Here is a 57,671-nt window from a genome sequence, read left to right as displayed (position 1 = left end):
GCCGGCCCCCACATAACGCTGCCCGGGTAATACCCGCAGCAACGTCAGCAGTTGCAACTGTGCAGGCCCGGCAGCATCGGCCAGGTCAATGCTCAGCGGCAAACCGGGCGACCGGCCGGCTTTTTGCAATTCGGACAAACGCATCAGCGAGTCTCCTTGTGGCTGCGACGCACATTCAGCCGCGCCAGCCAGGCATCCACCAAACCGCTGTCGACAGGCTGATCCAGATAGGCCGCGAGCAAGAACCGCACCTCGGCATCGCTCCAGGCATGCGCTCGACGCAGCAACGGTTCGATGTCCTTGACCCGGTCACGCTGGCCCAGCAACAAGGGGCGGGTTTTCTCCAGGTCGATCAGTTGGGCGCGATAACCCGAGCCATCGGCCTGCAAGAAGATGTGCTTGGGATAAAAACAGCCATGTACCTGACGCGCAGCGTGCAGGCGACGCGCCAACAGGCCGCATTCACGCAAAATTGCCTGCTGCTGCTCAGTGGTCAATTGCGGCCATTGTTCAAGCAACGAATCGAGGTCATTCCAGCCATCCAGCGCACGGGTCATGAGCACCGCGCGATGTTCGCCAGGCACTTTTCGCTCGCCAAAAAACACCGCTTCCAGCGCGGGAATACCCATGTGCTGATAACGCTGAATATTACGAAATTCTCGTGCGAAGCTCGGCTCGCCCAATGGCCGGTGCAGGGTACGGGTCAGGTAGTTGCTTTGACGCTTGAGGTAAAAGCCCTGGCCTTCGAGGTCCATGCGAAACACGCTGCTCCAGCCACCGCCGCTGGTGTTGGGCTCGTCCACGGCTTCCAGTTGCACAGCCCACAGCGCATCGAAGTCAGCCAGTCCGTTGCGCTCAAGCAAAGCCCGGTCCGCATCCGCTAAAAAATCAGTCATTCCCGGCCCTCAAAAAAACGCACGATATGACGAACACGCTCCTTGTCCGCCGCATTGAGCGTAGTGCGCCCGGTGTATTGGAAATAAAAACGCAAACGCTGGGTGTAGGACAAATGGTACTTGGCCACTTTGTCGAGGCACGCCAGGTCTTTGGTGATGCGGTACTTGAGCCAGAAACCGCGCCAGAAGTCACCGTTCGGGCAGTCGATCAAAAACAGCTTGGGCTGATCGTCGACCAGCAGGTTTCGCCACTTCAGATCGTTATGGGTAAAACGATGGTTGTGCATGATCCGGGTGCACTTCGCCAACTGGCGACTGACGCAATCGACCCAGGCACGGTCCTTGAGCAGGGGATCATGGTGGTCCGCCAGTTCGGACAGATCGCGGGTATTGGGCAGTTCACGGGTGATCATGGCGCCACGGGAGTAGGCAAAGCCACTGCGCTCAAGCCCCCAGGCCACGACTTCGGCGGTGGGAATGCCCCACTTGTCGAAGCGTTTGAGGTTCTGCCATTCGGATTTGACCCGAGGGCGGCCCAAATAGCGGCGCAAGCCCTTGCCCGCACCGGTGTAACGCTTGACGTAATAATTGACGCCATCGCGCTGCACACGGATCACTTCCGAAAGAGGATCGCGGGTCAGGTGCTCGCCCTGGAGGGCAAATACCGCTTCCAGACTGCCAAAATCAGACGCCAGTGCGCTGTAAGCGGGTTCAAGATTCCAACCCGCCATTACAGTGCATCCCCATAACGCAGTTTGCGTTCGTAGAGTTTGCTCGCCTTGCCTTCCAGCCATGCCAGCAGGCGGGCTTCTTCGCGAAGGGTTTGACGCAGCGGCATCTGGAAGTAACCCCGCAGGAAACGCAGCTTGTCCCGTTGGGTCAGGCCGATATCCAGTGCAGAAAAATACAGTGCAGCCAGGTCCTTGTTGCGCCAGCGTTTGCTGATGACCGGTCGAACCTGAGCCCGGTGCAGATCAATGAGCGACAAACGAAAGGCCTGGGCTGTAACCGGTTTGTCGGTGTGCAGCAAAAAGTGGCAGATATAGCAGTCGCGATGGTTAACCCCGGCGCGGTGCATCATGCCCGTCATGCGCGCCACTTCGGCGATCAGCGCATGCTTTAGGTTTGGCTGTGGCGGCTGCTTGATCCAGTTGAGGCTGAAGTCTTCGAGGCTGACCGTTGGCGCCAGTTCTTCGGTGATGATGAACGAGTGCTGCTGCGCCGGGTTACTGCCCTTTTCGCCATACGCGACGGCAGTCATGGTAGGTACGCCGACTTCGTGAAGGCGCTTGATTGCCCGCCATTCCTGGCCCGCGCCCAGCACTGGCAGCTTGGCCGTGAGCAGGTTTTTGAACACCTCACCCCAGCCAATGCCACGGTGGATTTTCACAAAATAACCGCGGCCCTCGACTTCTGTACGCAAGGTACGTCGACCATCCAGTTCGCGGTAAACCTCGCCCTCCAGGCGCTCGACTTCGGTGAACGCATCGCGTCCTGCCCACAAGCTCTTGAACGGTTCGGCAAGAATCAGTTTCATCAGTGTTGCTCCGCCAGAATCACATCCGCAGCGTGCTGCGGCATGCTGTAGAGGTCGGCCGTCTGCGCGTAGGCCAGGCCATTTTGGCTCCAGGCCGCGCGCGCAGCATCGTCGGACAACATGTGTGTCAGGTATTCATTGAGTTGCGCCTGCTCAAACGGCTCGTCCAGTACCCGGCCGCAATCGGCGTCGCTGATGTAGTGGGCGTAGCCGCAGACGGCGCTGACCAGTACCGGCAAACCCGCCACCAGGGCTTCAAGCAGCACGGTGCCGGTGTTTTCGTTGTAGGCCGGGTGAATCAACAGGTCCGCGCCCAGCAAGAAGCGAGGGATGTCGCTGCGCCCCTTGAGGAACTGCACGTGATCGCCCAGCCCCAGCGTGGCGCTCTGCAATTGAAAGACTTTGGGATCGTCCTGACCGATTACAAACAGCTTGGTGCGCTTCTTAAGCTCGGCAGGCAAGGCTGCCAGTGCTTTAAGGCTGCGATCAACGCCTTTGGTCTTGAACCCGGAGCCGATTTGCACCAGCAGCAGATCGTCGTCAGACAGGTTGAATTCACGACGAAAATCGGCGCGAATCTCTGCGGCATTGGCAGGCGCGCGACGGTCCAGGGCGATGCCCGGTGGCAACAGATGGAATCGCTGCGGCGGGGTGTCGTAATGTTTGATGAACAGCGGCTGCTGGACTTCTGAAATCATCAGGATTTCAGTCTTGGCGTTCTTGTCGAACACCGCCCGTTCGTATTCAGCAAAGTGTTTGTAACGCTTGAAAAAGCGATAAAACGAATGACGCAGGTTTTGCGCCTTGTCTTCAAAGCAGCCGTCGGCCGCGTAGTACACGTCCAGCCCCGGCATTTTATTGAAGCCGACGAGGCGGTCCACCGGGCGTTTGGCCAGGTCGGCCTGCATCCAGGCGAGCATTTTTTCGTTGCGGGTATGGTTGTGGAACGCCTTGACCGGCGCCACCAGCACTTCAAAACCGGGGGGAATGTCACCCTCCCAGATCATGGTGTAGACGCGAATTTGATGGCCGCGTTTCTGGCACTCCAGCGCAATGCGCATGAAATCGCGTTGCAGCCCGCCAAACGGGAAATATTTGTACAGCACAAAAGCCAGTTGCATCAGCGCAGTTCCTCAGCCAGTAACAACGTGCTTAATCGACTCGCGACACGCTCAGGGTTCAAACGGGTAAAGCACAACGGCCACTCGTTTTTCAGATCAAACCGCTGCTGGTCCTGTGCAGTCGGAGTGTAGGTGCATTTTTTCTGCAGGCACGGTGCGCACGGAAAATCGCTGGCCAGGTGGATTTGCACCTTGCCATAGGCACCGGTCAGGCCCGGATTGGTGGGACCAAACAGGGAGATGGTCGGTACATCCAGTGCCGCCGCCAAATGCCCCAGCCCGGTATCGACCGCCACACAGGCGCTAGCACTGGCCAGTACCTTGGCAACCCCCGCCAGATTCAGCTTGGGCAGCACCACTGCGTTGCTCAGGCCGTCGGCGATGCGTTCGGCGCGGGCCTTTTCAGCCGGGTTACCCCAGGGCAAGCGGACTTCGACACCCATGTGGCCCATGCGCAGGGCCAGGTCGCGCCAGTACACTTCGGGCCAGTGCTTGGTGTCCCACGTGGTGCCGTGCAAAAACAATACGTAAGGCTTCTTGCGCGGTAATTCAACCAGGCGTTCGACGTCGAGGCCGTAGTCACCCAGCCCTTTTGGCAGGTCGTAGCCCAGCGCCACGGCAAATAGCTGACGCAAACGCTCGACCGCGTGCTGCCCACGAGCCACGGCCAGACGACGCTGATAAAAGCGGCTGGCCAAGGGTTCACGGGCTGAGTCTTTATCAAGACCGGCGACCGGGGCTTTCACGTAACGGGTCAGCCAGGCGCTTTTGACCAGGCCTTGAGCGTCGATCACCAGATCGTATTTTTCGGCACGCAGGCTTTGCTTGAAGCATCGCCACTCACCACTCTTGATGGTTTCCCAGATATTTTTGCGCCAGCGGCGAATCGCCACCGGAATGACCTTGCCCACCGCCGGGTGCCAGGTAGGGATTTCGGCAAAGCCTTCTTCCACGACCCAGTCAAAGGTGATGCCTGGGATCGCCCGCGCCGCATCGGTCAACGCAGGCAAGGCATGGATCACATCCCCAAGGGATGAGGTTTTGACCAACAGAACGCGCACCTAGTTGACCTCGACCGGTGAGCCCTGCAAACGCTGCAAGGCTTCAACCACCGGCTGCGGCATCAACTCGCGCAGGCAGTTGTAGTGGCCAAAGCGGCAGGTGCGATCAAAACATGGGCTGCAATCGAGCCCCAGGCGTACGATTTCGACTTTGTCGGCCAACGGCGGGGTGAAGCCCGGCGATGTGGAGCCGTACACCGCCACCAAGGGACGGTTCAGCGCGGCAGCCACGTGCATCAGCCCCGAATCGTTGGACACAACGGCGTCGGCACACGACAGCAAATCAATGGCTTCGGCCAGCGAAGTCTCGCCGCTGAGGTTGACCGACTCTTCACGCAGCCCCGGGATCAACCGCGAGCGGATGTCTTCGCCCACAGCGTGATCGTTTTTGGAGCCGAACAACCACACCTGCCAGCCTTCGCGGATCTTTTGCTCGGCAACTTTGGCGTAGTGCTCGGACGGCCAGCGCTTGGACTCGCCAAACTCGGCACCCGGGCACAGCGCCAGCACCGGGCGGTCCAGTTCCAGGCCAAATTTTGCCAGTGCGCCGGCACGGCTTTGCGGATCGATCTGCAAGGCCGGGCGCGGATAAGGCTTGGGCAGATCCGCCCCTGGCTCATAGGCCAGCGCCATGAAGCGCTCGATCATCAACGGGTAGCGTTCTTTGTCGAGCTTGCGCACGTCGTTGAGCACGCCATAGCGAAATTCGCCACGCCAGCCGGTGCGCTTGGGGATTCCCGCAAAGAACGGCACGAGAGCTGATTTCAGCGAGTTGGGTAGCAAGATTGCCTGATCGTATTGGCCCTTGAGGGACTTGCCGATCTTGCGTCGCGTGGCCAGTTCGAGCGCGCCGTGGCCGAGCGGAAAGCTCAAGGCCTTGCGAACTTCAGGCATGCGTTCAAGGATGGGCCGGCTCCACTCAGGGGCCAGCACATCGATTTCGCACTGCGGGTGGCGCTGCTTGAGGCACTGAAACAGTGTCTGCGCCATCACCATGTCACCGACCCAGCTGGGCCCAACGATCAAAATATTCATAAGTTTCCATAAACAAGCAAGGGAGGCATTCGCCTCCCTGCTGTAGTGCCATATCGCTTTATTTGACCAGTGTACGCCACTCTGGGTGATCCGTTGTCTTGCCGGTCACCAGGTCGAAATAGGCTTTTTGCAGTTTTTCGGTGATCGGACCACGGCGGCCGATACCGATATGACGCCCGTCGACTTCACGAATCGGCGTCACTTCAGCCGCAGTACCGGTAAAGAACGCTTCGTCGGCGATATACACCTCGTCACGGGTAATGCGTTTTTCAACAAACTTGTAACCCAGCTCGGTGGCCAGGGTCAGGATCGTGCTGCGGGTGATGCCGTTCAGGCACGCCGTCACGTCCGGGGTGTAAATCACGCCATCCTTGACCAGGAACACGTTCTCGCCCGAGCCTTCAGCCACGAAGCCTTCCGGGTCCAGCAACAGCGCTTCGTCGGCACCGCCGGAAATCGCTTCCTGCAGGGCCAGCATCGAGTTGATGTAGTGACCGTTGGCCTTGGCCCGGGTCATGGAGATGTTCACGTGGTGACGGGTAAAGGAGCTGGTACGCACCTTGATCCCGACTTCCAGGGCCTCGGCGCCCATGTAGGCACCCCAGCTCCATGGCGCGATGATTACGTGGACTTTGAGGCCAGTGGCGCGCAGGCCCATGGCTTCGGACCCGTAAAACACCATCGGGCGGATGTAGGCGCTGTCGAGGTTGTTTTCACGCACCGCAATACGGGTCGCTTCGTTGATTTCGTCTTTGCTGAACGGGATCTTCATGCCCATGATGTGGGCCGAGTCGAACAGGCGGTCAGTGTGTGCCTGCAAGCGGAAAATCGCCGCGCCCTGCGGGGTTTCGTAAGCGCGTACACCTTCAAACACGCCCATGCCGTAGTGCAATGTATGGGTCAGCACGTGCGTCGTAGCATCACGCCACGGCACCAGCTTGCCGTCATACCAGATCACACCATCACGATCAGCCATCGACATCATTACGCTCCTCAAAGAATCCAGCACCCGCGCCACGAGGCGTCAGGCAAATTGGACGGGGCTTATGGACCCGCCGGATACGTTCTTACAGCTTTAACTCTGTACTTAAGCCAGCAAGCTAGCTCAATCCCAGCTCGGACCATATGCGCCGCACGTGTTGACGTTCGACTACAAGCTGGTCCCCCGTGACCACGCCGGCCTCTTTTTGCAAGGCTTGACGGTGGGCGACGGTGCGAAAAGCCTTGTAGGCCTCGCGCAACAGGCTGGCATCAGTGGCGGGCATCAGCCCGACCTGTTCCAGCCCTTCCAGAATGCGGATGTTATCGGTGTAGCGCAGTAACGCCGGATGTTCCCTGGACCACGCCAGGGCCGCGTATTGCACCATAAATTCAATATCGACGATACCTCCGGCATCCTGCTTGAGGTCGAACGGCACCGTGGCCTCGAAGGCGTTTTCAGCTGTTCCGGCAGCGGTTATCCGGGTTCCAAGGTTGCCACGCATTTTGGCCCGCATCTCGCTGACCTCCTGGCGCAAGGTGGGCAAGTCGCGTTCACGTCCCAGCACGCTGGCACGGACTTTTTCGAACGCACTGCCCACCTGCTTGCAGCCCACCAGCACCCGTGCCCGCACCAGCGCCTGATGCTCCCAGGTCCATGCCTCACTCTCCTGGTAACGCTCAAAAGCGCCCAGGGAACTGACCAGTAATCCCGATGCACCTGAGGGACGCAGGCGCATATCGACGTCATACAGTTGACCGGAGTTGGTCTGGGCCGTCAGCAAGTGGATGATGCGCTGCCCCAACCGGGTGAAAAACTGCGCGCCGTCGATAGGTTTGGCGCCGTCGGTCTCGGCATTCGGGTCACCGTCGTGGATAAACACCAGGTCCAGATCCGAGCCATGCCCCAACTCGATACCGCCGACCTTGCCGTAGCCAACAATAATAAAGCCGGGGTCGCACAAACTGCCGTCAGTGCGCTGCGGCGTGCCGTACTTGGCCACCGTCTGACGCCAGGCCAGCGCCAGCACTTGCTCCAGAATCGCTTCGGCCAGCCAGGTCAGGTAATCACTGACTTTCATTAAAGGCAGGCTGCCTGCGATTTCCGATGCCGCAACTCGCAGACGGTGAGCCAGCTTGAAGTTACGCAAGGCCTCCATCTGCTGCTCAAGATCGTCCTCCGGGATGCGTGTCAGACGCTCGCGCAACTCGGCCGCCAACTCTGGCGCCAAGGGCGGTTTGAACAGTCGACGCTCATTGAGCAACTCATCGAGCAGCAACGGGAAACGGGTGATTTGTTCGGCGATCCACGGACTTGCGGCACAAAGGGTCAGCAAACGCCGCAAGGCGTCGGGGTTTTCGGTCAACAACACGAGATAAGCCGAGCGCCGGGCCACCGCTTCGACCAGCGGCAACACCCGCTCCAGCACCAGATCGGGATTGGCGTGCTCAACGGCCTGGGCCAGCAAACGCGGGATAAAGGCATCCAGACGCTCCCGCCCCAAGCGCTGCATGGCGCGCAATTGCGGGCTGGAACGCAGGGCCGCCAATTGCTTCAAGGCTTTGGGGGCATCCACAAACCCGGCTTCTTCCAGCTGGGCACAGGCAGCGGCGTCGTCCTGATCTTCTTCCCACAGCGGCAGCCACTCGCCGCCGACGATCAATTCGCCTTCGTCGATGACCTCTTCTTCGTCAGGATCAGCGATCACCTGACGGAAATGCCAGTCGATGCGCCCACGCCACGTCATCAATTGCTCGTGGAATGCAGCCCAGGTGTCAAAGCCCATAATGAAAGCAATACGCGCCTGATCCTGTTCGGTGTCGGGCAGCATTTGGGTCTGGCGGTCGGCAATGGCCTGGATCGCGTGTTCGGTGTAGCGCAAGAACTCATAGCCTTCGCGCAGTTCGCTGACCACTTCGGCCGGCAAATATCCCTGGCCTTCCAGGGTGGTCAGCACTTTCAGCAGCGGGCGTTGCTGCAGGCTGAGGTCGCGACCGCCATGGATCAGCTGGAACGCCTGAGCGATAAATTCGACTTCACGAATCCCGCCCGCCCCCAGCTTGATATTGTCGGCCATGCCTTTGCGCCGTACTTCCTGCTGGATCAGCTGCTTCATGGTGCGCAGCGCTTCAATCGCCGAAAAGTCGAGGTAGCGCCGGTACACGAACGGACGCAGCAAACTAAGCAGCTGTGCGCCCATCACCTGATCACCGGCCACGACCCGCGCCTTGATCATCGCGTAACGCTCCCAGTCGCGGCCTTGATCCTGGTAGTACTGCTCGAGCGCATTGAAGCTCAGCACCAGGGCGCCGGATGAGCCGTACGGGCGCAAGCGCATATCGACGCGGAACACAAAACCGTCGACGGTCATTGGGTCCAGGGCCTTGATCAGGCGCTGGCCCAGACGGATAAAGAACTCCTGATTATCCAGCGGGCGCTTGGCACCCACCGTTTCGCCACCCTCGGGGTAGGCGAAGATCAGATCGATGTCCGAAGACAAGTTCAGCTCAACGGCCCCGAGCTTGCCCATACCCAGAATCACCATTTGCTGCGGCTCGCCGCTGCGATGCCCGGTGGGTGTGCCGAACTGCTGGCAATGGCGCACATACAACCAGCGATAGGCCTGATCGATGCTGGCATCGGCCATGTCCGACAGGTCGCGGCAGGTTTCAATCAAATCGGCCTGGCGGTTGATGTCACGCCAGATAATCCGGATCTGTTGACGGGTACGCTGGCGGCGCAGTGCGCGGCCCAGTTCGTCATCAGTCGTTGCAGCCTGAGCGGCGACGCTGATCTGGGCACACAACTCGCCGGGGGCGAAACTGCGGTCCAGTTCACCCGAGCCCACCAGCTCTAGCAACATCAAAGGGTCACGCAATGACTGTTCTATAAAGAAGTCACTCGCGGCACTGACCCGACTGAACGCCAGCCAGCGCTGGGCCGACCAGTCATCGAGCCCCTGCTCACCTTCAAGCCCGGCAACCGCCGTGCGCCACGATTGCTCGGCACGGCTGGCCAGTGACTGTAAAAGGCCGGGAATTGGTGCAAGCGACGGAAGGCTCATGGTCTATCCTTGATCGGCGATGGTGTTGCCGAGTACGGTGACAGGAAGAAACAGCGGTTTAATCCGACTGTCGAACAAAGGTTATAAATAGCTGTAAGCGCATATTGTTTAGCATCCAGCCTGCATCTCTCAGGCTGAATAACGAGAAACACACCAACAATATCGATTTTTCGCACAACCAAACAGATGGCTATCAGGACCAATCCTGTAGTTTTACTACTGAGTCTTACACTTGAAAGGCTGAAATGGCCGACGATTTGTAGTAAAACTACACGCCGCTGGAACCAACCTCCGGCCATCCAAGAATTTATGTCGTCTGCCCACAAGGCCAGTCGCAAACTCAGGCAACCGATTCTGGAAGCCTATCCGCCCTGGAGCAAGCCATGCAAGACCTCGATCCCGTCGAAACCCAGGAATGGCTGGACGCCCTGGAATCGGTTCTCGACAAAGAAGGCGAAGACCGCGCTCACTACCTGATGACCCGTATGGGTGAGCTCGCTACCCGCACCGGTTCGCAGCTGCCGTATGCCATCACCACGCCTTACCGCAACACGATTCCTGTAACCCACGAAGCACGCATGCCTGGCGACCTGTTCATGGAACGCCGCATTCGCTCGCTGGTTCGCTGGAACGCCATGGCCATGGTGATGCGCACGAACTTGAAAGATTCTGACCTGGGCGGTCATATCTCCAGCTTCGCTTCCAGCGCAACCCTGTATGACATCGGCTTCAACTACTTCTTCCAGGCCCCGACCGACGAACACGGCGGCGACCTGATCTACTTCCAGGGTCACACCTCGCCAGGCGTTTACGCCCGTGCGTTCATGGAAGGCCGGATCACCGAAGAACAAATGAACAACTTCCGCCAGGAAGTAGACGGTCAGGGCCTGTCGTCCTATCCGCACCCTTGGCTGATGCCTGATTTCTGGCAGTTCCCGACTGTATCGATGGGCCTTGGCCCGATCCAGGCGATCTACCAGGCACGCTTCATGAAGTACCTGGAAGCCCGCGGCTACATCCCGGCCGGCAAGCAAAAAGTCTGGTGTTTCCTGGGCGACGGCGAGTGCGACGAACCAGAATCCCTGGGCGCAATCTCCCTGGCTGGCCGTGAAAACCTGGACAACCTGATCTTCGTTATCAACTGCAACCTGCAGCGCCTTGATGGCCCGGTTCGCGGCAACGGCAAGATCATCCAGGAACTCGAAGGCGTCTTCCGCGGTGCTCAGTGGAACGTGACCAAAGTCATCTGGGGTCGTTTCTGGGACCCACTGCTGGCCAAAGACGTCGACGGTATCCTGCAACGTCGCATGGACGAAGTCATCGACGGCGAGTACCAGAACTACAAAGCCAAAGACGGCGCGTTCGTACGCGAGCACTTCTTCAACACGCCAGAGCTCAAGGCGATGGTTGCTGATCTGTCCGACGACGAGATCTGGAAACTCAACCGTGGCGGCCACGACCCGTACAAGGTCTACGCGGCGTACCACGAAGCGGTCAACCACAAGAACCAGCCAACCGTGATCCTGGCCAAGACCATCAAAGGTTATGGCACCGGTGCCGGCGAAGCGAAAAACACGGCGCACAACACCAAGAAAGTTGATGTTGAAAGCCTGAAGTTGTTCCGCGATCGTTTCGACATCCCGGTTAAAGACGACGAAATCGAAAACCTGCCATTCTTCAAACCAGAAGAAGGCAGCGCCGAAGCCCGCTACCTGAGCGAGCGCCGCACTGCACTGGGTGGCTTCGTTCCTCAGCGCCGCGCAATGAGCACCAGCATTCCGACCCCGCCTCTGGACACCCTCAAGGCCATCCTTGACGGCTCCGGCGACCGTGAAATTTCCACCACCATGGCTTTCGTGCGCATCCTGGCGCAGTTGGTCAAGGACAAGGAAATCGGTCAGCGCATCGTTCCGATCATCCCGGACGAAGCCCGTACCTTCGGTATGGAAGGCATGTTCCGTCAGTTGGGCATCTACTCGTCCGTCGGCCAGCTCTACGAGCCAGTCGATAAAGACCAGGTGATGTTCTACCGCGAAGACAAAAAAGGTCAGATCCTCGAAGAAGGCATCAACGAAGCAGGCGCCATGAGCTCCTTCATCGCTGCCGGTACTTCGTACTCCAACCACAACCAGCCGATGCTGCCGTTCTACATCTTCTACTCGATGTTCGGCTTCCAGCGTATTGGCGACCTGGCCTGGGCCGCTGGCGACAGCCGCACCCGTGGATTCCTGATCGGCGGCACCGCCGGGCGCACCACGCTCAACGGTGAAGGCCTGCAGCACGAAGACGGTCACAGCCACATCCTGGCCGGTACCATCCCGAACTGCCGCACCTTTGATCCAACCTACGGCTATGAGCTGGCGGTGATCATTCAGGACGGCATGAAGAAGATGACCGAAGAGCAACAGGACGTCTTCTACTACATCACCGTGATGAACGAGTCTTACCAGCAGCCAGCCATGCCGGCCGGTGTCGAGGAAGGCATCGTCAAAGGGATGTACCTGCTCGAGGAAGACACCAAGGAAGCGGCACACCACGTTCAGCTGATGGGCTCCGGCACCATCCTGCGTGAAGTCCGTGAAGCGGCGATCATCCTGCGTGAACAGTTCAACATCGGCGCTGACGTATGGAGCGTTACCAGCTTCAACGAATTGCGTCGCGACGGCCTGGCCGTTGAGCGCAGCAACCGCCTGCACCCGGGCCAGAAGCCTAAGCTGAGCTACGTCGAAGAGTGCCTGACTGGCCGTAAAGGTCCGGTGATTGCCTCTACCGACTACATGAAGCTGTTCGCTGAACAGATTCGTCAGTGGGTACCGGTCAAGGAATTCAAAGTGCTGGGCACTGACGGTTTCGGCCGCAGCGACAGCCGCAAAAAACTGCGTCACTTCTTTGAAGTAGACCGTCACTTCGTGGTGTTGGCAGCCCTGGAAGCACTGGCTGACCGTGGTGATATCGAACCTAAGGTGGTTGCAGAAGCAATCGTCAAGTTCGGCATCAACCCGGAAAAACGCAACCCACTGGACTGCTGAGGAGAATATTTGTGAGCGAACTCATTCGAGTACCTGACATCGGCAGCGGCGACGGTGAAGTCATCGAGCTGTTTGTAAAAGTCGGCGACCGTATCGAAGCCGATCAGAGCATCCTGACGCTGGAATCGGACAAGGCGAGCATGGAAATCCCTGCGCCTAAAGCCGGTATCGTCAAAAGCCTGAAGGTCAAGCTGGGCGACCGCTTGAAAGAAGGCGACGAACTGCTGGAACTGGAAGCCGAGGGCGCCGCTGCGGCGCCTGAAGCTGCAGCACCGGCGGCGGCGGCCCAAGCTCCGGCTGCGGCTGAAAAACCTGCTGCTGCCCCTGCTGCCGAGGCCCCTGCGGCCCCGGCTGCACCTGCCGCTGCCACCATCCAGGACATCCATGTCCCGGATATCGGCTCGTCGGGCAAGGCCAAAATCATCGAAGTCCTGGTCAAGGCCGGCGATACCGTTGAGGCTGATCAATCGTTGATCACCCTCGAATCCGACAAGGCCAGCATGGAAATTCCATCGCCAGCCGCCGGTGTGGTTGAGAGCATTTCGGTCAAGCTGGACGACGAAGTCGGCACTGGCGACTTCATCCTCAAACTCAAGGTTGCCGGCGCTGCTGCGCCTGCAGCTCCAGCCCAGGCTGCTGCTCCGGCTGCGGCAAAAGCTGAAGCCCCTGCTGCTGCTCCGGCACCCGCTGCAAAAGCCGAGGCAGCACCTGCCCCGGCCGCCGCGCCTGCGCCGAAGGGTGCCAAAGTTCACGCAGGCCCTGCCGTGCGTCAACTGGCCCGCGAGTTCGGCGTTGAGCTCAGTGCCGTCAGCCCGAGCGGCCCACACGGCCGTGTGATCAAGGAAGACGTGCAGGCTTACGTCAAAACCATGATGCAGAAGGCCAAGGAAGCTCCTGCCGCCGGTGCAACCGGTGGTGCTGGCATTCCGCCGATCCCGGTCGTGGACTTCAGCCGCTTCGGCGAAGTTGAAGAAGTGGCCATGACTCGCCTGATGCAAATCGGCGCGTCGAGCCTGCACCGCAGCTGGCTGAACATCCCGCACGTGACTCAGTTCGATCAGGCTGACATCACTGAGCTGGAAGCCTTCCGCGTCGCGCAAAAAGCCGTCGCAGAAAAAGCTGGTGTGAAACTGACCGTACTGCCTCTGCTGCTCAAGTCCTGCGCGCACCTGCTCAAGGAAATGCCAGACTTCAACAGCTCGCTGGCGCCTAGCGGCAAAGCGATCATCCGCAAGAAGTACGTCAACATCGGCTTTGCCGTAGACACCCCGGATGGCTTGCTGGTCCCTGTGATCAAGAACGTTGATCAGAAGAGCCTGCTGCAACTGGCGGCTGAAGCGGCTGCGCTGGCTGCCAAAGCCCGCGACAAGAAGCTCACCGCAGACGACATGCAAGGCGCGTGCTTCACCATTTCCAGCCTCGGTCACATTGGCGGCACCGGCTTCACGCCGATCGTCAACGCACCGGAAGTGGCGATCCTCGGCGTTTCCAAGGCAACCATCCAGCCGGTCTGGGATGGCAAAGCCTTCCAGCCGAAACTGATGCTGCCTCTGTCGTTGTCCTACGATCACCGTGTGATCAACGGCGCTGCTGCTGCACGCTTCACCCAGCGTCTGAGCCAGTTGCTGGGCGACATCCGCACTATCCTGTTGTAAGCCACGCCCCGGCCTTCCTCACCGAAGGCCGGGGTAGCGCACTGTTTTCCGAGCGCCACGCTCGTACCTCAACCCCGCCATTTGGCGGGGCTTTTTTTTGCCTGCGATTTAGCCATTCCCATACAAACAATCTCCCACCAGCCGTACCTCCCCCGCCCTACAACCCATGCGGAATCCAGGAGTGGGTCGCCTCCCCGTGGACTTCTACGGTTAACCAAAGGACTTTAACCACGCGATCAATTTCGCCTTACATCAGAAAGGATTTCGATGTGAACAGACCGACCGTTGGCCCGATTCTGGGATTTACCACTGCCCAACACGCCCGTATTTTTGTGCGCGGCGCATCCGATAAAAACAACGCCGTATTCGCGGGTATCCGCCATCGAAAGGCCGGTGAGAGCCAGTGGTCCGCAGGCGTGTATTCAAGGCTGAGCCCTGAGTTCGATATGTCCGACACCCTGATTCTGAGCGGGCTAGGCTCAAATACCCGCTATGAGTACCAAGCAGGCTGGTTCTCCACCACTCGCCTTGACCACACACCCGAAACCGTTGCCCAGACCCCGCTCAATTGGCCGTCAAATTTCTACACCTTCAAGACCACGTCGAACCAACCCAACCGTGTACGTCGCTACGTTTCAGGCTCATGCCGTTACCTCAGACTTACAGCAGGCATACCTTCGGCACCACAGTTGGGCGACGCGATTTTTAGCGCCATCAGCTCACTTAACCGCCAGAACCCTCTGGATGCCGTCGTGATGACGGGTGATCAGGTGTATGTCGACGACCTGAATGTCCTGTTGCCGGACCGCGAGTTCGCCGCTATCAGCAAAAAATACCAAGCGGCGTTTTCCCAACCCCATATCCGCAATCTGATGTCGGGCACGCCGACCTACATGATTCTCGACGACCACGAAATCGAAGATAACTGGCCAGCCAATCAGAGCAGTGCCGACCGGGAGCTCTATAACAATGCCATGACGGCTTATGAGATCTATCAATGCAGCCACGGCCCGGCACACGACCTGCTGCCCAACGGGCGCATCAACCGGGACCTGAGCCGCTACTGGTATTGGTTTGGCGATGGCGATATCGACTGGTTTGTCATGGACTGCCGTACTGAGCGCACGCTGTCTGGCAACGCCAAAAGCATGATCGGCACCCGACAGGAATACGCACTGCTGAAATGGCTGATCAACAGCACTGCCAAGGTGAAGTTCATCGTCAGCAGCGTGATGTTCATGCCCGATCAACAACGCGGCGATGATGGCTGGAAGGCATTCGCGGCGCAGCGCAACCGGATTCTTGAAACCATTCGCGCCAACGCCATCAAAAACGTGGTCTTCATTTCCGGTGACATTCACGGCTCTCTCACCTGCCAACTGACCCACAGCAAAAACCCGGGGTTTGTCGTGCACAGCATCGTGTCCTCACCTTTGTGCAATACCAAGTTGCTGCCGTATGCCAAAGCCAGTGATCTGGTCGTCAACGGCCCCCTGACGACGGTCGGCACAGGTACTTACACACTCAAGCTCACCAGCCGCGTAGTGAGTGAGGACAACTTCGCTTGCCTGACCATTGAAGGCCAGAAGCTCAAGGTCGATTTTCACAATAAAAATGGTCGAATCATCGAGTCAACGATCATTACGCTGACATAACTGCTAAACCTTGTCGTACGGCCTGCAGAAATCTGCCGGCCGGCCGATAAGCACCTATAGCACTTAGCCTTTATGTTCGCTTGTCAGCGCCATGAGCATGATGCAACCTTGCCGCAAACCACAGAAACAGGGTGACAGCCCGTGCGCAATCCGCATTTGTGAAGCGAGTGCCCTAATGAAAAGCCAACCCGATGCTGCCCCGCGGATGGCAGCCGAGGTCGTGACCCAGCTCCCAGTGCCTTCCAGGCTTGGCATGCTGCGTTTCGAACGGCTGAATGAAGCCAGCTGGGCCATGCTCTACATCGACCCTCACTGCGAACGCCAATTCGGTGTGCCCGCGGCAGAGCTGTGCGCGCTGGTTGGCTCGCCTTACGCCAGCTTGATGGAGCCTCAAGCACGCTATCGACTGCACGATGCCATTGAGCACCAACTCAGAACCAGCCACCACTACGTGGTGCATTACACCTTGCACACCACTCTCGGCCCATTGAACCTGATGGAATTGGGCGAAGCGTACAAACAGCACAACCGTCACTTCTTGCGGGGCTACCTGCTGGCGATTGAAGACAGCGCTGCCAGCCCGTTGCCAGCTCCTGTAGCTGAGCTTGAGACTCAAAACAGCCGCCTGCAAATCGCACTGGCACTCAACCAGCGCGCCCAGCACGATCAACTCCAGCACCTGGAACGCGTACGCGCCCAGCAAGACTTGATCCTGCGCCTGGCTCGCCACCGCTACAGCCAGCACAACTCGCTCAAAGAAGCCGCCGAACTGATCACCCGCAGCGCCTGCGACATCTATCAAATCGATGGAGCAAGCCTGTGGAACCTTGAAGGCAATCAGTTTTTGCCGGTTTCGGCTTTCCAACGCGAGACTCAGGCCCATATCGCGCAAGATAGCTTCGACGCCAGTCTGTTCCCCGACTACCTCGAAGCCTTGCACACCAGCCGCTCGATCGACGCCTCGAACGCCAATCGCGACATGCGAACCCGCGAACTGGTGGCAAATTTAGGGCCCTGCGAACCCGGCGCCATGCTCGATGCGGGCATACGCATCGATGGGCAGGTAGTCGGCGTGCTGTGCCTGGAGCAAGTGGGCAAGACCCGCGTTTGGCAGGCGGATGAAATCGCCTTTGCCGGCGAGTTGGCCGACCAGTTTGCCCAGGTCATCAACAACCATAATCGACGTACCGCCACCAGCGCCCTGCGCCTGTTTAAGCGCGCGGTCGAGCAAAGTGCCAACGCTTTTTTGCTGGTCAACTGCGACGGCGTGGTGGAATACGCAAACCCCAGTTTTACCGCCATCACCCAGTACAGCACCGAAGAAGTCCAGGGCCACAAGCTGTCCGAGCTGCCCGCGCTGGAAAACCTCAGCGAGTTACTCTTCGATGCCCATTCAAGCCTGAGCAATGGCAACAGCTGGCAGGGTGAGTTCAAAAGTCGGCGTAAAAACCTGGAACCCTACTGGGGCCAGATGTCGATCTCCAAGGTCTATGACGACAACCGGGAACTGACCCATTACATCGGCATCTACGAAGACATCACCGATGCCAAACTGGCGCAGCAGCGCATCGAGCGCCTCGCTTACACCGACAACCTGACCAATCTGGGCAATCGTCCGTCTTTTATCCGCAGCCTCGATGAACGTTTCGCCCGCAACAGCAGCACACAGGTTTGCTTGTTGCTGGTGGACATCGACAACTTCAAGCGCATCAATGACAGCCTCGGTCATCAGACCGGTGACAAGCTGCTGATCAGCCTGGCCCGCCGCCTGCGCAACAGCCTGAGCCCCAGCGACGGCCTGGCGCGCTTTGCCAGCAATGAATTCGCGGTGCTGCTGGACGACACTGACCTGGTGACCGGTCAGCAGATTGCCAGCCAACTGCTGATGACCCTCGACAAACCGATGTTCGTCGACAACCAACTGATCAGCGTTACCGGTTCGGTCGGGGTTGCCTGCGCGCCCTTGCACGGCCGCGACCCGCAAACCCTGATGCGCAACGCCGGGCTGGCCCTGCACAAGGCCAAAGCCTGCGGCAAGCATCAGGTGCAAGTGTTTACCGAAGCGTTGAATGCCGAAGCAAGCTACAAACTGTTTGTCGAAAACAACCTGCGCCGCGCCCTCACGCAAAATGAACTCGAAGTGTTTTATCAGCCCAAGCTGTGCCTTCGCACCGGGCGATTGCTGGGCATGGAAGCCCTGCTGCGCTGGAACCACCCCAAGAACGGAATGATCCGCCCAGACCAGTTCATCAGCGTGGCCGAAGAAACAGGGCTGATCATTCCTATCGGCAAATGGGTCGCCCGCCAGTCCTGTCGAATGAGCAAGCAACTGAGCCTGGCCGGGCTGGGTAATCTGCAAGTGGCGATCAACGTCTCACCCAAGCAGTTTTCCGACCCGGACCTGGTGGCCTCAATTGCCAGCATCCTCAAGGAAGAACAGCTCCCGGCCGCACTGCTGGAGCTGGAACTGACCGAAGGCTTGCTGCTGGAGGCCACCGACGACACCCGACTGCAACTCGATCAGTTAAAGAAGCTCGGTCTGACCCTGGCCATGGACGATTTCGGCACCGGCTATTCATCGCTCAGCTACTTGAAGAAATTCCCGATCGATATCATCAAGATCGATCGCAGCTTTATCAAAGACATTCCTGACAACCAGAACGACATGGAGATCACCTCAGCCGTGATCGCCATGGCCCACAACCTCAAGCTCAAAGTGGTTGCCGAGGGCATTGAAACCGCTGCACAGTTGGCATTCCTGCGCCGCCATCGCTGTGATGTGGGCCAGGGCTATCTGTTCGATCGCCCGATCCCCGGCAGCGAACTGATTGAAAAACTCAAACGCTACCCGCGTGGCCCCGCGGCCTGACAGCGCGGCGACACTCGGGCACACTAGCGGCTTCCTACACTCTGACTGAGAGGACTTGAACCATGGTCTTGCGCTCGGAAATCCTGGTGAATAAAAACGTGCTCCCTACTAAAGAACAAGCCCTGCCGGGCCGCGACACACACGTACAGTTGCCGGAAACCCACTACGTCACCGGCGAACCGCTGCTGGGCCCGTTTTCAAAGAATGTGGACTTTGCGATTTTTGGCCTGGGCTGCTTTTGGGGTGCAGAGCGCAAGTTCTGGGAACGTGAAGGCGTGGTCAGCACCGTAGTGGGCTATGCGGGCGGCTACACGCCGAACCCGACTTACGAAGAGGTCTGCTCGGGCCTGACCGGTCACACCGAAGTGGTGCTGGTGGTCTACGAGCCAGAAATCGTCAGCTACAAGCAATTGCTGGCAATGTTCTGGGAACTGCATAACCCGACCCAGGGCATGCGCCAGGGCAACGACATCGGCACCCAGTACCGCTCGGTGATCTACTGCACCACGCCTGAGCAACTGGACGAAGCACTGGCCAGCAAGCAAGTGTTCCAGGCTGAACTGGACAAGGCAGGCCTGGGCACCATCACCACTGAAATTGAGCAGGCGCCAACGGTCTACTTCGCCGAGGCGTACCACCAGCAATACCTGGCAAAGAACCCACAAGGTTACTGCGGCATTGGCGGTACCGGCGTGACTTGCCCGATTTGATGTAGCACAAAAAACGGTGGGAGCGGGCTTGCTCGCGATGCAAGCGACCCGGTGTTTCTGTTACACCGCATCGCCTCGATCGCGAGCAAGCCCGCTCCCACATTGGTTTTCAGCTATTTTCCGCGATCAACCACTCCATTTGCCAGCCACCCTGGGTTTGCCCCAGTTTCTTGGCCAGCCACGGCATCAGCTCACGCAGTTCTTCTTCCAGCCCCCAAGGCGGGTTGGCAATCGCCAAACCCGAGCCATTGAGGCTGTTGGGCGTGTCCAGCGGGTGAACGAACAACTCTACCTGCAACAACTTCGGCGCGCCTGAACCCGCCAGGTCCTGATAAAAACGGCGCAGCTGGCGCTTGTCCTTGATCGGGTACCAGATCGCTACCACGGTCTGACGCATACGGCTGATCGCGTCTTTCAACGATTCAGCGCAGCGCTTCATCTCGTCCAGCTTCTCGAACGGCGGGTCAATCAGCATCAACCCACGCTTCTCGGCCACCGGCAGCAGCGCCCGCGGCACATGCCAACCTTCGCCCAAATGCACGGCGACGCGGCGATCGCCTTTCATGTTGTCCTTGAGCAACACACCGTCTTCGGGGTGTTTTTCGTTCAACAGCACGCGGTCCTGGGAACGGGTCAAGCGACGCGCCCACTCCGGTGAACCCGGGTAATAACGCAACTCGCCATCCGGGTTCATCTTGTGCAGCACTTGCATGTAGTCATCAGTCACTGCAGGCAGGTCTTTCTGGCCCCACAACCGTGCGATGCCTTCCAGATACTCACCCGTACGGCTGGCCTGATCGCCCTTGAGGTCGTACAGACCAATACCGGCGTGGGTATCGAGGTAGGCAAAAGGCTGCTCTTTGCGCGACATCAGGGCGATGAGGCGAGTCAAGACGATATGTTTGAAGACGTCGGCATGGTTGCCGGCGTGGAAGGCGTGACGATAGTTCATGGTTGCTCCTGCGCAGGGGGCGAAGTTTACCTTGTACGTAACCTGACGTCAGGTGGCAGGCCGTTTTTCCGAGATACGGTGAATAAGGCACAAACAAAAAAACGGCCCGTCTCACCAGGAGACGGGCCGTTTCAGAACACCTTCAGGTCAGCGCATGCGCTTGCCCGATCAGTGGTTTTGCTGGAAATCTTTCTCAGCAGCATTAAAGCGCTCAACCATGCCCTTGGTCGGGCCTTTGCCCATCAGGCTCGCCAGTACGATGGCCAGGCTGGCCAGGATGAAGCCCGGGATGATTTCATACAGGCCGAACAGTTCGAAATGCTTCCACACGATCACGGTGATGGCACCGACCAGAATACCGGCCAATGCGCCATTACGGGTCATGCCTTTCCACATTACCGAGATCAGTACAACCGGACCGAAAGCAGCACCGAAGCCTGCCCACGCATAGCTCACCAGACCCAGAACACGGTTTTCAGGGTTGGCCGCCAGGGCGATGGCGATCAGTGCAACCAGCAGAACCATGGCACGACCGACCCACACCAACTCCACCTGGGACGCATTTTTACGCAGGAAGGATTTGTAGAAGTCTTCAGTCAGGGCGCTGGAACACACCAGCAACTGGCAGCTCAGGGTACTCATTACTGCAGCCAGAATGGCCGACAGCAGTACACCGGCAATCCATGGGTTGAACAGCAATTTGGCCAGTTCGATGAACACGCGCTCAGGGTTTTCATTCACAGGACCTGCCACTTCCGGATGTGCCGAGAAGTAAGCGATACCGAAGAAGCCCACAGCAACCGTACCGACCAGACACAGGATCATCCAGGCCATGGAGATGCGACGCGCCTTGGCGATCGACTTGACCGAATCAGCGGCCATGAAACGCGCCAGGATGTGCGGTTGGCCAAAGTAACCCAGGCCCCAGCCCATCAACGAAATGATGCCAATAAAGGACGTGCCCTTGAGCATGTCGAAGTTGCTAGGGTCTTTGGCCTCGATGGCCAGGAAGGTCGTGTCTACGCCGCCAGTGGCCAGCAGCACGATGATAGGCGTCAGGATCAGCGCGAAGATCATCAGGGTGGCTTGAACGGTGTCAGTCCAGCTCACGGCCAGGAAGCCGCCGATGAAGGTGTAGGCAATGGTCGCCGCAGCGCCGGCCCACAAGGCTGTTTCGTAAGACATGCCGAACGTGCTTTCAAACAGACGGGCACCGGCCACGATGCCGGACGCGCAGTAAATGGTGAAGAACACCAGGATCACGACGGCCGAAATAATCCGCAGCAAACCGCTTTTGTCTTCAAAACGGCTGGAGAAGTAATCCGGCAGGGTCAGCGCATCACCGTTGTGCTCGGTCTGTACCCGCAGGCGACCGGCAACAAACAGCCAGTTCAGATAAGCACCGACCACCAAGCCAATGGCGATCCAGCTTTCCGACAGACCGGACATGTAAATCGCGCCTGGCAAACCCATCAACAACCAGCCGCTCATGTCGGAAGCGCCAGCAGACAATGCAGTGACAACACTGCCCAGGCTACGGCCACCGAGAATATAGTCAGAAAGGTTGTTGGTGGAGCGATAGGCCATGAGGCCGATCAGCACCATTGCCGCGATATAGATCACGAACGTGATCAGGGTTGGGTTACTAACACTCATTGATAAAGCCCTGGCATTGTTTTTATGTTTAGCGGCGGTCTGGCCGTACGCTCACAAACGTCCTGTTTGAGACGATCAACCTTGCCGCGCATTTATGACTGATGTTTCCCCAGGAAATCCATCAGCCGATGAACCCATCTTAGTAGGAGGTTGCACCTTGGGCGCGAATGCTATGCAACAAAGCAAATAAGGTGCAACCAGTTTCTACCGCCCAAGTTGCACCTTGTCGCCTTTTCGCCTTAATTCGGTGTTTTTGCTCCTTTTCGGAGCAAAAACAGCGCAAAACCAATAAAAAAGCACCACACCAGTGCTCCGCTCTCTTCCCATTCAAAAAATCCTGACGAAGCGTAGAACAATCCGCAAAAAAACGGGTTGCACTAGGTTGCACCTCTTTCAGCGCAGCGCTAATCTTGCCGCCAGCTGCTGCCACGCAAATGTGGCACCCATGAGGATAAAAATATGGCTACCACCACCCTTGGGGTCAAACTTGACGACCCTACCCGCGAGCGCCTCAAGGCTGCCGCGACCTCGATTGATCGCACGCCACATTGGCTGATCAAGCAGGCAATCTTCAATTACCTGGAAAAACTCGAGGGTGGTGCAACCCTGACCGAGTTGAGCGGCATCCCTGGCAACGCCAGCGATGACGCCGACGACGTGCAAGCCGATCACGCACATCAGTGCTTCCTGGAGTTTGCAGAAAGCATCCTGCCCCAGTCCGTACTGCGTGCCGCAATCACTTCTGCTTACCGTCGCCCGGAGCCAGAAGTCGTGCCAATGCTGCTCGAGCAAGCGCGCCTGCCTGCACCGATGGCAGAAGCCACACAAACCCTGGCTGCCTCGATTGCCGAGAAACTGCGCAATCAGAAGAGCGCCGGTGGCCGTGCCGGTATCGTGCAAGGCTTGCTGCAAGAGTTCTCCCTGTCGTCCCAGGAAGGCGTAGCCCTGATGTGCCTGGCCGAAGCGCTGTTGCGTATTCCGGACAAAGGCACCCGCGACGCCCTGATCCGCGACAAGATCAGCACCGGCAACTGGCACCCGCACCTGGGCAACAGCCCGTCGCTGTTTGTTAACGCAGCGACCTGGGGCCTGCTGCTGACCGGCAAGCTGGTGTCGACCCACAACGAAGCAGGCCTGACCTCCTCCCTGAGCCGCATCATCGGCAAAAGCGGCGAGCCGATGATCCGCAAGGGCGTCGACATGGCCATGCGCCTCATGGGCGAGCAGTTTGTGACCGGCGAAACCATCGCCGAAGCCCTGGCCAACGCCACGCGCTTTGAAGCCAAGGGCTTTCGTTATTCCTACGACATGCTCGGTGAAGCTGCACTGACCGAACATGACGCCCAGAAATACCTCGCGTCCTACGAGCAAGCCATCCACTCGATCGGTAAAGCCTCCCACGGACGTGGCATTTACGAAGGCCCGGGTATTTCGATCAAGCTGTCGGCCCTGCACCCGCGTTACAGCCGCGCCCAATACGAGCGCGTGATGGACGAGTTGTACCCGCGCCTGCTGTCGCTGACGTTGCTGGCCAAGAAGTACGACATCGGCCTCAACATTGACGCCGAAGAAGCTGACCGCCTCGAAATCTCCCTCGACCTGCTGGAGCGCCTGTGCTTCGAGCCGCAACTGGCTGGCTGGAACGGCATCGGTTTCGTGATCCAGGCTTACCAGAAACGCTGCCCGTACGTGATCGACTACGTGATCGACCTGGCTCGCCGCAGCCGTCATCGCCTGATGATCCGCCTGGTGAAAGGCGCCTACTGGGACAGCGAAATCAAGCGCGCTCAGGTTGAAGGCCTGGAAGGCTATCCGGTCTACACCCGCAAGGTGTACACCGACGTGTCCTACATCGCTTGCGCGAAAAAGCTGCTGGCCGTGCCAGAAGCCATCTACCCGCAGTTCGCCACTCACAACGCCCAAACGCTGTCGGCGATTTACCACATCGCGGGTCAGAACTACTACCCTGGCCAGTACGAATTCCAATGCCTGCACGGCATGGGCGAGCCGCTCTACGAACAGGTTGTAGGTAAAATTTCCGAAGGGAAGCTGAACCGTCCGTGCCGCGTGTACGCTCCAGTTGGCACCCACGAAACACTGCTGGCTTACCTCGTTCGTCGCTTGCTGGAAAACGGTGCGAACACTTCGTTCGTTAACCGCATCGCCGACCACACGATCGCGATCCACCAGTTGGTGGCCGACCCGGTGAGCCAGATCGAGCAGATGGCGACAGCGGAAGGCGGCTTCGGTTTGCCGCACCCGCGTATCCCGCTGCCGCGTGACCTGTACGGTAGCGAACGCGCCAACTCCAGCGGCATCGACATGTCCAACGAACACCGCTTGGCGTCGTTGTCCTGTGCCTTGCTGGCCACGGCCCACAACGACTGGAAAGCCGCGCCGATGCTCGGTTGCGATTCCAGCAGCGAAACGCCTGCGGCTGTCCTCAACCCGGCAGACCTGCGTGACGTGGTCGGTTATGTGCAAGAAGCCACCGTTGAAGATGCCGACAACGCTATCCAGTGCGCCCTGAGCGCCGCGCCGATCTGGCAGGCCACCCCGCCTGCTGAACGCGCTGCGATCCTGGAACGCGCCGCGGACCTGATGGAAGCCGAGATCCAGCCACTGATGGGCCTGCTGGCCCGTGAAGCGGGCAAGACGTTCGCCAACGCCATTGCCGAAGTGCGCGAAGCGGTCGACTTCCTGCGCTACTACGCGGTACAGGCTCGCAACGATTTCACCAACGATGCCCACCGCCCGCTGGGTCCGGTGGTCTGCATCAGCCCGTGGAACTTCCCGCTGGCCATTTTCAGCGGTCAAGTAGCTGCGGCACTGGCTGCCGGTAACCCGGTACTGGCCAAGCCTGCGGAACAAACACCGCTGGTAGCGGCTCAAGCTGTGCGCATCATGCTCGAAGCGGGCATCCCGCAAGGCGTGCTGCAATTGCTGCCAGGTCGCGGCGAAACGGTCGGCGCGCGCCTGGTCGGCGACGATCGGGTCAAAGGCGTGATGTTCACCGGCTCCACCGAAGTTGCACGCTTGCTGCAACGCAACGTGGCAGGCCGTCTGGATGCTCAAGGCCGTCCTATCCCGCTGATCGCCGAAACCGGCGGCCAGAACGCCATGATCGTTGACTCCTCGGCGCTGACCGAACAAGTGGTTATCGACGTGGTGTCCTCAGCCTTCGACAGCGCCGGTCAGCGTTGCTCCGCATTGCGCGTACTGTGCCTGCAGGAAGATTCGGCAGACCGCGTCATCGAAATGCTCAAAGGTGCCATGGCCGAATCGCGCATGGGTAACCCTGAGCGCCTGAACGTAGACATTGGCCCGGTGATCGACGCCGAAGCCAAGGCCGGGATCGAGCAACACATCCAGGGCATGCGCGACAAAGGCCGCACTGTTTACCAGATGGCCATTGCCGATATCGAAGAGTGCAAGCGTGGCACCTTCGTCATGCCAACCCTGATTGAACTCGAAAGCTTCGACGAGCTGGAGCGTGAAATCTTCGGACCGGTGCTGCACGTGGTGCGCTACAAGCGCAAAGACATCGACCAACTGATCGCACAGATCAACGCTTCGGGTTACGGCCTGACGCTGGGCGTACACACCCGCATCGACGAAACCATTGCCAAAGTGGTCAACAACGTCAACGCCGGTAACGTCTACGTCAACCGCAACATCGTAGGCGCTGTGGTCGGCGTGCAACCGTTCGGCGGCGAAGGCTTGTCGGGCACAGGCCCGAAAGCCGGTGGCCCGCTGTACCTGTACCGCCTGCTGTCTACCCGTCCGGGCAATGCAATCGAGCAATCGTTCGCCAAGGTCGATGCCATCAGCGCTCCGGACACCCAGGCCCGCGAAGCCCTGAGCAAACCACTCAGCGCCCTGCAAACTTGGGCAACCGGCAACCAGCAACCCGCGTTGGCAGAACTGTGCACCGAGTACGCTGCGCATTCACAAAGCGGCATCACTCGCTTGCTCAACGGCCCGACCGGCGAACGCAACAGCTACGCCATTCTGCCGCGCGAACACGTGCTGTGCCTGGCTGAAGTCGAAAGCGATCTGCTGACCCAACTGGCTGCGGTACTGGCTGTGGGCAGCACCGCCGTACTGCCGCAAAGCGAACTGGCAAAGGCCTTGTACGCCCGCCTGCCAAAAGAGGTGCAAGCACGCATCACGCTGGTGGCTGACTGGACCAAGGACGACGTGATCTTCGACGCCGTGTTGCACCACGGCGACTGCGATCAGTTGCGTGACGTGTGCCAGCAAGTGGCCCAGCGCGCAGGTGCCATCGTGGGTGTGCAAGGCTTGTCCCAAGGCGAAACCAACATCGCCCTGGAGCGCCTGGTGATCGAGCGCGCACTGAGCGTCAACACCGCTGCTGCTGGTGGCAACGCGAGCCTGATGACCATCGGCTGATGGTTTGAGCAGGCACTAAAAAACCGGGCACCCGAAGGGGTTGCCCGGTTTTTTTATGGGTTGAGGCTTTGCGAACGTAAAGAAGGCTCAGGCCTCGAGATTCATCGCGGTGAAAAAAATGAAAATCCAACCTAACCAAAAATAGCCAAACACCCCTACCCAGATTCCGTTGGCAAACGATAAGGTCGAATTACTATGGCCTTCGGGGTCGGCTTCCAAAAAGTTGATAGCTCTCTGGGCACCTGCCAGCAAAAAACCGAATACGCCTAAGATCATGACATTGGCGACAACTAGCCACGCAGGAATAAAGGTGGCATTACCTATCACTGAAGAAATAATGCACGCGACTGTAATGGCAAAAATCAATGTTCCACGCACGACTGGGGACCACTCGTAAGCTCGTCCCGACTCACTTAGTGACTTTTGGACTTTAGAGAACAAGGAGAAAATCATTAACGCCCCGAAAAAAGCACGAACTGCCGGCCAGACCTTGACCCCAGTCGCCAACCGATAGTGCTTCCAGTGTTCATAAAACCAGACAATCGAATACAACCCCATCGTCATGAAATACAGGACCATGAATTTCTTCACGGAAATCACAAAGAACGTGTGCACACTCTTAGCCGGTGTTGATTCTTCTGACTCAGGATTATCTTTTTTCAATAGAGATGACGGCATTTTTTCGCCCCGCAGAGTTAAATTGAGGCGGAAGTAGACAGAATAAGTCCAACAATGAAATGCAGTCCCCATCTCGTATTTTCGTCAGAAGATGCCCTGATACCCACCATACTGCGCACATGACGGTATCCAACCATTGCTGCTGGCCATGTCAGAAATGCAAAGACACTGCGCCAAAGCATCAGATGCAGCGTGCGAGGCTTGTTTGGATTTGGAAGACAACCACCCCGCACAAAACCTTTTTGACAGCCCGCCAATAACGCAGGTTAGAATCGCTGGCACGTAGACTGCATGAGCCGTTTGCGCCCTGCCTTTTAGTTTTCTGGAGTACTGCCTTTGAATGCGACAACCATCAACAGCCTGTTCTTGATCGGCGCGTTGCTGGTAGGTGCAAGCATTCTGGTAAGTTCCCTGTCCTCACGTCTGGGCATCCCGATTCTGGTCATCATCCTTGCGGTAGGCATGACGGCGGGTGTCGATGGCGGCGGCATCATTTTTGACAACTATCCCACTGCCTATCTGGTGGGTAACCTCGCCCTGGCGGTGATTTTGCTCGACGGTGGCCTGCGAACGCGGGTCTCCAGTTTTCGAGTGGCGCTATGGCCCGCGCTGTCGCTGGCCACAGTGGGGGTGATGATCACCACCGGACTGACTGGCTTGATGGCCGCCTGGCTGTTCAACCTCAACTTGATCCAGGGGCTGCTGGTGGGCGCCATCGTCGGTTCGACCGATGCGGCAGCCGTGTTCTCGCTGCTGGGAGGCAAGGGCCTGAACGAACGGGTCTCGGCCAGCCTTGAGATCGAATCCGGCAGCAACGACCCTATGGCGGTGTTTCTCACCGTCACCCTGATCGACATGCTCGCCAGCGGTGAGACCCGCTTGCACTGGACGCTGCTACTCGATTTGCTGCGCGAATTCGGAATCGGCGGCACGGTCGGACTGGCCGGTGGCTGGCTGCTGCTGCAAATGGTCAACCGCATCAATCTGGCCAACGGCCTATACCCGATTCTGGTGATCGCGGGCGGACTTGTGGTATTCGCCTTGACCAACGCCCTGCACGGCAGCGGCTTCCTCGCCGTCTACCTGTGCGGCCTGGTGGTCGGCAACAGCCCGATCCGCAGCCGTCACGGTATTTTGCATATGCTCGACGGCATGGCCTGGCTAGCTCAGATCGGCATGTTTTTGGTTCTGGGTCTGCTGGTGACGCCCCATGACTTGCTGCCGATCGCCATTCCCGCCCTGGCCCTGGCCCTGTGGATGATCCTGTTCGCACGCCCACTGTCGGTGATGGTTGGCCTGCTGCCCTTCAAGGCGTTCCACGGCCGTGAGAAAGCCTTCATAGCCTGGGTGGGCCTGCGCGGCGCGGTGCCGATCATTCTGGCGGTATTCCCGCTGATGGCCGGGCTGCCCAATGCTCAGCTGTATTTCAACCTGGCATTCTTTATCGTGCTGGTGTCCCTCCTGGTGCAAGGCACCAGCCTGCCATGGGTCGCCAAACTGCTCAAAGTGACAGTGCCGCCTGACTTGGCGCCCGTCTCCCGCTCGGCACTTGAAGTGCATGTCACCAGCGAGTGGGAACTGTTTGTTTATCGCCTAGACGCACAAAACTGGTGCATCGGAGCTGCCCTGCGTGAACTGAAAATGCCCGAAGGTACCCGGATCGCGGCCTTGTTTCGCGATCAAAAACTGCTCCATCCGTCGGGTAGCACAACCCTGGAAATTGGCGATTTACTCTGTGTCATCGGTCACGAACACAACTTGCCCGCCCTGGGCAAACTGTTCAGCCAGCCGCCGAGCCGCGGCCTGGATCTGCGCTTTTTTGGCGACTTTGTGCTCGAAGGCGACGCCCAGTTGGGCGCTGTGTCGGCGTTGTACGGCCTGAAGCTGGACGGCATCGACCCCAACATCCCGCTCAGCAGCTTTATTGCGCACAAGGTCGGCGGCGCGCCGGTGGTCGGCGACCAGGTGGAGTGGAACAACACCATTTGGACTGTCGCCGTTATGGACGGGAACAAGATAGCCAAAGTGGGCGTCAGATTCCCCGAAGGAAGTGCACCGGGGCCCGGGCTGTTCCTCTAAACTCCAACTTTCTGACCTTTGTCTGACCGGTATCTATGCCAACTCTGCGCACGTTCATCGCAACAGTCCTGCTCGGTCTGAGCCTTTGTGTCGGCACGCTGCACGCTGCCGAACCGCCCACCACCGAATCGGTGCAGCAAAGCCTGGACAAAATTGCTGATCGCAAGCTGCCAGACGCTGACCAGAAAGCCCTGCAGGCGGTGCTCCAGCAAACGCTCACCCTGCTGGACAGCAAGTCTGATTACGAACAACGCCTGAACGACGTCAAACAACAGCTCAGCAATGCGCCGCGCCAGACCAGCGAAAACCAGCGTGAACTGGCCCGCCTCAAGGCCAGCAAAGCCATACCCGTGGCCCAGCGTTACAGCGACCTGTCCGTACCGCAGCTGGAGCAAATGCTGGCTGAGCGCACCACCCAACAAGGCGAACTGCAAAAAGCACTGGCCATCGCCAACAGCCAGAGCATTGCGGCGCAAACCCGACCAGAGCGGGCTCAAGCCGAAATCAGCAATAGCCAGACACGTATCCAGCAGATCAGCAACACCCTGAAAACCGGGCGCGACAATGGCAAATTGCTCACCCCCGATCAGCGCAACCAGCTCAACGCCGAAGCCGCCTCGCTCACGGCCTTGATCGCCCTGCGCCGTCAGGAACTGGCCGGCAACAGCCTGCTGCAAGACCTCAGCGGCAGCCAGCACGACCTGCTGCTGGAAAAAACCACGCGCCAGGATCAGGAAATCCAGGAGCTGCAAACCCTGATCAACCAAAAGCGTCTGGCGCAGTCGCAACAGACCGTGACCGAACAATCCATCGAGGCTAAAAAGTCCGGCAGCAGCAGCCTGCTGGCGACTGAAAGTGCGATCAACCTCAAGCTTTCCGACTACCTGCTGCGCAGCACCGACCGCCTCAATGAAGTCACCCAGCAGAACCTCGAAACCAAGCAGCAACTGGATAACGTCACCCAAAGCGACCAGGCGCTGGATGAGCAAATCAACGTGCTCAAGGGCAGTTTGCTGCTGTCCAAAATTCTCTATAAGCAGAAACAGGCCCTGCCGCGCCTGCAGAAAATGGACAAGAATCTGGCGGACGAAATCGCCGATATTCGCCTGTACCAGTTTGAAATCAACCAGCAACGGGAACTGATCAGCAACCCTACGTCCTACGTCGACAACCTGCTCTCGACCCAGCCTGCCGATCAAGTCACTCCCCAGCTGCGCAAAACCCTGCTTGAACTGGTCAACACCCGCAGTGATCTGCTGGACCGCCTGAACCGCGAGTTAAGCTCCCTGCTCAACGAATCGATCACGCTGCAACTGAACCAGAAACAATTGCTCAGCACCGCCCAGAGCTTGCGCTCCACCCTGGACGAGCAAATGTTCTGGATTCCCAGCAACAAACCGCTGGATCTGGAGTGGCTGGAAACTGCCCCGCGCCAGCTTGAACAGCAAGTCACCACCCTGCCCTGGGGCTCCAGCGTCAGCGAGCTGGCAGAAGGCCTGGTAGAAAGGCCGCTACTGTTCCTGCCGTTCCTGCTGGTGGTGGCCGCCCTGCTGTGGAAGCGCAGTTATCTCTACAGCAAATTGAACAAAATCCATCAGGACATTGGCCACTTCAAGCGCGACAGCCAATGGCATACGCCGCTGGCGATTCTGATCAATATTTTGCTGGCAATGCCCATTTCCCTGGCACTGGCGCTGTGCGGCTATGCCCTGCAAACCGATGCCAGAGGCATGAACGCCAATACGGGCGCGGCGCTGATCCAGATGGCCGAAGCCTGGCTGGTGTTCTATACGGCCTACCGGATTCTGGCGCCTGGCGGCGTGGCCGAACTGCATTTTCGCTGGGAAAAATCCCTGGTCTCGTTCCTGCAAAACTGGATTCGCAAGCTCGGCTTTGTAGTGCTGGCGCTGGTGGCCGTGGTCGCTTTTGCCGAGCAACAACCCGCGGCACTGGCAGACGACGTACTGGGCATCCTCGTGGTGTTGAGTTGTTATGCCGCCATGGCCTGGCTGCTATGCCGTCTGCTGCTCAACGACTTCGAGACGGCGACAAAAGCCTATCGCCTGCGCAAATTGCTCGGGTTTGCCTTTGCGCTGTTGCCACTGGCATTGTTCGTTGCCGTCTGTTTTGGCTACTACTACACCGCGCTGAAACTCAGCGACCGCCTGATCAACACTCTCTACCTGCTGATGTTCTGGCTGGTGGTCGAAGCGGCCTTTGTACGCGGCCTGGCGGTTGCGGCACGGCGCCTGGCTTATCAACGCGCACTGGCCAAGCGTCAGGCAGCCAAGGAAGCGGGCGAAGGCAACGACATCATCATTGAAGAGCCGACGCTGGACATCGAACAGGTCAACCAGCAATCGCTGCGCCTGATTCGTCTGGCCCTTCTGGCGGGCTTTATCGGCATCTTGTATTGGGTATGGGCCGACTTGATCTCGGTATTCTCCTACCTCGACAACATCACTCTGTACGAATACACCAGCGGCAGCGGCGCCAATATGAGCATGGTGCCCATCAGTATTGGCGACGTGATCGGTGCGCTGGTCATCATCGGCATCAGTATTGCGCTGGCGCGCAACCTGCCCGGGCTACTGGAGGTGCTGGTGCTGTCTCGCCTCGACCTGGGCCAGGGCAGCGCCTACGCCACCACCACCCTGCTGACCTACGTGATCATCGGCGTGGGCTTTGTCTCCACCCTGTCGACCCTGGGCGTGAGCTGGGACAAGTTGCAATGGCTTGTCGCCGCGCTGTCAGTAGGCCTGGGTTTCGGCATGCAGGAAATTTTCGCCAACTTTATCTCCGGGATCATGATCCTGTTCGAGCGCCCGGTGCGTATCGGCGACACCATCACCATCGGCAACCTGTCGGGCACCGTGAGCAAGATCCGCATTCGTGCGACCACCATCACTGACTTCGACCGCAAAGACATCATCGTCCCGAACAAGACCTTTATCACCGGGCAACTGATCAACTGGTCCCTGACCGACACCATCACCCGCGTCACCCTCAAACTGGGTGTGGACTACGGTTCGGATCTGGATCTGGTGAAAAGCCTGCTGCTCAAGGCTGCCCAGGAGAACCCGCGCGTACTCAAAGACCCTGAGCCACACGTGTATTTCCTCAACTTCGGCGCCAGCACCCTGGACCACGAACTGCGCATGCACGTACGTGACCTGGGCGACCGCAATCCGGTGATCGACGAAGTGAACCGCTTTATCAACCGCGAGTTCAAGAACCACCAGATCAACATCTCGTTCCAGCAGATGGAGGTGTACCTCAAGAACTTGCAGGGTCAGGAGTACAAGTTGGTGCCAGTGGGACCTGAAATCCCGCCCGAGCCGACTCCACCGCCGCAAAAACCGCAGTTGGGCAAGCTCGACTGAGCGCAGCGACATACCAACACATGACGTGTGGGAGCGAGCCCGCTCGCGAAGGCTTTAAAAGATAGCGCGTCCGCGCTTGAGATCTTCGCGAGCAGGCTCGCTCCCACAGAGCATGTACGCCAAGATCACTTTTTGTTTACTGGAGACGGTCATTGAAAGCCCTCGACGAACTGACTTTTGATAACCGCTTCGCTCGGCTGGGTGACGCGTTTTCGACTCACGTACTGCCAGAGCCTATCGACGCACCGCGCCTGGTAGCTGTCAGCAATCGCGCGTTGGCGCTGCTCGACCTCGACCCGGCGGTCGCCCAGGACCCGGTGTTCGCCCAACTGTTTGGCGGTCATACCTTGTGGGCCGACGCCGAACCCCGCGCCATGATCTATTCGGGCCATCAGTTCGGCTCCTACAACCCGCAACTGGGTGATGGCCGTGGGCTATTGCTGGGCGAGGTCTATAACGAGGCGGGCGAGCACTGGGACTTGCACCTCAAGGGCGCCGGCATGACGCCCTACTCGCGCATGGGCGATGGCCGCGCCGTGCTGCGATCATCGATCCGCGAATTTCTCGCCAGCGAGGCGCTGCACGCGCTGGGCATTCCCAGCAGTCGCGCCCTGTGCGTGATCGGCTCCGATACCCCGGTATGGCGCGAGACACAGGAACGCGCAGCCATGGTCCTGCGCCTGGCGCCCAGCCATGTACGCTTCGGGCATTTCGAATATTTCTACTACACCAAGCGCCCAGAGCAGCAAAAACAGTTGGGCGAGCATGTACTGGCCCTGCACTTTGCCGAGTGCCTGGAGCAACCCGAGCCCTATCTGGCGATGTTCCGCGAGATCGTCGAGCGTAACGCCGAGCTGATTGCCAAGTGGCAGGCATACGGTTTTTGTCACGGCGTAATGAACACCGACAACATGTCGATTCTGGGAATCACCTTCGACTTCGGCCCGTTCGCCTTCCTGGACGACTTCGACGCCAACTTCGTCTGCAACCACTCCGACCACGAAGGGCGCTATTCCTTCAGCAACCAGGTGCCTGTCGGCCAGTGGAACCTCAGCGCACTGGCCCAGGCCCTGACGCCGTTTATCAGCGTTGAAGCCCTGCGCGAAACCCTGGGGCTGTACTTGCCGCTGTATCAAGCGCACTACACCGACCTGATGCGCCGCCGACTGGGCCTGACCACCGCCGAAGACGGTGATCAACTATTGATCGAAACCCTGTTGCAACGGATGCAAGGCAGCAGCGTCGACTACACCCTGTTCTTTCGTCGCCTGGGCGACTTACCCGCAGAGCAGGCCGTGTCGCGCCTGCGTGACGAGTTTGTCGACCTAAAAGGGTTTGATGAGTGGGCCGCGCAATACGTTGCCCGGGTCGCCCGTGAAGGCGTAAGTGATGAAAGCGCACGGCGTGAGCGCATGCACGCGGTCAACCCGCTCTACATCCTGCGCAACTACCTGGCGCAAAAAGCCATCGATGCAGCGCAAGCCGGGGATTACAGCGAAGTACAACGCCTGCATGACGTGCTGACCCAGCCGTTCACCGAGCAAGCGGGCATGGAGGCCTATGCCGAACGCCCGCCCGAGTGGGGCAAACACCTGGAAATCAGTTGCTCGTCGTGATGCAAAACCTCAGATAAACATATCCACAGGCACTTTGAAGTAATCCGCCAGCCAGCGTATCTGCCGAACGTTGAGCTGGCGCTTGCCGCTGAGGATTTCGGACACCACCGATTGGGTACCCACGCCCGGCAAGTCGCTTTGGGTCAGCCCGTGCTCCTGCATCACCGAGCGCAACACATCGACACCACTGACCTTGGGCATCGGCCGATGCTCGAGATCGTAGGCTTCAACCCAGTCACCGATGATGTCCACCAGGCTCATCAAGGGATGACTCTCATCGTCGCCAATCAAGTCGGTCAAGCCATCAAGGGCTGCGACCAACTCATCGTAATCGGCTTCGTTTTTCGGTTTGCGCAGTAGAGGCGCCACGAATTTCCAGTGCTCAGCCGCTTGTGTGATCAATGGGTTCATAGTTCTTACTCCTTCCAATTGCCCTTGTCATAGTCACTGTGATCGAGCACATGACGAATGTAGAGGCGCTGTACCCGATAACGCACCACGGCGATCAGCCGCAGCTTGTTACCTCCAATATTGAAAACGTGAAACGAACCGACCTTGTCGGTAGCAGGGAAAAACGACCTTAACGCGGCAAAGTCTTCGGGTTTGAGAACCTTGATCTTGCGGTACCACTCATCGAGAGCGCTCGCCGATTGCGGCCATTGTTCTTTCGCTTCCCAAATACGCTTGGCTGTTATCACTCGCATGCAACGTCCCTATCGCATCTTGCTATGGAGGTTAAGTCAGGGATCAGATAATCGCAATGTGCGATATTCACGCCCTGACAAATGGCGCTGTGGTTGTCTCGCTTCAAAGCCTAGATAAAGGCTGTACAACCGGCTCAGGACTGTATGAGCAAATACGTCCCCCCGGCGTCTGCATAACCAAATCGCATAACAACCTGCCCAAACAGTCTTAGACGAACTAACTCACCCTGATTATCGTGACGCCCGCGCGGCGGCTATGGCCTGACCGATACCTCATACGAGATTCGTTGCATTAAGGAAGACCCATGTCCTGGGACTCGCTCCCCCTGCTGTTTGTTGCCGCTTTGCTGGTGTGGCTCTTGGTGTCGTTTGTGCGCGAGAAGTGGAGCGCCGATGTCGTAGCCGCCATTGGTGTCGCCGCCCTGTTGGTCACGCAAATACTGACGCCACACGAAGTGTTGAGCGTGCTCAGCAACTCGGCGCCTGCCACGATTGCCTGCATGTTTGTGCTTTCGGCTGCGCTGGAACGCACCGGCTGCATTGATGCCCTGGGTAATTGGCTGGGCAACCTGGTAGGCGACAAACCGCTGCGGGTGCTGGGTGGGCTGATGATCACCGCACTGGTCATTTCGGCCTTCCTGAACAACACCCCCGTGGTGGCCATTTTGACACCCGTGGCGATTGCCCTGGCAAAGCGCTCCCACAGTTCGCCGTCCAAACTGCTGATCCCGCTGTCTTACGCCACGGTACTGGGCGGGATGCTGACGATGATCGGCACCTCGACCAACATTCTGGTAGACGGGGTTGCACGCAAAGCCGGGCTCGCGCCCTTCGGCATGTTCGAAATCACTCAGGCCGGGCTGATGTTTGCCGCCGTGGGCTTTGTGTACCTGATGATTTTCAGCAACCGCTTGCTGCCTGATCGCGACAGCCTGTCCAAGCAGTTGCGCCCGGATCTGACGCGAACCTTCATGAGCGAACTGCTGGTACCCCACAATTCGCCCGTGATCGGTAAAACCCTGACCGAAGCCAACCTCAATGGCGGCAGCGGTCTGCAAGTCCTGAAGATTTTCCGTGATGAGCAGGAGCTTTCGACGCCCGAGTCCACCACCCAACTGCGCAGCGGCGATCGCCTGGTGCTGCACGGGCAAGTACAGAATGTGGTCGAGCTGCGCGAAAGCGGCGTGCTGGCCTTCAACCGTGGCGATGCGTTCGAAACCATCAGCAACCACGACGTCATCCTGGCCGAGGCCATCGTGGGCCGTAATTCCCGCTACAGCCACCGTCCCATGCGCGACCTCGACCTGACGGCGCGTTACGGCATTGCGGTGCTTGCGGTGCATCGTCAGGACGAGAACATTCAAGGCAACCTCGACGACCTGCATCTGCAATTCGGGGATGTGATTCTGGTTGAAGGCACACCCAGCCAGATTCGTCGCTTCGCCGAAAATGGCGACTTGATCAGCCTCAATACTGTCCTGGAGCGCGCATACCGCCGCGACAAGGCGCCAATTGCAATCATTGCGACCCTGGCCGTGATGGTTCTCGCGGCACTGGAAGTCATGCCCATCGAAGGACTGGCACTCATCGCCGCGGTGACGGTAGTCGCCACCCGCTGCCTGGATGTGCAAGACGCTTACAAGGCGGTGGACTGGAAAATCCTCAGCCTGATTTTCGGCATGCTGGCCATCAGCATTGCGATGGAAAAAGTAGGCCTGATCAACCTGGTCGTCAGCCAGACCATGGCCGCGATCCCTAATGCCGGACCGTTGCTGATGCTGGGGTTTGTCTACTTACTGACCAGCATCCTCACCGAGATCCTCTCCAACAACGCCGTGGCCGTATTGCTGACGCCGATTGCCATTGGTGTGGCGCAACAGATGGGCGTGGACCCTCGGCCTTTCGTGGTGGCCGTGATGTTCGCTGCCAGCGCCAGCTTTGCCACGCCGATTGGCTACCAGACCAACACCTTTGTGTATAACGCAGGCGGGTACAAATTCAGCGACTTTTTGCGCATCGGCATCCCGCTGAATGTACTGATGCTGATTGTGGCAATGCTGGTGATTCCCTGGATCTGGCCGCTGACGCCAGTGGCGGGTTGAGCAATCATCTGCTGAACTGCACGCTCATGAGCCCCCTTGTAGAGAACGACCAATGACCGAACCGCTGCTGATTCCCTGCCCACACTGCAACGGCCTGAACCGTATTCCCGCAGAGCGCATCGGCGAGCACCCCAAATGCGGGCGCTGCAAGAATGCGGTGCTGCTCGCCAAGCCCTTCGATCTTAAACAAACCGACTACCCCAGCCAGATAAAGGGCGACTTGCCGCTGCTGGTGGATGTATGGGCTGAGTGGTGCGGACCGTGCAAAGCCTTTGCCCCGGTATTTGAACAAGCCGCCAGCCAACTGATCGGTAAATGCCGACTGGCCAAACTTGACAGCGAAACCAATCAACAACTGGCCGGACAATTAGGGATACGATCGATCCCGAGCCTCATTCTGTTTAAAAATGGCCGCGAAGTCGCTCGCCAGAGCGGTGCGCTGCCGTTGCAGCAACTGACCGCCTGGCTGCGCAGCCAGGGCATCAACGCTTAAGCGTTCTGATCCAGATAATCGTGCAACTCCACGAACTGCTGGGTCAGCTTGTGCCGCGGGTCGAAGTGAATCAAAGGCTGACAAGCCTGATGGGACTCGCGCATACGCACGGAGCTGCTGAGGTACATCGGCAGCACCGGTAGCCCTTCCGCGATCAGTTCGTCGAGCATTTGTTGAGGCAGGCTGGCCCGGGCCTGGAACTGATTGACCACAATGCCTTCGACCATAAGATCTTCATTGTGGTCTTCTTTGAGCTCTTCGATTTCAGCCAAGAGGCTGTACAAGGCCTGACGGGAAAAACTATCACAATCGAATGGGATCAATACCCGATCACAGGCGATCAACGCCGATACTGCATAAAAGTTCAATGCGGGGGGAGTATCGACATAAATGCGGTCGTAGTCTTCGGCCAACTCATCAAGCAGCTTTCGCAGCTTGTTGATCTTGTGTTTGGCCTCAAGTTTTGGCTGCAAATCGGCCAGTTCGCCGGTGGCGGTCACAACGTGTAAGTTTTCGAAGGGTGTTTCGTAAATATCTACACGATTTTTCTTCGAGCCGACTCCAGCTGACAAGCTGTGCTTAAAGAAGTCGGCAATACCCATGGGGATATCGTCGCCGGTCAGTCCGGTCAGGTATTGAGTGGAGTTGGCCTGGGCATCCAGATCTACCAACAACGTGCGATACCCTTCGCTGGCACTGACTGCAGCCAGGTTACACGCGATGCTGGACTTGCCCACACCGCCTTTTTGGTTGAACACCACGCGACGCATTTCAAAACCTCCGTGTACCAATGAGTACCCGAGTGTAGATGTCCTTTGCGCGGCTTAGCTACCTTGCTCTGAAATGAACTACAGCTCAAAGACGCTTATCTGCAAGGACCTACGAACAATTCTGATTTCAGCAGCACGTTTGACCTACGTGTAGACCAATACAAGCAAAAAGACACCACCTTTCTTCTAAAACGCACAAAAAACATACTTGAAGTGTAAGCAATATTTGCTACAAGCCAACTGCACCGGGATAATGTCGCCACTCTGTATTAGGTGCGGCATCGACTGATGTCCACTTTCGCATCAAGGAAGCCTGCAAAGGCGGGATGAAACTCCAGTGATCAATTTCAATATCGCCGCGTGGCGCGCCTGGGCTCCGGGCCTCGACAGCGTGGCCGATTGGCAGGCCTGGAGCCAGCAACCCAGCGTACTCCCCGCCAGCAATGCAGCACCGGATGTCTCGTTTCTTCCCGCCATGCAACGTCGTCGCCTTAGCCGTTTGGCACGCATGGCATTCAGCGTCGGCTGGCCACTGGCAGATGGCCATGAAGCATTGCCTCTGGTATTCGCCTCACGTCACGGCGAAACCCCACGCACGTTCGACATCCTCAGCGACCTCGCTGCCGAACAGCCTCTTTCCCCGACACAATTCAGCCTTTCGGTGCATAACGCCGTCATCGGGCTGTGGTCGATCATGCGTGGCGAAACAAGCGAAATGACCGCCATTGCCGCAGCTGGAGATGGCCTGGAACACGGCCTGATCGAGGCCTGTGCGTTGCTCAACGAAGGCGCGCCCGCCGTACTGCTGGTCATCACCGAAGAGCAACCGCCACACGCCTATGCCCAGTGGATTGATGATGTGCCCTTCCCTTATGCCGTCGGCCTGCTGCTGACCCCTGGCATGCAATGGCAAATCTCCCTCGCCACCAATGCCACCGGCATCGAAAAAGCCCCGTGGCCTCATAGCCTCAACCTGTTGCGCCACCTGCTCGATGAGCAGGCGTCCTTCCAGCACGCCTGGAAAGACCGCGTATGGAACTGGCAACGCAGCCTGTGAGCGAGCGTCGCGATGCTTATAGTTGGCGCCTGATCGCCACGGCCATCAGCTTTGCACTGTTCGGCCTGGGTTGCCTGTGCCTGCGCATCGTGATTTTCCCGGTGCTCAGCTGCCTGCCGGGAGACGCCGTTCGTCACCGCGAACGCGCTCGCGCAACTGTCAGCCGGTTGTTCTGGCTGTTTATCCGCACGATGGCCCGCATGGGCGTGCTGACCTATGACGTACAAGGTGCCGAACGGCTCGGGCGCCCCGGCCAGATGATCATTGCCAACCACCCGTCGCTTATCGATGTGGTTTTTTTGATCGGTCTGGTGAGGAATGCCAATTGCGTGGTCAAAGAGAGCCTTTGGCAAAACCCGTTTACCCGCAGCCCCGTGCGTGCCACGCAATACATCAGCAATGATGGCAGCGTCGACATGCTCGATAACGCCGCGCAAGCCCTGCAGGAAGGCCAGACCCTGATCATTTTTCCTGAGGGCACCCGTACGCAGCCGGGCATGACACCCGCCTTTCATCGCGGCGCCGCCGCGATAGCACTGCGGGGTGCGAAGATCCTCACCCCGGTGGTGATCAAGGTCAGCCCCACCACGCTGACCAAGGCCGAACCCTGGTACCGCATACCCCATCGGCGCGTGCACTTCAGTTTCCGGGTCGGTGCCGATATAGATCCAAACACCTTTACTGCGCTGGGCCCGCCGCCTAAAGCCTCGCGCCTGCTCAATGACTACGTGCATGACTACTTTATTAAGGAGCTCGCCACAGATGAGCGATCTGAAAAGCGACATTAAACAGCTGATCATCGATGCCCTGGGCCTTGAAGACATCAGCGTCAGCGATATTGGCGATGAACAAACCCTCTTTGGCGAAGGCCTGGGGCTGGATTCGGTCGACGCGCTTGAGTTGGGCCTGGCGATTCAAAAAACCTACGGCATCAAAATAGACGCCGACGCCAAAGACACTCGCAATCATTTTTCAAACGTGGCCAGCCTTGCGGCTTTTGTCACGGCCAAACAGGCAGCCTGAGACCGAACCATGCAAACCCGTGACGACATTTTCAATACCCTGCGCGACGCCCTGGTCGAACTCTTCGAACTTGAGCCCGAGCGCGTCACCCTGGACGCCAACCTCTATCAGGATCTGGAAATCGACAGCATCGACGCCGTCGACCTGATCGACCACATCAAGCGCAAAACCGGCAAAAGAATCGCGGCTGAAGAATTCAAATCGGTGCGTACCGTCAATGACGTGGTCGAGGCGGTTTACCGCCTGGTTCACACGGACGCATGAGTCGACTGATTGGGCTTGGGCTGTTGCTGGCTGGCCTGCTGTACCCCTTTGCGGTGTATTTCGGCATGGCCCATTTCGCTCCATGGCAGTTCGCGCTGCTGCTTGGCAGCCTGTGGCTGGCCCGCGCCCTGACCGGCGAGCGACGCCCCGGCAGTGTGTGGATGGCGGTAGTGGCACTGGTGTTCTGCGGCCTGCTGGCTCTGTTCAACAGCCCGGCATTGCTGCGCTGGTACCCGGTCCTGATCAGTACCTTCATGCTTTGCCTGTTCGGTCTTAGCCTGAAGTTCGGGCCGCCGATGATCGAGCGCCTGGCGCGTTTGCGCGAGCCGGTGTTGCCCGAGATCGCAATTGTTTACACACGGCAGGTCACCAAGGTCTGGTGCCTGTTTTTCATGCTCAACGGGTTAGTCGCAGCAGGTCTGACGCTGTGGGCGCCGCTGAGTTGGTGGACGTTGTACAACGGCCTGATCGCCTACGGGCTGATGGGGCTGCTGTTTGCCATTGAATGGCTGATACGACAAAAGGTAAGAGGCCGGGCATGAATTGGATAAAACTTGAGCAGCTATTGCTCAAGGGGCACGCAGAACGCCGCGTCACGGTTGACCCTGCGCTGAACCACGACAGCCTTTGCGAGCAGGCCCTGCGCCTGGCCGGTGGCCTGCAACAGCGTGGCGTGCAGCACATTGCTGTCCATCTTGAAGACGCCGCCGACCTGGCAGTGGCTTTACTCGGTGCATGGCGGGCCGGGGTCAGCGTGCTGTTACCCGCTGACCTGCAAGCGCAAACCCGTCAGCGCTGGGATTGCCGGGTTGACCTGTGGATAACTCAACACGACGAACTGCAAGCTTTGTACGCCGACGCACTGCCTGCGGCAGCACTGGATCTGGACACGTGCCAGCTCAGCCTGTGCACCTCGGGCTCCAGCGGCGAGCCCAAGCGCATCGACAAAAGCCTGCGTCAGATGGCCAACGAGGTCCAGGCGCTGGAACAGTTATGGGGCGAAGATCTGGGTGATGCGTGCATCATCGCCAGTGTGGCGGCGCAGCATATTTATGGTTTGTTGTTCCGTGTGCTGTGGCCCCTGTGCGCAGGCCGCACCTTTGTGCGCAAGCAACTGGCGTTCCCTGAAGACATGCAGCGCGCCAGTCGCGAGCACGCGTCATTCGCCTGGATCGCCAGCCCTGCCCTGCTCAAACGCATGACCGACAACCTGGACTGGCCCGCCTTGAGCCCGGTACGCCGGGTGTTTTCTTCGGGCGGTGCCTTGCCTGAAGACGCGGCACACGCGTTGTTCGAGCGTCTGGGCCAGTGGCCGACCGAAATCCTTGGCAGCTCCGAAACCGGTGGTATTGCCTGGCGTCAGGGCCCGAACCTGTGGCAACCGTTTGCCGATGTGCAACTGAGCCAGAGCGAAGACGGCGCCCTGATGATCGCTTCGGCGTACTTACCTGCGGGGCACATAGAACACACGGCCGACGCGGCTCGCATCGAGGCCGATGGCCGTTTCGAGCTGCTCGGGCGTCTGGACCGCATCGTCAAACTGGAAGAAAAACGCATCTCCTTACCAATGCTGGAACACGCACTGGTCAATCACGACTGGGTGGCTGAAGCCCGTCTGGGGGTGGTCAACGAGAACCGCGCTTCTCTGGGCGCCTTGCTGGTACTCAGTGACAGCGGCCTGTTTGCGTTGCGTGAACACGGTCGTCGCGCCCTGACTCAAGCCCTGCGCCAGCACTTGAGCCAGCACTGCGAGGCGCTGGCCTTGCCGCGCCGCTGGCGCTTATTGCGCCAGTTGCCGCTCAACAGCCAGGGCAAGCTGCCACAGGTGCAAATCGATACGTTACTGCTGGCATCCCGGCCGAAAATGCCCGAAGTACTGAGCCAAAGCGAACAAGACGGCCAGTGGACACTTAACCTGTCGATCCCTCCGGACCTGGCCTACTTCAGCGGTCATTTCCCTAAAACCCCGGTGCTGCCGGGCGTGGTGCAAGTGGATTGGGCGATGGCGCTGGGTCAGCAGTTGCTCGACATGCCGCCGCGTTTTGCCGGGATGGAAGTGCTCAAGTTCCAGCAACTGGTACGCCCCGGCGACGCCATCGAACTGATCCTGCGTTTTGACCGTGAGCGCAGCAAACTGCACTTCGCCTACCGCAACGCCACGGCGCCCTGCTCCAGTGGTCGCATCGTGCTGGAGCCCGCCCATGCATAACCCCTGCGCCGTGATCCCGGTGTACAACCACGAAACCGCCGTTCCGGCCGTGGTCGACGCCCTGCTCGCCGCCGGCTTGCCCTGCGTGCTGGTTGACGACGCCAGCAGCCCCGCGTGCAGCGCCGTTCTCGAACAGCTTGCCCAGGGCGAGCACATCTTCCTCGTGCGCCTGGCCATCAATCAGGGCAAGGGCGGCGCGGTCATGGCGGGCCTGCGTGAAGCGGCGAGACTGGGCTTCACCCACGCTCTGCAAGTAGACGCCGACGGCCAGCACGACCTGCGCGACGTAGCGACCTTTATGCAGATCTCACAGCAAAACCCCCAAGCGCTGATCTGCGGTTATCCACAGTACGACGACAGCGTGCCCAAGGGTCGCCTGTATGCGCGCTACCTGACCCACGTGTGGGTGTGGATCAACAGCCTGTCGCTGCAGATTCCCGACTCCATGTGCGGCTTTCGGATCTACCCGCTCACGCCGACGCTGGCGCTGATCAACACGGTCAAACTGGGCAAGCGCATGGATTTCGACCCTGAGATTCTGGTGCGTCTGGCGTGGCGCAATCAGCCCATGCGCTGGCTGCCGACCAAGGTCCATTACCCGCAGGACGGTCTCTCGCACTTTCGTCTGTTCCATGACAACGCGCTGATTTCCGGCATGCATACCAAGCTGTTTTTTGGCATGTTGATACGTTTGCCGAGCATCCTCTGGAGGCGCTGTAAAGCATGAGCGAACCTCAACAGCATTGGGCTGACCACAAGGAGCGCGGCAGTTTCCGGCTGATGAAGCTCACTGCGTTCGGCGTCAAACTGCTGGGCCGCCGCCTGCTCAGCCCGGTGCTCTACGCCATCGTGCTGTACTTCTTTGTGTTCGGTGGCCGCGCCCGGCGCAGCATCTGGCAGTATCAGCAACGGCTGGCCGACTGGAGCGGTCAAAACGACCTGCAACCTACCCGCAGGCGGGTGTTTGGGCAGTTCATGGCCTTTGCCGACGCCCTGCTCGACAAGCTCGACGTGTGGAACGGCCGCCTCAAGATCGAAGATATCGAAATCATTGACCCCGCCCTGCTGCGCAATCAGTTACGCGGCGAACGCGGCCAGATGCTGGTGGGCGCACACCTGGGCAACCTCGAAGTGTGTCGCGCACTGGCCGAACTGGGCGAACAGGTGACCATGAACGTGCTGGTGCACACCAAGCACGCCGAACACTTCAACCGCCTGCTGGGCGAAGCCGGGGCCAGCCATTTACGGCTGATTCAGGTCAGTGAGCTCAACCCGGCAGTCATGCTGCAACTCAATCAGCGCCTGGAAGACGGCGAGTGGCTGGCGATTGCTGGTGACCGAGTGCCGCTGCAGGGCGCACGCAATGTCGAGGTCGACTTTCTCGGCCACCCCGCCGCATTCCCGCAAGGCCCGTGGCTGTTGGCCGGGTTGCTCAAATGCCCGGTCAATCTGATGTTTTGCCTCAAGCATGAAGGGCGCTACCGGGTCATCCTCGAACCCTTCACCGACGCCGTACTCTGGCGGCGCAGCGACCGCGAGCAAGTGATCGCCCACTGGGCCACGCGCTACGCCGAACGCCTGGGGCACTACTGCCTCGAAGCGCCGCAACAATGGTTCAATTTTTACCCTTTCTGGAAGACCGATGACGACGCATCCGCATGAGCCAGTAACCTTCGGCCAAACCCCGTTGCGCATTGAAGACGTGCTGGCCCTGGCCAATCGTCAGGCGCCGACCCGTCTGCAAGACGACGCTGACTACCGCGAACGCATCGCAAAAGGCGCGCGCTTTCTCGACTCGCTGCTGGACAAGGAAGGCGTGATCTATGGCGTGACCACCGGTTACGGCGATTCGTGCGTGGTGGCGGTGCCACTGGAGCATGTTGAAGCGCTGCCACGTCATCTCTACACCTTTCACGGCTGTGGGTTGGGCAAGTTGCTTGACGCCCAGGCCACCCGCGCCGTGCTCGCTGCCCGCCTGCAGTCGTTATGCCACGGCGTGTCCGGGGTGCGCATCGAGTTACTGGAGCGTTTGCAGGCCTTCATCGCCCACGACATCCTGCCGCTGATCCCCGAAGAAGGTTCAGTGGGCGCCAGCGGCGATTTGACGCCGTTGTCCTATGTGGCCGCCACGCTGTCGGGTGAGCGCGAAGTGCTGTTCAAGGGCGAACGCCGCCTTGCAGCCGACGTGCACCGGGAACTTGGCTGGACACCGTTGGTACTGCGGCCCAAGGAAGCGCTGGCGCTGATGAACGGCACCGCCGTGATGACCGGCCTCGCGTGCCTGGCCTATGCCCGCGCCGATTACCTGCTCAAACTCGCTACCCGCATCACCGCGCTCAACGTGGTGGCACTGCAAGGCAACCCTGAGCATTTCGACGAACGCCTGTTCGCTGCCAAACCGCATCCTGGGCAAATGCAGGTGGCGGCCTGGATTCGCCAGGACCTGGCCATCGACGCCCCGACAGCGCCCCTGCATCGCCTGCAAGACCGCTACTCGCTGCGCTGCGCGCCCCACGTACTGGGCGTGCTGGCAGACAGCCTGAACTGGCTGCGCTCGTTTATCGAAATTGAACTTAACAGCGCCAACGACAACCCGATCATCGACGCCGAAGAAGAACGTGTGCTGCATGGCGGGCATTTCTACGGCGGGCATATCGCCTTTGCGATGGACAGCCTCAAGACTCTGGTCGCCAACGTCGCCGACCTGCTGGACCGCCAGCTCGCGCTGCTGGTGGACGTGCGTTACAACCACGGCCTGCCGAGCAACCTCTCGGGCGCAACAGCCGAGCGGGCGATGCTCAACCACGGTTTTAAAGCGGTACAGATCGGCACCAGCGCCTGGACGGCCGAGGCGTTGAAAAACACCATGCCGGCCAGCGTGTTCTCACGCTCTACTGAATGCCACAACCAGGACAAAGTGAGCATGGGCACTATCGCTGCCCGTGATGCGATCCGCGTGCTGGAACTGACCGAACAGGTCGCCGCGGCCACCTTGCTTGCGGCCAATCAGGGGGTGTGGCTGCGTAGCCGTGCCGAAGATGCACGCCCGCTGCCACCCGCACTGGCACAGATGCACGCCGAGTTGGCCGAGGACTTCCCACCGGTGGTCGAAGACCGTGCCCTGGAAGCCGAGTTGCGCTTGTGCCTGAGCCGTATCGCCCAACAACACTGGAGGCTGCATGCGTAGCAAAGGCGTTTTGCACGTTGATACCGAAGTGTTGGTGCCGTTTTTCGACATCGACACGATGCACGTGGTGTGGCACGGCCACTACGTCAAATACCTCGAAGTGGCGCGGTGTGAGCTGCTCGACCATATCGGCCACAACTACACGCAGATGCTCGATGCGGGCTATGCGTGGCCGGTGATCGACATGCAATTACGGTATGTACGCGGCGCAACATTTGGCCAGCGCATCAACGTTCGCGCCAGCCTGGTGGAGTGGGAGAACCGCCTGAAGGTCAATTACCTGATCACCGACCTGGCCACCGGCGAACGGCTGACCCGTGCGGTGACTGTGCAGGTGGCGGTCGAGATCGCCAGTAAGGAGATGCAACTGGTGTCGCCCAAGTGCTTTACCGAAGCGGTTGCGAGGATGCTGCCATGAGCGCGATCATCTGTGGGAGCGGGCTTGCTCGCGATTGCATCACCGCGGTGTGGCAGACGCTGCGCAGCGCCTGCATCGCGAGCAAGCCCGCTCCCACATTGGGGTGTGTGCTGTTACTCGGATTCACTCCTCTGGCCCACGCCTTCGACCTGCAACAACTCAGCGAACAACTGGCCAGGCCACAGGTGATCCACGGCGACTTCATCCAGGAAAAACACCTGCGCGCCCTGCCCAAGCCGCTGACCAGTACCGGTACGTTTGTGCTCGCCAAAGATCACGGTCTGCTTTGGCAACTCAAATCCCCGTTGCAACAGGATTACCGCATCACCGCCCAAGGCATCGCCCGGCGTAACGGCACCAGTTGGCAAATGCTGCCCGGCAAAAGCGCCGGCGCCGAGCAGAACCGGTTGTTCCTCGCCGTGCTGCAAGGCGACAGCAGCGGCCTGCAGCGGGATTTCGACCTGCAACTGCAAGGCGAACCCGCACACTGGACGCTGACCCTGACCCCACGCTCACTGCTGCTCAAACAAGTGTTCAAACAGATCAACATCGACGGCGGCGAAGTGGTGCAACGCATCGAACTGCAAGAAACCCAGGGCGATAGCACGCTGCTTAAAATGCACAACAGCGTCAGCAACCAGCCCTTGAGTGAATCGGAGCAGCTCGATTTTGCGCAGTGAACGCTGGTTACCCCGCGGCTTCCTGATCCTGCTGGTGGCGGTGCTTGCACTCGCTGGCTGGCAATGGCGTCACGGCGCACCGCTGTCGGCCAACCTGATGGAACTGGTGCCAGGGGACTCCCCGGATGCGCTGGAGCTAAGCGCCGAACAACGCATGCAAGAGCCCCTGAACCGCGAAATGCTGGTGCTGGTAGGCAGTAGCGACCGCCAGCAAGCCATCGCTTCGGCCGAGCAGTTGGGCCAGCAGTGGCAAGCCAGCGGTCTGTTTGAAAAGGTGCAATGGAACCTGCAGGCCGACCTTCCGGCGCTGCGTGATCAACTGCTGCGCGGGCGACTGGCGATGCTGTCTGCAGCCGACCGTGCGCAACTGATCGAGCACCCCGACGCCTTTATCCAGCAACGCGTGCAGGCACTGTTCGATCCTTTCACCGGGTTCAGCCTGGTGCCGAGTCAAGACGACTGGCTGGGCCTGACCGGGCGCATCCAGAACAGCCAGCCGCAGCGGGGGGCGGTGCAACTCGATATAGGCAGCGGCGCTCTGGTTGCCGAAGCCGACGGCAAACACTGGGTATTGCTGCGCGCCCGTACCCAGGGCAATGCTTTTGACATGAAGCTGCCGCTGCAGGTGGCCGAACTGCTTGAGCACAGCCGCCAGCAAGTCGCACACGAGGATGTGCAACTGCTCGCGGCCAGTGGCTTGCTCTACGCGGCCAGCGGACAACAGCAAGCTACCCGTGAAATCACCTGGGTCGGCGGTGGCGCCACCGTCGGGATTCTGCTGCTGTTGCTGCTGGCGTTTCGACGCTGGCGGGTGCTGCTGGCGTTTGTGCCCGTGTTGGTCGGCATGCTGTTTGGTGCCGTGGCCTGCGTCGCGTTCTTTGGCAGCATGCACGTGATGACGCTGGTACTGGGCTCCAGCCTGATCGGCGTCGCCGTGGATTACCCGCTGCATTACCTGTCCAAAAGCTGGAGCCTCAAACCCTGGCGCAGCTGGCCGGCTTTGCGCCTGACCTTGCCCGGTTTAAGCCTGAGCCTGGCCACCAGTTGCATCGGCTATCTGGCACTGGCCTTCACCCCGTTTCCGGCGTTGACCCAAATCGCCATCTTCTCCGCCGCAGGCCTGGTCGGTGCCTACCTGAGCGCCGTATGCCTGCTGCCCGCGCTGCTCCAGGGCGTGGAACTGCGCCCTGCGCAATGGCCCCTGCGTATTGCGCAATCGCTGCTCAACGTGCGCGAAGCCTTGCTCAAACGCCTCCCTACGCCTGCCTTGCTGGTCTTACTGCTGGCGTTTTGTGCTGCCGGTCTGTGGCAACTGACCAGCAAGAACGACATCCGCCAATGGGTCGGCGCCCCGCCGCAATTGATGGCCGAAGCACAGGCCATTGCACGGATCACCGGTTATCAGCCCACCAGCCAGTTTTTCCTGGTCCGGGCCGACAACGAGCAGCAATTGCTTGAGCGCCAAACCGCCCTTGTCGAGCGTCTCGATCAGTTGGTGCACATGGGTAAGTTGCAGGGTTATCTGGCACTGAACCAATTGGTCAGCCTGCCCAGCGAGCAACAGCACTTACGCCGTGCACTGTCACAGCTGCCGCAACACTGGCAACCCCTGCTGGAGCTCGGTGTACCTGAAGCCGCTCTGCAAGCCGAACTGGTGCAATTGCAGGCCTTGCCCGAGCAACATATCGATGACGCGCTGAGCGGTCCGCTGGCCGAACCCTGGCGCACACTCTGGCTAGGCAAGAACGCTGAAGGCGTCGCCGCAATGGTCAGCCTGCAAGGTTTGAACAGTGCCAGCTTGCTGCGGGTGCAAGCCCAGGACCTGCCGGGCGTTCAACTGGTCGACCGCCTGGGCGACTTGAATAACGTCTTTGCCGCAACGCAAGTCAGCGCCGCAGAATTGAAGTTGCTGTCCTGTGCCTTGATCGTAGTGTTGCTGATCGCACCCTTCGGTTTTGGCGGAGCATTGCGCATCGTCGCACTGCCGCTTCTGGCCGCGCTGTGCAGCCTTGCCAGCCTGGGCTGGCTGGGGCAGCCGTTGACGCTGTTCAGCCTCTTCGGCCTGCTGCTGGTAACGGCAATCAGCGTCGATTACGCGATCCTGATGCGTGAGCAAATCGGCGGTGCTGCCGTCAGCCTGCTCGGGACCTTGCTGGCGGCGCTGACCACTTGGCTGTCGTTCGGCCTGCTGGCGGTGTCGAGCACGCCTGCGGTCAGCAATTTCGGCTTGTCCGTAAGTCTGGGGCTGGCATTCAGTTTTATCCTTGCGCCGTGGGCGGGTAAACAGGAGCACAGCCAATGATGACGGCCGTGTTCTGGCTGCTGGCCCTGGCCCTGTTTGCCTTGGCAACCCGGATGGGCCGTCACTTTGGCGTGATCCCCATTGTCAGCCAGTTGCTGCTGGCGTCCATCGTCTTGCCGCTACTGATGCTGTTCTGGATCGAGCCGCACTGGCAGCTCAGCGGCGTACAGCTGGTTGCTCCGGTGTGGCTCAAAAGCCTCTACAGCCTGAGTTTTGCGCTGTTGCTGGGCACCATTTTGAGCGACGTGATTGATCTGCGCCTTGATCGCCAAAGTGTAAAAATCGCCCTGCCCAGCTTTGCTGTGCCTTTCGCCTGCGGGCTGGCCTGCGCCGTCTGGCTGCTGCCTGAGCAACCCTGGTTGAGTTCGCTGGCGGTGGGCCTGGTCTTTGCCATCACTGCGATCCCGGTGCTGTACCTGTACTTGCGCCACATTGATTACCCGCCCGCTGCCACCCGGCGCTTGGTGCAAAGCGCGATCCTTATCGACCTCACGTGCTGGACCCTGTTTGGCCTGGCCCAGGGCAGCCTGGACCTGAGCAGCCTGCTCCTGCCGCTGGCCGGGGCCTTGCTGCCGCTGCTGCTACACCTCCTGCGCATCCGTCAGCCGCTGTGCTACAGCCTGGGCTTTTTTGCCTTGCTGGTGGTGGCCGAGCATTACCGCCTCAATGCACTGATTTTCGGCGTCGGGTATTTGATCTGCATGGCGTGGCTCAAGGTGGCGCTGGTCATGCCGTTAAGCGCTGTATGGCTGGAACGCTTGCAGACCACGCTGGCGATCCCGCTGATCCTCACGTTCGGCATTGTGCAGATCAATGTGCACAGTGCCCTGAGCGAGATCAGCCTGCTGCAATTGTCCGCACTATTGCTCCTGCCGATGGTCAGTAAGCTGCTGGGTAACTGGCTCGGGGTGAGCTGGGCCACGCCGTCGTTTGCCGGGGCCAGCAAATGGCGTGAAAGCCTGTTACTGAATATTCGCGGATTGAGCGAAATTGTCTTTCTCAACCTGCTGCTGCAACAACAGCTCATCAGCCCGGCGCTGTACTTTGCACTGATGCTGATGAGCCTGATCGCCACGCTGTTACCGGCGTTGGCGGGCATGAGTAAACCCCCTTTGAAGTCTGCCGTAGTACCCGGCAAGGAGCGCCTGTGTCAGGAATAGAAATGGAACGTCGTCAGGTTGTCGTGATTGGTGCAGGGCCGTCCGGCGCCATCGCTTCGGCCTTGCTCACACGCAAGGGGCACGATGTATTGATCATCGAGCGCCAGCATTTCCCGCGCTTTTCCATTGGTGAAAGCCTGCTGTCGCACTGCCTGGACTTCGTCGAAGAAGCGGGCATGTTGCAAGCCGTGCAAGCTGCCGGTTTTCAGATGAAAAACGGCGCCGCGTTTGCCTGGGGCGAGCAGTACAGCGCCTTTGATTTTGGTGACACGTTCAGCAATGGCAAACCCACCACCTTTCAGGTGCAACGCGCCGATTTCGACAAGCTGCTGGCCGATCAGGCCGCCTTGCAGGGCGTTGAAATCCGCTACGGCCAGACCGTGATCGCCACCGATGTGGAACGGGCCAGACCGTTGCTGGACATTGAGCGCGAAGACGGCAGCCGCTATCAGGTCGAAACTGACTTTATCCTAGACGCCAGCGGCTATGGCCGCGTGCTCCCGCGCTTGCTCGATCTTGAAGCACCCTCGAATTTCCCGGTGCGTCAGGCGGTCTTTACCCACGTTGAAGACCGCATTGATGATGACGGTTTTGACCGCAATAAAATCCTCGTCACCACCCACCCGACCCAGCGCGATATCTGGTTCTGGAGCATTCCGTTCAGCAATGGCCGCTGCTCGGTGGGCGTAGTCGCGGCAGCAGAGCATTTTGCAGGGCGCAGCGAAAACCTCGATGAGTGCCTGCGCAGCTTTATTGACGAGACCCCTAGCCTGCAGCGCGTGCTGACCAATGCCGTGTGGGACACTCCTGCGCGTACCATTGGCGGCTACTCGGCCAACGTCAAAACCCTGCACGGCCCGGGTTTTGCGCTACTGGGCAACGCGGCCGAGTTCCTCGACCCAGTGTTCTCCTCGGGCGTGACCATTGCCATGCGCTCAGCCAGCATGGCCGCTGGCGTGCTGCACCGACAGTTGCAAGGCGAAACCGTTGACTGGCAAACCGAGTTTGCCGAGCCGCTCAAACGCGGTGTCGATACCTTCCGCTGCTACGTCGAAGGCTGGTACGCCGGGACCTTCCAGGACGTAATTTTTCACCCTGACAGCTCGCCACAGATTCGTCGCATGATCTGTTCGATTCTGGCGGGCTATGCCTGGGACGAAAACAACCCGTTTGTCAGCGAACCCAAGCGCCGTTTGCGCATGCTGTCGGACATCTGCGCGACGGAGTCCCCATGAAACCGCTGAGCGATACCTACGTTGAAGAAACCCGTCTGGGCTTCTGGTTTTTGCGTAGCCACACCTGGCAGCACCATGTGCTGCGGGTGGCGGTCAATGACCTGCGCAGCCTGTTCAGTGAAGAACTGCCAAACGCGCCGGTGATTCTGGATGCCGGTTGCGGCCAGGGGAAATCGTTCCAGTATCTGCATAAAACCTTCACCCCCACGCGTCTGGTTGGCCTGGATGCCGATCCGCTGAGCCTGCAATTGAGCGCAGAAGAAGCCCGGCGTCAGGGCATCGACATTGAACTGATCGGCAGCGACTGCGCCGAGCTGGAGGTGGCCGATGCCAGTGTCGACATTCTGTTCTGTCACCAGACTTTCCACCATCTGGTGCAGCAGGACCGGGCCCTGGCCGAGTTTTACCGGGTGCTCAAACCGGGCGGTTACTTGCTGTTTGCCGAGTCCACCGAGGCCTACATCGATACCTGGGTGATCCGCTGGCTGTTCCGCCACCCCATGCACGTGCAAAAAAGCGCGGCGCAATACCTGGAAATGATCCGCGACCAGGGCTTTGAGTTTGAAGACCGGAACGTGTCGTACCCGTACCTGTGGTGGAGCCGTTCCAAGGACTTCGGCCTGCTGGAGCGTTTGGGCTTGGTCAAGCCAAAGCCGGTGGGCCAGCGGGAAGAAACCCTGGTCAACGTGGTGGCGCGCAAGCCCCTGCAAGGCCTGGCCCAATGATCCATGCAAATCCTGTAGCCGCTGCCGCAGGCTGCGATGGCGTGCGAAGCAGGCCCGTTTTTTTGAAGGCCCTGCGGTCCTTATCGCAGCCTGCGGCAGCGGCTACAAGAATCGGTGTCGCGCTGTGGATGTGCTTGCTCCTGTTACTGGCTGGCTGCACCAGCTTGCCGCTGCCCAGGCACACGCCAACCCTGGACTTGCCCATGCAGTTGCATATCCAGCGCGAACAGGCCGATCAGCGTCAGGACTGGTTGCTGGTGATCCAGCAAGAAGAGGCCGGGCTGCGCTGGTCATTGATGGACCCACTTGGGATTCCGCTGGCACGTCAATTGTTGCAGGACGGCACCTGGCACGCCGATGGTCTGTTACCGCCCAATCCCGAAGCCCGCGAGCTGTTCGCGGCGTTATTGTTTGCACTGACGCCAGAGGTGCAGCTGTCGAATAATTATCCACAGGCAACATCCGAATCTGACCTGCGATTCATGGAACAACGCTGGCAAGTGCAGTACCTGCAACCCCGGGTCTTTCGCATCGATATGAAGGGCGATCTGCACTACCGGATCACCCCCCTGGAGACCGCGCCATGACTGCTTACCTCAATGCCCTGGGCGTGGTCTGTTCACTGGGACGTGGCCCCGATGAAGTCGCGCGCAAGCTGTTTGCCGGTGACTGCTCGGGCATGCAGCGTCAGAGCGGCTGGGTGCCCGAGCGCTCGATGACCCTCGGCGCGGTCAGTGGCGAGCTGCCTGCAATCGCGGCTGAACTCAACCCGCAAAGCAGCCGCAACAATCAGTTGCTGCTCGACGCCGCGTTGCAGATCAAAGACGACATCGAACAGGCGATTCAGACTTTCGGCCGCGAGCGCATCGCCGTAGTGCTGGGGACCAGCACCTCAGGTATCGATGAAGCCAGCCGGGGCATTGCCCACTACCTGCAACATCAGCAGTTCCCCAGTGATTACGCCTATCAGCAGCAAGAGCTGAGCGCACCGGCCACGTTCCTGGCGGACTGGCTGAACATCAATGGGCCGACCTATGTGATTTCTACCGCCTGCACTTCCAGCGCCCGTGCCCTGATGAGTGCTCAGCGACTGCTGGACATGAACCTGTGCGACGTGGTGCTGTGCGGCGGTGTCGACACACTGTGCAAGCTCACGCTCAACGGTTTTTCATCGCTGGAAGCCGTGTCGGATGAACGCTGCAATCCGTTTTCGGCGAACCGTCACGGCATCAACATCGGTGAGGCGGCGGTTCTGTTTGTGATGAGCAAGCAACCTGCAGGCACTCACTCCATCGCCCTGCTCGGCGCGGGCGCCAGCAGTGATGCGCATCATATTTCCGCCCCTGAACCTTCCGGGCGTGGCGCAGCTCAAGCCATGCACAAGGCCCTGAGCCGTGCGGGTTTGCAGCCCGATCACATCGGTTATCTGAACCTGCATGGCACCGCCACCCAGCACAACGACGCGATGGAAAGCCACGCAGTGACGCAGGTCTTCCCCGAAGGCGTGCCGTGTTCATCAACCAAACCCATGACCGGTCACACCCTGGGTGCGGCCGGAGCACTGGAAGCCGCCTTTTGCTGGTTGAGCCTGACCCACGGTGATGCCCTGCCCCCGCACATCTGGGACGGCCAGCCTGATCCGGCACTGCCTGCGCTGAGCTGGGTAACGCCCGGACAAACCCTGGCCCCGGCTCCACAACGCTGCCTGATGAGCAACTCGTTTGCCTTCGGCGGCAATAACGTCAGCCTTATTATCGGAGACGCCCCATGATTGACTGGCCGCTCGCCGAACTTTTGCCTCACGCTGGCGACATGATCCTCATCGATCAGGTACTGGCGTTTGATGAAGAGCAGATTCAAACCCGACTCACCGTGCACGCAGGAGGCTTGTTCAATCGCGAAGACGGCAGTCTGCCCGCGTGGGTCGGTATTGAACTGATGGCACAGAGCGTGGCTGCCTACGCCGGTTGTCGCGCTCGCCTGCAAGACCGTCCCGTGGAGCTGGGCTTTTTGCTCGGCACCCGCAAATTTGAATGCAACGTCGAACACTTTCCCCTCGGTGCCCAACTGCACATCCACGCACTGCGCTCGCTGGAAGACGACAACGGCATGGGCGTGTTCGAGTGCCACCTCACCGGCCCCGGCATTCATGCCAGCGCCCGCCTGAACGTGTTCCGTCCGCCCCAGGCTGAAAACTACCTTGCTCAAGCATCCCAGGAGACCCGCCATGACTGAGTCCATTTTGGTCACAGGCTCCAGCCGTGGCATCGGCCGCGCCATTGCCCTGCGTCTGGCGCAAGCCGGTTTTGACCTGGTGCTGCACTGCCGCAGTGGCCGCAACGAAGCCGACGCCGTCATGGCACAAGTCCAGGCATTGGGCCGCAGCGCACGAGTGCTGCAATTCGACGTGTCGGATCGCGCCCAATGCAAAGCCATACTCGAAGCCGATGTTGAAACCCACGGTGCCTATTACGGCGTCGTGCTCAACGCCGGGCTGACCCGCGACGGTGCGTTCCCGGCCCTGAGCGAAGACGATTGGGACGTCGTGATGCGCACCAACCTCGACGGTTTCTACAACGTGCTGCACCCGGTGATGATGCCCATGATCCGTCGCCGTGCTGCCGGGCGCATCGTCTGCATCACTTCGGTATCGGGCTTGATCGGCAATCGCGGCCAGGTCAACTACAGCGCCTCCAAGGCGGGCTTGATCGGCGCCGCCAAGGCCCTGGCCATCGAACTGGGCAAACGTAAAATCACCGTCAACTGCGTTGCGCCGGGGTTGATCGACACCGCCATGCTCGACGAAAACGTACCGGTAGAAGACCTGATGAAAATGATCCCCGCCCAACGCATGGGCACCCCGGAAGAAGTCGCCGGGGCGGTTAACTTTTTGATGTCGGCCGAAGCGGGTTACATCACCCGTCAGGTGCTGGCCGTCAATGGAGGCCTGTGCTGATGAAGCGCGTCGTCGTCACCGGCATGGCCGGCATCACCTCCCTGGGCAGTGACTGGGCCAGCATCGAAGCCAACTGTGTGGCCGGGCGCAGTGGCATTCGACGTATGGACGAGTGGGACCGTTTCACTGAACTCAACACACGACTGGCCGGGCCGATTGATGACTTTGCGGTGCCCGCGCACTGGACCCGCAAACAATTGCGCAGCATGGGCCGCGTCTCGCGCCTGGCCGTTGGCGCAGCGGAGATGGCGTTGCAGGATGCCGGCTTGCTGGGCAACCCGATCATTCGTGACGGGCGCATGGGCGTGGCCTGCGGCTCGTCCACCGGCAGCACTGATGAGATCAAGGCATTCGGCAATATGCTGCTCAACTCCGTGGCGGACGGCCTCAATGCCAACAGCTACGTACGCATGATGCCGCACACCACGGCGGCCAATATCAGCATTTTCTTTGGCCTGACCGGGCGCCTGATCCCCACGTCCAGCGCGTGCACCAGCGGCAGTCAGGGGATTGGTTACGCCTACGAGGCCATCAAGTTCGGCCGCCTGCCCCTGATGCTCGCGGGCGGTGCAGAAGAACTGTGCCCCACCGAAGCCATGGTGTTTGACGCTCTCTACGCCACCAGCCTGAAAAACGACGCACCGCACACCAGCCCGCGCCCCTATGACAAGGGCCGTGACGGCCTGGTCATCGGCGAAGGCGGCGGCATGCTGGTGCTTGAAGAACTGGAACACGCACTGGCCCGTGGCGCGCATATCCATGCTGAAATCGTCGGATTTGGCAGCAACGCCGACGGTCAGCACACCACCCGCCCGGAAGTCAGCACCATGCGCCGGGCGATGGAGCTGGCACTGGAAGACGCGGGGATTGGTGCGGATGCCATCGGCTATGTAAACGGCCACGGCACCGCCACTGAACAGGGCGATATTGCCGAGACCCTGGCCACCCGCGAGCTGTTCGGCACACACATGCCCATCAGCTCCCAGAAAAGCTATCTGGGCCACACCCTGGGCGCCTGTGGCGCGCTGGAATCGTGGTTCAGCATCGAAATGATGAACAGCGACCGCTACCTGCCCACGCTCAACCTGGATGAAATCGACCCCCGTTGCGGCGAACTGGACTACCTGCGCGACGGATTGCGCGTCATGCACAACGATTACGTGATGAACAACAACTTTGCCTTTGGCGGGGTCAACACCTCGTTGATCTTCCGTCGCTGGGTTTAACACCTCTGGAGCCAATGGAATGCCTTACTTGCTGCGTATTACCCTGATAGCCCTTGCCCTGCTGGGCACCGTGTCCTGCACCAACAAACCCATTCAGAACCCGGACCGCACGTTGCATGCCTCGATCCACAGCGATCGCGCGCAGATGCAGCAAGCCATCGTCAAAGCCCTGGTCGGGCGTGGCTGGACGGTGCAAAAAATCACCCCGCAACTGGTGCAGGCGCAGATCACCGTGCGCGAGCAATACCACGCTGAAATCGACATTCCGTACAGCGCCAACCATTACCGTATCCAGTACCGCGACAGCAGCGGCCTGGACTACAAGGACGGCAAGATCCACAAGAACTACATCCGCTGGGTGCGCCTGCTGGACCGCGATATCGTGCGCGACCTCAAGGACAACCAGAATGAACGCACGGCCAAACAGCTGTCTGAAGCGGCGCTGGTAAAACCGTTGTAAGCCTCAGACATGACAAAGGCGCCTTTCGGCGCCTTGTTTACAAACAGACTGCTGTTATCGCACGGTGTCTGTCCAGCTCTGGGATGGCTGGTTATCCAGGGTCTTCAGAGTCTCACGTGCCTTGGCAACCCTGCCCAGGGCTTTGGCAATGAAGGCAGGATCATCACCCGCTTCATCCCTGCAGGCTTCAAGATAGTGCCCAATATCTTCTTCCGTTTTAAGGAATTCGGTACTGTCCCAACGAGTGAAATGCTCAGTCACAAGTCTTTCTCCTTCCAGGTTTTGGCAATCAACCGCGCGTGTTTGACTGCT

Annotated in this window: 48 protein-coding genes (1 of these 48 only partly in view); 32 read left to right on the top strand and 16 right to left on the bottom strand. The window is 59.4% G+C overall.

Annotation, left to right across the window (positions count from 1 at the left end):
- The 9 genes from TU76_RS19835 to glnE all read right to left on the bottom strand — a co-directional run.
- A protein-coding gene (locus TU76_RS19835; protein ID WP_019825371.1) for a lipopolysaccharide kinase InaA family protein crosses the window boundary here: on the bottom strand, window positions 1-144 show its beginning. 1,299 nt of this gene lie to the left of the window's left edge; only the first 144 of its 1,443 coding nucleotides appear in the window; it begins with the start codon at window positions 142-144; its stop codon lies off the left edge, out of view.
- Window positions 144-896, bottom strand: a complete 753-nt coding sequence (locus tag TU76_RS19830; RefSeq protein WP_048352372.1) for a lipopolysaccharide kinase InaA family protein — start codon at window positions 894-896, stop codon at window positions 144-146. The genes TU76_RS19835 and TU76_RS19830 overlap by 1 nt, the downstream gene beginning before the upstream one ends.
- The gene (locus TU76_RS19825) at window positions 893-1,627 is read right to left on the bottom strand and encodes a lipopolysaccharide kinase InaA family protein (RefSeq protein WP_019825369.1); all 735 of its coding nucleotides are present in this window, start codon (window positions 1,625-1,627) and stop codon (window positions 893-895) included. Before TU76_RS19825 ends, TU76_RS19830 begins: the two co-directional genes overlap by 4 nt.
- On the bottom strand, window positions 1,627-2,433 hold the full coding sequence (gene rfaP / locus TU76_RS19820; protein WP_046809150.1) for a lipopolysaccharide core heptose(I) kinase RfaP: 807 nt from the start codon (window positions 2,431-2,433) through the stop codon (window positions 1,627-1,629). Before rfaP ends, TU76_RS19825 begins: the two co-directional genes overlap by 1 nt.
- Window positions 2,433-3,554, bottom strand: coding sequence for a glycosyltransferase family 4 protein (locus tag TU76_RS19815; protein WP_048352371.1), 1,122 nt, complete (start codon window positions 3,552-3,554; stop codon window positions 2,433-2,435). Before TU76_RS19815 ends, rfaP begins: the two co-directional genes overlap by 1 nt.
- Window positions 3,554-4,615, bottom strand: coding sequence for a lipopolysaccharide heptosyltransferase I (gene waaC, locus TU76_RS19810; protein ID WP_048352370.1), 1,062 nt, complete (start codon window positions 4,613-4,615; stop codon window positions 3,554-3,556). Before waaC ends, TU76_RS19815 begins: the two co-directional genes overlap by 1 nt.
- Window positions 4,616-5,650 (bottom strand): lipopolysaccharide heptosyltransferase II, encoded by a 1,035-nt coding sequence (gene waaF, locus TU76_RS19805; RefSeq protein ID WP_019825361.1) that lies wholly within the window; start codon window positions 5,648-5,650, stop codon window positions 4,616-4,618. It lies immediately after the preceding gene.
- 58 nt (window positions 5,651-5,708) lie between these two features.
- Window positions 5,709-6,632: a branched-chain amino acid transaminase gene (locus TU76_RS19800; protein ID WP_019825360.1), complete on the bottom strand. Its 924-nt coding sequence runs from the start codon at window positions 6,630-6,632 to the stop codon at window positions 5,709-5,711.
- A 118-nt stretch (window positions 6,633-6,750) separates the two neighbouring features.
- Window positions 6,751-9,693: a bifunctional [glutamate--ammonia ligase]-adenylyl-L-tyrosine phosphorylase/[glutamate--ammonia-ligase] adenylyltransferase gene (gene glnE / locus TU76_RS19795; RefSeq protein WP_019825358.1), complete on the bottom strand. Its 2,943-nt coding sequence runs from the start codon at window positions 9,691-9,693 to the stop codon at window positions 6,751-6,753.
- Window positions 9,694-10,076: 383 nt separating this feature from the next.
- On the opposite strand from glnE, the gene aceE reads away from it, so the two are divergent.
- The 5 genes from aceE to msrA all read left to right on the top strand — a co-directional run bounded on the left by aceE (window position 10,077) and on the right by msrA (window position 19,611).
- Window positions 10,077-12,722, top strand: a complete 2,646-nt coding sequence (aceE, locus tag TU76_RS19790) for a pyruvate dehydrogenase (acetyl-transferring), homodimeric type (RefSeq protein WP_019825356.1) — start codon at window positions 10,077-10,079, stop codon at window positions 12,720-12,722.
- 11 nt (window positions 12,723-12,733) lie between these two features.
- Window positions 12,734-14,377: a dihydrolipoyllysine-residue acetyltransferase gene (gene aceF, locus TU76_RS19785; protein WP_048352369.1), complete on the top strand. Its 1,644-nt coding sequence runs from the start codon at window positions 12,734-12,736 to the stop codon at window positions 14,375-14,377.
- Window positions 14,378-14,646: 269 nt separating this feature from the next.
- A complete protein-coding gene (locus TU76_RS19780; RefSeq protein WP_048352368.1) occupies window positions 14,647-16,032 on the top strand; it encodes an alkaline phosphatase D family protein in 1,386 nt (461 codons plus the stop codon).
- A 175-nt stretch (window positions 16,033-16,207) separates the two neighbouring features.
- Window positions 16,208-18,901 carry a putative bifunctional diguanylate cyclase/phosphodiesterase gene (locus tag TU76_RS19775; RefSeq protein WP_048352367.1) on the top strand — a complete coding sequence of 898 codons (2,694 nt, stop codon included), beginning with the start codon at window positions 16,208-16,210 and terminating at the stop codon, window positions 18,899-18,901.
- Between the two features lie 62 nt (window positions 18,902-18,963).
- A complete protein-coding gene (msrA, locus tag TU76_RS19770; RefSeq protein WP_019825348.1) occupies window positions 18,964-19,611 on the top strand; it encodes a peptide-methionine (S)-S-oxide reductase MsrA in 648 nt (215 codons plus the stop codon).
- A 109-nt stretch (window positions 19,612-19,720) separates the two neighbouring features.
- Here the strand turns inward: msrA and TU76_RS19765 are convergent, their stop codons facing one another.
- On the bottom strand, window positions 19,721-20,563 hold the full coding sequence (locus TU76_RS19765) for a 23S rRNA (adenine(2030)-N(6))-methyltransferase RlmJ (RefSeq protein ID WP_048352366.1): 843 nt from the start codon (window positions 20,561-20,563) through the stop codon (window positions 19,721-19,723).
- Window positions 20,564-20,731: 168 nt separating this feature from the next.
- Window positions 20,732-22,219, bottom strand: coding sequence for a sodium/proline symporter PutP (putP, locus tag TU76_RS19760; protein ID WP_019825344.1), 1,488 nt, complete (start codon window positions 22,217-22,219; stop codon window positions 20,732-20,734).
- 459 nt (window positions 22,220-22,678) lie between these two features.
- On the opposite strand from putP, the gene putA reads away from it, so the two are divergent.
- Window positions 22,679-26,632 (top strand): trifunctional transcriptional regulator/proline dehydrogenase/L-glutamate gamma-semialdehyde dehydrogenase, encoded by a 3,954-nt coding sequence (gene putA / locus TU76_RS19755; RefSeq protein ID WP_048352365.1) that lies wholly within the window; start codon window positions 22,679-22,681, stop codon window positions 26,630-26,632.
- Between the two features lie 87 nt (window positions 26,633-26,719).
- On the opposite strand, the gene TU76_RS19750 is transcribed toward putA, so the two are convergent.
- A complete protein-coding gene (locus TU76_RS19750; RefSeq protein WP_048352364.1) occupies window positions 26,720-27,382 on the bottom strand; it encodes a hypothetical protein in 663 nt (220 codons plus the stop codon).
- Window positions 27,383-27,646: 264 nt separating this feature from the next.
- Here TU76_RS19750 and TU76_RS19745 point away from each other — a divergent pair, with 264 nt between their 5' ends.
- The 3 genes from TU76_RS19745 (at window position 27,647) to selO (ending at window position 34,388) form a co-directional block, all read left to right on the top strand.
- Entirely contained in the window at window positions 27,647-29,389 is a 1,743-nt protein-coding gene (locus TU76_RS19745; RefSeq protein ID WP_019825340.1) for a potassium/proton antiporter, read from the top strand.
- A 35-nt stretch (window positions 29,390-29,424) separates the two neighbouring features.
- A complete protein-coding gene (mscK, locus tag TU76_RS19740) occupies window positions 29,425-32,772 on the top strand; it encodes a mechanosensitive channel MscK (protein ID WP_048352363.1) in 3,348 nt (1,115 codons plus the stop codon).
- Between the two features lie 152 nt (window positions 32,773-32,924).
- Entirely contained in the window at window positions 32,925-34,388 is a 1,464-nt protein-coding gene (gene selO, locus TU76_RS19735) for a protein adenylyltransferase SelO (RefSeq protein ID WP_048352362.1), read from the top strand.
- A gap of 9 nt (window positions 34,389-34,397) precedes the next feature.
- On the opposite strand, the gene TU76_RS19730 is transcribed toward selO, so the two are convergent.
- Together TU76_RS19730 and TU76_RS19725 are read right to left on the bottom strand one after the other, a co-directional pair.
- Window positions 34,398-34,799, bottom strand: coding sequence for a helix-turn-helix domain-containing protein (locus TU76_RS19730; RefSeq protein ID WP_019825335.1), 402 nt, complete (start codon window positions 34,797-34,799; stop codon window positions 34,398-34,400).
- Between the two features lie 5 nt (window positions 34,800-34,804).
- Window positions 34,805-35,092, bottom strand: a complete 288-nt coding sequence (locus TU76_RS19725; protein WP_019825333.1) for a type II toxin-antitoxin system HigB family toxin — start codon at window positions 35,090-35,092, stop codon at window positions 34,805-34,807.
- 305 nt (window positions 35,093-35,397) lie between these two features.
- On the opposite strand from TU76_RS19725, the gene TU76_RS19720 reads away from it, so the two are divergent.
- Both TU76_RS19720 and trxC read left to right on the top strand, forming a co-directional pair.
- Window positions 35,398-37,194, top strand: a complete 1,797-nt coding sequence (locus TU76_RS19720; RefSeq protein ID WP_048352361.1) for an SLC13 family permease — start codon at window positions 35,398-35,400, stop codon at window positions 37,192-37,194.
- A gap of 52 nt (window positions 37,195-37,246) precedes the next feature.
- Window positions 37,247-37,687 carry a thioredoxin TrxC gene (gene trxC / locus TU76_RS19715; RefSeq protein ID WP_019825330.1) on the top strand — a complete coding sequence of 147 codons (441 nt, stop codon included), beginning with the start codon at window positions 37,247-37,249 and terminating at the stop codon, window positions 37,685-37,687.
- On the opposite strand, the gene TU76_RS19710 is transcribed toward trxC, so the two are convergent.
- Window positions 37,684-38,457, bottom strand: a complete 774-nt coding sequence (locus TU76_RS19710) for a ParA family protein (protein ID WP_019825328.1) — start codon at window positions 38,455-38,457, stop codon at window positions 37,684-37,686. The genes trxC and TU76_RS19710 overlap by 4 nt on opposite strands.
- A 337-nt stretch (window positions 38,458-38,794) precedes the next feature.
- Between TU76_RS19710 and TU76_RS19705 the strand changes: the two genes are divergently transcribed.
- The 21 genes from TU76_RS19705 to TU76_RS19605 all read left to right on the top strand — a co-directional run bounded on the left by TU76_RS19705 (window position 38,795) and on the right by TU76_RS19605 (window position 57,359).
- Window positions 38,795-39,514: a beta-ketoacyl synthase chain length factor gene (locus TU76_RS19705; protein ID WP_046809139.1), complete on the top strand. Its 720-nt coding sequence runs from the start codon at window positions 38,795-38,797 to the stop codon at window positions 39,512-39,514.
- On the top strand, window positions 39,490-40,302 hold the full coding sequence (locus TU76_RS19700) for a lysophospholipid acyltransferase family protein (RefSeq protein WP_048352360.1): 813 nt from the start codon (window positions 39,490-39,492) through the stop codon (window positions 40,300-40,302). Before TU76_RS19705 ends, TU76_RS19700 begins: the two co-directional genes overlap by 25 nt.
- Complete coding sequence (locus tag TU76_RS19695) at window positions 40,277-40,537, top strand: phosphopantetheine-binding protein (RefSeq protein ID WP_019825325.1); 261 nt, start codon at window positions 40,277-40,279, stop codon at window positions 40,535-40,537. Before TU76_RS19700 ends, TU76_RS19695 begins: the two co-directional genes overlap by 26 nt.
- A 9-nt stretch (window positions 40,538-40,546) precedes the next feature.
- Window positions 40,547-40,801: an acyl carrier protein gene (locus TU76_RS19690; protein ID WP_019825324.1), complete on the top strand. Its 255-nt coding sequence runs from the start codon at window positions 40,547-40,549 to the stop codon at window positions 40,799-40,801.
- Window positions 40,798-41,343, top strand: a complete 546-nt coding sequence (locus TU76_RS19685) for a COG4648 family protein (RefSeq protein WP_019825322.1) — start codon at window positions 40,798-40,800, stop codon at window positions 41,341-41,343. Before TU76_RS19690 ends, TU76_RS19685 begins: the two co-directional genes overlap by 4 nt.
- A complete protein-coding gene (locus TU76_RS19680) occupies window positions 41,340-43,010 on the top strand; it encodes an acyl-CoA synthetase family protein (RefSeq protein ID WP_048352359.1) in 1,671 nt (556 codons plus the stop codon). The genes TU76_RS19685 and TU76_RS19680 overlap by 4 nt, the downstream gene beginning before the upstream one ends.
- Complete coding sequence (locus TU76_RS19675) at window positions 43,003-43,737, top strand: glycosyltransferase family 2 protein (protein WP_048352358.1); 735 nt, start codon at window positions 43,003-43,005, stop codon at window positions 43,735-43,737. Before TU76_RS19680 ends, TU76_RS19675 begins: the two co-directional genes overlap by 8 nt.
- Complete coding sequence (locus TU76_RS19670) at window positions 43,734-44,672, top strand: LpxL/LpxP family acyltransferase (RefSeq protein ID WP_019825317.1); 939 nt, start codon at window positions 43,734-43,736, stop codon at window positions 44,670-44,672. Before TU76_RS19675 ends, TU76_RS19670 begins: the two co-directional genes overlap by 4 nt.
- A complete protein-coding gene (locus tag TU76_RS19665) occupies window positions 44,653-46,197 on the top strand; it encodes an HAL/PAL/TAL family ammonia-lyase (protein ID WP_046809136.1) in 1,545 nt (514 codons plus the stop codon). Before TU76_RS19670 ends, TU76_RS19665 begins: the two co-directional genes overlap by 20 nt.
- A complete protein-coding gene (locus TU76_RS19660; RefSeq protein WP_019825314.1) occupies window positions 46,190-46,615 on the top strand; it encodes an acyl-CoA thioesterase in 426 nt (141 codons plus the stop codon). Before TU76_RS19665 ends, TU76_RS19660 begins: the two co-directional genes overlap by 8 nt.
- Window positions 46,612-47,295, top strand: a complete 684-nt coding sequence (locus TU76_RS19655; RefSeq protein ID WP_019825313.1) for an outer membrane lipoprotein carrier protein LolA — start codon at window positions 46,612-46,614, stop codon at window positions 47,293-47,295. Before TU76_RS19660 ends, TU76_RS19655 begins: the two co-directional genes overlap by 4 nt.
- Window positions 47,285-49,597, top strand: coding sequence for an MMPL family transporter (locus TU76_RS19650; protein ID WP_048352357.1), 2,313 nt, complete (start codon window positions 47,285-47,287; stop codon window positions 49,595-49,597). The genes TU76_RS19655 and TU76_RS19650 overlap by 11 nt, the downstream gene beginning before the upstream one ends.
- Complete coding sequence (locus TU76_RS19645) at window positions 49,594-50,757, top strand: hypothetical protein (RefSeq protein WP_019825308.1); 1,164 nt, start codon at window positions 49,594-49,596, stop codon at window positions 50,755-50,757. Before TU76_RS19650 ends, TU76_RS19645 begins: the two co-directional genes overlap by 4 nt.
- A gap of 2 nt (window positions 50,758-50,759) precedes the next feature.
- Window positions 50,760-51,992, top strand: coding sequence for an NAD(P)/FAD-dependent oxidoreductase (locus TU76_RS19640; protein ID WP_019825307.1), 1,233 nt, complete (start codon window positions 50,760-50,762; stop codon window positions 51,990-51,992).
- On the top strand, window positions 51,989-52,717 hold the full coding sequence (locus tag TU76_RS19635; RefSeq protein ID WP_019825305.1) for a class I SAM-dependent methyltransferase: 729 nt from the start codon (window positions 51,989-51,991) through the stop codon (window positions 52,715-52,717). Before TU76_RS19640 ends, TU76_RS19635 begins: the two co-directional genes overlap by 4 nt.
- Window positions 52,718-52,845: 128 nt before the next feature.
- Window positions 52,846-53,304 carry a DUF3261 domain-containing protein gene (locus TU76_RS19630; protein ID WP_019825304.1) on the top strand — a complete coding sequence of 153 codons (459 nt, stop codon included), beginning with the start codon at window positions 52,846-52,848 and terminating at the stop codon, window positions 53,302-53,304.
- Window positions 53,301-54,488: a beta-ketoacyl-[acyl-carrier-protein] synthase family protein gene (locus TU76_RS19625; protein WP_019825303.1), complete on the top strand. Its 1,188-nt coding sequence runs from the start codon at window positions 53,301-53,303 to the stop codon at window positions 54,486-54,488. The genes TU76_RS19630 and TU76_RS19625 overlap by 4 nt, the downstream gene beginning before the upstream one ends.
- Complete coding sequence (locus TU76_RS19620) at window positions 54,485-54,952, top strand: hotdog family protein (RefSeq protein WP_019825302.1); 468 nt, start codon at window positions 54,485-54,487, stop codon at window positions 54,950-54,952. Before TU76_RS19625 ends, TU76_RS19620 begins: the two co-directional genes overlap by 4 nt.
- Complete coding sequence (fabG, locus tag TU76_RS19615; protein ID WP_019825301.1) at window positions 54,945-55,673, top strand: 3-oxoacyl-ACP reductase FabG; 729 nt, start codon at window positions 54,945-54,947, stop codon at window positions 55,671-55,673. Before TU76_RS19620 ends, fabG begins: the two co-directional genes overlap by 8 nt.
- Window positions 55,673-56,899, top strand: a complete 1,227-nt coding sequence (locus tag TU76_RS19610) for a beta-ketoacyl-ACP synthase (protein WP_019825299.1) — start codon at window positions 55,673-55,675, stop codon at window positions 56,897-56,899. The genes fabG and TU76_RS19610 overlap by 1 nt, the downstream gene beginning before the upstream one ends.
- 19 nt (window positions 56,900-56,918) lie before the next feature.
- Complete coding sequence (locus TU76_RS19605) at window positions 56,919-57,359, top strand: hypothetical protein (protein ID WP_048352356.1); 441 nt, start codon at window positions 56,919-56,921, stop codon at window positions 57,357-57,359.
- Between the two features lie 54 nt (window positions 57,360-57,413).
- Here the strand turns inward: TU76_RS19605 and TU76_RS19600 are convergent, their stop codons facing one another.
- Window positions 57,414-57,620, bottom strand: coding sequence for a helix-turn-helix domain-containing transcriptional regulator (locus tag TU76_RS19600; protein ID WP_019825295.1), 207 nt, complete (start codon window positions 57,618-57,620; stop codon window positions 57,414-57,416).
- Window positions 57,621-57,671 lie beyond the last annotated feature (51 nt).

It is taken from the genome of Pseudomonas psychrophila (assembly GCF_001043005.1).
Lineage (GTDB): Bacteria > Pseudomonadota > Gammaproteobacteria > Pseudomonadales > Pseudomonadaceae > Aquipseudomonas > Aquipseudomonas psychrophila.
This window is presented reverse-complemented; position numbering and strand designations above follow the sequence as displayed.

Coding starts and splice junctions, on each gene's coding strand:
- TU76_RS19830 (WP_048352372.1), bottom strand. CDS start 896: ATGACTGATTTTTTAGCGGATGCGGACCGGGCTTTGCTTGAGCGCAAC.
- TU76_RS19825 (WP_019825369.1), bottom strand. CDS start 1,627: ATGGCGGGTTGGAATCTTGAACCCGCTTACAGCGCACTGGCGTCTGAT.
- rfaP (WP_046809150.1), bottom strand. CDS start 2,433: ATGAAACTGATTCTTGCCGAACCGTTCAAGAGCTTGTGGGCAGGACGC.
- TU76_RS19815 (WP_048352371.1), bottom strand. CDS start 3,554: ATGCAACTGGCTTTTGTGCTGTACAAATATTTCCCGTTTGGCGGGCTG.
- waaF (WP_019825361.1), bottom strand. CDS start 5,650: ATGAATATTTTGATCGTTGGGCCCAGCTGGGTCGGTGACATGGTGATG.
- TU76_RS19800 (WP_019825360.1), bottom strand. CDS start 6,632: ATGTCGATGGCTGATCGTGATGGTGTGATCTGGTATGACGGCAAGCTG.
- glnE (WP_019825358.1), bottom strand. CDS start 9,693: ATGAGCCTTCCGTCGCTTGCACCAATTCCCGGCCTTTTACAGTCACTG.
- aceE (WP_019825356.1), top strand. CDS start 10,077: ATGCAAGACCTCGATCCCGTCGAAACCCAGGAATGGCTGGACGCCCTG.
- TU76_RS19775 (WP_048352367.1), top strand. CDS start 16,208: ATGAAAAGCCAACCCGATGCTGCCCCGCGGATGGCAGCCGAGGTCGTG.
- msrA (WP_019825348.1), top strand. CDS start 18,964: ATGGTCTTGCGCTCGGAAATCCTGGTGAATAAAAACGTGCTCCCTACT.
- TU76_RS19765 (WP_048352366.1), bottom strand. CDS start 20,563: ATGAACTATCGTCACGCCTTCCACGCCGGCAACCATGCCGACGTCTTC.
- putP (WP_019825344.1), bottom strand. CDS start 22,219: ATGAGTGTTAGTAACCCAACCCTGATCACGTTCGTGATCTATATCGCG.
- putA (WP_048352365.1), top strand. CDS start 22,679: ATGGCTACCACCACCCTTGGGGTCAAACTTGACGACCCTACCCGCGAG.
- TU76_RS19750 (WP_048352364.1), bottom strand. CDS start 27,382: ATGGGGACTGCATTTCATTGTTGGACTTATTCTGTCTACTTCCGCCTC.
- mscK (WP_048352363.1), top strand. CDS start 29,425: ATGCCAACTCTGCGCACGTTCATCGCAACAGTCCTGCTCGGTCTGAGC.
- TU76_RS19730 (WP_019825335.1), bottom strand. CDS start 34,799: ATGAACCCATTGATCACACAAGCGGCTGAGCACTGGAAATTCGTGGCG.
- TU76_RS19725 (WP_019825333.1), bottom strand. CDS start 35,092: ATGCGAGTGATAACAGCCAAGCGTATTTGGGAAGCGAAAGAACAATGG.
- TU76_RS19720 (WP_048352361.1), top strand. CDS start 35,398: ATGTCCTGGGACTCGCTCCCCCTGCTGTTTGTTGCCGCTTTGCTGGTG.
- trxC (WP_019825330.1), top strand. CDS start 37,247: ATGACCGAACCGCTGCTGATTCCCTGCCCACACTGCAACGGCCTGAAC.
- TU76_RS19710 (WP_019825328.1), bottom strand. CDS start 38,457: ATGCGTCGCGTGGTGTTCAACCAAAAAGGCGGTGTGGGCAAGTCCAGC.
- TU76_RS19700 (WP_048352360.1), top strand. CDS start 39,490: ATGGAACTGGCAACGCAGCCTGTGAGCGAGCGTCGCGATGCTTATAGT.
- TU76_RS19695 (WP_019825325.1), top strand. CDS start 40,277: ATGAGCGATCTGAAAAGCGACATTAAACAGCTGATCATCGATGCCCTG.
- TU76_RS19690 (WP_019825324.1), top strand. CDS start 40,547: ATGCAAACCCGTGACGACATTTTCAATACCCTGCGCGACGCCCTGGTC.
- TU76_RS19685 (WP_019825322.1), top strand. CDS start 40,798: ATGAGTCGACTGATTGGGCTTGGGCTGTTGCTGGCTGGCCTGCTGTAC.
- TU76_RS19680 (WP_048352359.1), top strand. CDS start 41,340: ATGAATTGGATAAAACTTGAGCAGCTATTGCTCAAGGGGCACGCAGAA.
- TU76_RS19675 (WP_048352358.1), top strand. CDS start 43,003: ATGCATAACCCCTGCGCCGTGATCCCGGTGTACAACCACGAAACCGCC.
- TU76_RS19670 (WP_019825317.1), top strand. CDS start 43,734: ATGAGCGAACCTCAACAGCATTGGGCTGACCACAAGGAGCGCGGCAGT.
- TU76_RS19665 (WP_046809136.1), top strand. CDS start 44,653: ATGACGACGCATCCGCATGAGCCAGTAACCTTCGGCCAAACCCCGTTG.
- TU76_RS19660 (WP_019825314.1), top strand. CDS start 46,190: ATGCGTAGCAAAGGCGTTTTGCACGTTGATACCGAAGTGTTGGTGCCG.
- TU76_RS19655 (WP_019825313.1), top strand. CDS start 46,612: ATGAGCGCGATCATCTGTGGGAGCGGGCTTGCTCGCGATTGCATCACC.
- TU76_RS19645 (WP_019825308.1), top strand. CDS start 49,594: ATGATGACGGCCGTGTTCTGGCTGCTGGCCCTGGCCCTGTTTGCCTTG.
- TU76_RS19640 (WP_019825307.1), top strand. CDS start 50,760: ATGGAACGTCGTCAGGTTGTCGTGATTGGTGCAGGGCCGTCCGGCGCC.
- TU76_RS19635 (WP_019825305.1), top strand. CDS start 51,989: ATGAAACCGCTGAGCGATACCTACGTTGAAGAAACCCGTCTGGGCTTC.
- TU76_RS19630 (WP_019825304.1), top strand. CDS start 52,846: ATGTGCTTGCTCCTGTTACTGGCTGGCTGCACCAGCTTGCCGCTGCCC.
- TU76_RS19625 (WP_019825303.1), top strand. CDS start 53,301: ATGACTGCTTACCTCAATGCCCTGGGCGTGGTCTGTTCACTGGGACGT.
- TU76_RS19620 (WP_019825302.1), top strand. CDS start 54,485: ATGATTGACTGGCCGCTCGCCGAACTTTTGCCTCACGCTGGCGACATG.
- fabG (WP_019825301.1), top strand. CDS start 54,945: ATGACTGAGTCCATTTTGGTCACAGGCTCCAGCCGTGGCATCGGCCGC.
- TU76_RS19610 (WP_019825299.1), top strand. CDS start 55,673: ATGAAGCGCGTCGTCGTCACCGGCATGGCCGGCATCACCTCCCTGGGC.
- TU76_RS19605 (WP_048352356.1), top strand. CDS start 56,919: ATGCCTTACTTGCTGCGTATTACCCTGATAGCCCTTGCCCTGCTGGGC.